Source organism: Stenotrophomonas sp. TWI700, assembly GCF_039673645.1.
Taxonomy (GTDB): Bacteria; Pseudomonadota; Gammaproteobacteria; order Xanthomonadales; family Xanthomonadaceae; genus Stenotrophomonas; species Stenotrophomonas maltophilia_AA.
Map to the genome: position 1 here is coordinate 1 of NZ_JBDJMB010000013.1, position 57671 is coordinate 57671.

Consider the following 57671-nt stretch of genomic DNA (forward strand, 5'->3'; position numbering starts at 1 on the left):
GTGGGGTCGCCCCTTCCGGCCCCCCCCCCAATTACATTTCTGGTGGTGTGTTGGTAGACAACCGTGGGCACCACACGGTCCCGGCCTGGCAATCCCGCCGCGCCTCCGACAGTGTGCTGGTGGGGGGAGGGAGAGCAGCCGGGCATGGCCCGGCTCTACTCGTTCCGATGGGTCGGCGAAGTGCTGCTGTTCGTGTTGAATCCTGACGACTGAGCGCCTGAGTGAAGGTTCGACTTCGCGATGAAGGTTGCGCTTCTTAAGGCGTCTCGATCGCGAGAGCCGGTATTCAGTGCGAAACGTCAGCCACGCAAAAAACCCGCTTTCACCAACCGCACTTCGCGATCTATCAATGCGGAGAGGCGCAACCCATTTCAGGACCGTAGTGCGCCATGGATGGCGCACTACGAGCCTACATGGGTGAGGGCGGATTGCTTGCGAGGCACTGCCTCGCATCCGTCCGAACGCACAGCCGCCAGCGGCTGGGCCGGGCCGCGGAGCGGGACTTGCGGCGGGCCCAGAAATGGGTTGCGCCTCTCCGCAAACGCACGGAAAGTGGAAACGCTGCTATTCGCGTTGTTCTGTAAGGCATCAGAGCTTCAAAGCTCCAAAGCTTCAAAGCTTTAAAGCGTCAAAGCGTCAAAGCGTCAGCGCTTAGGCAACCGGACAACCCGCGTCCCGCTGGCCCGGTCATGCCAGGTCAGGCGCTGTCGATCCACCAGCGCCCACCAGAACCCCAGGCCGGCCGCCAACACCGACAGCGAGCCCACCGCATACCGCAGCCACAACTGCCTGCGCGTCGGCACCGTGCCGTCCAGCGATACCACCTGCAACCGCCAAGGCCGCATCCCCAGCGTCTGCCCACCGCGACGCCAACTCATCGTCGCGTATAGTCCCGTCACGCCCCAGCAGCACGCCCACAGCGCCCACTGCCACGCACTGAACGGCGCGATGTTCTCGCGCTCCGCATGGCCGCTCAAGGTGTAGACCGCCACGAACAGCGCGCCCAACAGCATCCACAGCGCCAGCGCCGGGAAGACGTCGTACAGGAGCGACAGCAGGCGCCACAGCAGCAACGACGCAGGACGATCAGCGGCAGTGGACGACAGCGGGGCATCGGTCATGTCCCGGAGCATACCCGGCCCGCCGCCCACGTTCGATGGCCCCCGATCATTCGCCTCCGTATGCTGTCCGCATGTCCGATGCCACCACCCCCGCACTGCGCCGCCAGCTCGTGCAGCACCTGCCCGAGCTGCGCGACGACGACAACGTCCGCATCCAGCGCTTCCTCGACACCGCCTGGGCCGAACACGGCCTTGCGCGTGCCAGCCTGGACAGCTATCGGCGGGATCTCGAAGGCCTCGCGCGCTGGCGTGATGGCGCCGCAGGGGGGCTGGCCGGCCTCGATCGCGCCGGGCTGTTCGATTACCTCGCCTGGCGCTCCCGTCATGGCTGGTCGCCGCGCAGCAATGCCCGCCTGCTCTCCGCCCTGCGTGCGTTCTTCGCCGATGCCGTCCGCCGCGGCGAACGCAGCGACGACCCCAGCGCGCTGCTCGATCCGCCCAAGCTGCCCCGCCTGCTGCCCAAGGCGCTTGCCGAAAGCCAGATCGACGCGCTGTTGGCCAGCCCCGACATCGACACGCCGCTCGGCCTGCGCGACCGCGCCATGCTCGAGCTGATGTATGCCGCCGGCCTGCGCGTCAGTGAGCTGGTCAACCTGCCGGCCAATGCCGTCAACCTGCGCCAGGGCGTGCTGCGCGTCACCGGCAAGGGCAGCAAGGAACGCCTGGTCCCGCTCGGCGAAGAATCCCAGCACTGGCTCGAACGCTACCTGGCCGAATCGCGCCCCCGGCTCACCGGCAAACGCAACGTGCCCACCCCGCAGGACGGCGCCGTGCCGATGTTCCTGGAGCCCTCCCTGCATCCGGTCAGCCGCCAGCAGTTCTGGGGCCTGGTGAAGAAGTACGCGGTGCTGGCCGGGATCGACCCGGCCCGTATCAGCCCGCACGGCCTGCGCCATAGCTTCGCCACGCACCTGCTCAACCGGGGCGCCGATCTGCGTGCCCTGCAGATGCTGCTGGGCCACAGCTCCCTGTCCACCACGCAGATCTACACGCTGGTGGCGCGCGAGCACCTGCAGAAACTGCACGCCAGGCACCACCCGCGCGGCTGATACCGCGCCGGACAGGGGCACGCGCCGCCGTTCCACTGCGGTCCAGCTGCGGGGGCAGGCAGCTGTGCGAGAATCCAGTCTGACTCCTTACACCGGAATGCTCGATGCTCCGTGTTGCCATTGCGGCGCTCTTCGGCGCGCTCAGCCTGACTGCCTGCGCGCAGCAACCGTCCGCTCCGGCGGCCAAGACCACGTCCGCTGCTCCGGCCGCTGCCGGCGATGCCGACCAGCGCGTGCGCACCGCGCTCCAGCAGCTGGACCCGACCTTCAAGCCCGATTTCATCGGTGCGGCGCCGTTTGCCGGGTTCCGTGAAGTGCTGGTCGGCGGCCAGGTGCTGTACGTCTCCGATGACGGCCGCTACCTGATGCAGTCCCAGCCGTATGACATCCAGAACAAGGCGCCGGTCAGCAGCCAGGGCCTGCTCACCTACCGGCGCAAGCTGCTCGACGGCGTGCCCACCAACGAGCGCATCGTGTTCGCCGCGCCGAACGCCAAGTACACCGTCAGCGTCTTCACCGACATCGAGTGCGGGTACTGCCGCAAGCTGCACCAGGACATCGCCGAGCTCAACCGCAACGGCATCACCGTGGAATACCTGGCGTTCCCGCGCATGGGCCTGGGCAGCCAGGACTACACCGACATGATCTCGGTCTGGTGCGCGGCCGACCGCAAGCAGGCCCTGACCGCGGCCAAGACCGGCAAGGCCGTCACCCCGAAGAACTGCACCAACCCGGTGGCGATGCAGTACAAGCTCGGCCAGCAGATGGGCGTCAACGGTACCCCGGCGATCTTCGCCGCGGACGGCACCCAGCTCGGTGGCTACCTGCCGCCGGCCCAGCTCAAGGCGGCGCTGGAGCGCGTCTCGGCAGGCGGCAGCCGCTGAAAACAACACGCCCCGGCCAGGCCGGGGCGTGTTCTTCACTGAGCGGAGTGGTGTCCGCTCGATCTGCCGGGGCCGCGCCCTGCTCGATCAGTCGGGCGCCGTCCCGCGCTACGGTGTTACTTCAAGCCATCACTGATCGCCTTGGTCAGCGTGCCCTGCGCATCATCGCCGCTGAACTCCCAGAAGAACGCACCGCCCAGGCCCTGCGTTTTCACGTAGCCCATCTTCTCGCTGACCATGGCCGGCGTGTCCACGCTCCAGAAGGTGGTGCCGTTGGAGATCCACGTGGCCTTGGCGACGCTGTCGGTATAGACCGGCCAGTTGAGGGTCTTGAGCACCTTCCAGTCTTCGATGCCGGCCTCGTACGTGCCCGGTGCCGCGCCGCTGGCGCTCTTATAGAGCCCGTTGTTGCCGGCGGCCACACCGGTCCAGCCACGGCCGTAGTAGCCGATGCCCAGGTTCAACTTGCTGGCCGGCACCCCGCGGCTGAGGAAAGCCTCCATCGCATCATTGCTGTTGTAGAACTTCTGGTCGCCGGTGGAGGGATCGGCCGGTGAATCAAACAGGGCCGAGTGGTGATTGGTCTGCGGATCCCACGCGCCGTGGAAGTCGTAGGTCATCACGTTGATGAAATCCAGGTACGGGTGGTAGCTGGCCGGATCGGTCACGCGGATCTTGTCCACGCCTGCGCCCACGGCCACCGTCAGCAGCAGACCGGGCCGCACCGCATCAAGCTGGCGGCGGAACTCGGCCAGCAGCGCGGTGAAGTTGGCGTTGTCGGCCGGCGTGCCACAGCTGAGCCCGCAGGCCACCGGGTACTCCCAGTCGATGTCGATGCCATCGAATACCCCAAGCGCCGCGCCCGCGCCGCCCGCACCATCGGCGAGCGGCAGGTTGCCCTTGATGTAGGCATCGATGCACGAGGCCACGAATGCCTGCCGGTTGGCCGGCTGCGCCGCGCTGGAGAACCCGCGCGACCAGGTCCAGCCACCGAGCGAGATCAGCACCGTGATGTTCGGGTGCTTGGCCTTGAGCTGCTTGAGCTGGTTCCAGTTGCCGCGCAGCGGCTGGTCCCAGGTATCGCCGACGCCGCTCACGCTGGCCCCGGCGGCGAACGACTTGCCGTAGTCGGCATACGCATCGCCGCCCACGCCGGTGTTCGGATCGGAGGCCTGGGTCACGCCCACTTCGCAGCGGTTGTTGCGCACGTTGCCGAAGGCGTAGTTGATGTGGGTCAGTTTCGCCGCCGATCCACTGGTGTCGATGTTCTTCACCTGGTAGTTGCGGCCGTAGATGCCCCACTGGGTGAAGTAGCCGATCACCCGCTTGGTGCCGCCACCACCACCGCCGGCGGCCGTGGTCACGCTGATCGAACCGCTCTGCGCCGAGGCGTTGCCCGCGTTGTCGCGTGCCCGCACGGTGTAGGTATAGGCCGTGCTCGCGCTGAGTCCGCCATCGGTGTACTGGGTCGCGCCGGGCGAGCCGACCAGGCTGCCGTTGCGGTACACGTCGTAGCCGGCCACGCCGCTGCCGCCGCTGTTGTCGGTGGCCGCATTCCAGGCCAGGTTCACCGTCGTGGCGGTCTTCGCGGGCGAGGCCAGTCCGCCCGGGACGCTGGGTGGCGTGGTGTCGTTGCTGGCGGCGGTGACGGTCACGTTGACCGTGGCCGAGGACGTCACCGCGTTGTTGTTGTCGGTGGCCACCGCCTTGAAGGTGTGGCTGCCGGCCGAGGCATTGCTCCAGACCACGCTGTAGGGCGCACTGGTGTCGATGCCCAGCGAGGTGCCGCCGCGGAAGAACTCGACCTTGCTGATGCTGCCGTCGGCGTCGCTGGCATTGGCGCTGACCGTGATGCTGCTGCCGGCGCTGAAGCTGGCCCCGGCGGCCGGGGAGGTCAGCGCCACGCTCGGCGGCTGGTTGCTGCCGCTGCCATCGCAGGCGCCGAGGTTGGTGTAGTAGGGCGCGCCGGCCGGGTGATCCGGCGGGGCGTTCCAGATGTCCTGGTTGGCGCGGTACAGCACGCCCCCCTTCTGCAGGGTCTGGCCGGCCAGATAGATGGCCGCGCCGTTCCATTCGGGGGCCCCGGTACAGTTCGCCGCCTGGACCAGCGTGGGCGTGCAGACGGCCGCGGCCAAGGCCAGGGCCAGCAGCCAGCGGGGGCGGCGGAGGAGGGCGGCGGGGGAGGAAAACGATGTCACTGCACGGCGCGCAATCGGGTCTGGCATGGTCGGTCTCCGATCAGGTGGGCGCATGCCGCCGGGATGGCGGCATGCGTGCAGCAGTTCCGGACGCCGGTGAGAGAGGCCGGCAACGACATGGGGGACGGACGGCACCTGGCCGCAGGCCAGGTGGTGATAACGTTGTCATGTAATCCGGGTGCAATCCGTGAACCAGTGCATGGTTCTGGTGTGAACGAGCTTGGCCCCGGCCCTGGCCGGTCGATCCCCCGGGCCGGGCCGCGGCGGCCGACTTGGGTACAATAGTGGGCCCCGTTCCCAACCACGGTTCCCCGGACATGATGGTCCTCGAGGGCGCACCCGCCCTTTCGCCGTTCCGCCGCGAACGTCTTGAATCCCGCCTGCAGTCCCTGGCCGCCGATCTGCGCATCACCGGTGCCTGGCATGTCTACTTCATCCAGACCGAGGGCGATGCGGCCCCGGACCCGGCGATCCTGAGCCGGATCCTGGAGGCCCAGCCGGCGCTGGCCGAGCGTGAGGACGGGGCGGTGTCGCGCTTCGTGGTGCCGCGGTTGGGCACCCTGTCGCCCTGGTCGAGCAAGGCCACCGAGCTGGTCCGTGGCGCCGGGCAGCCGATCCGCCGGGTCGAACGTGGCCTGCGCATCGACCTGGCCGGCTGGCCGGCCGATGCGGCCGCGCAGGAAGCGGTGATCCGCGCGCTGCACGATCCGATGACCCAGTCCGTGCTGGCCGAGACCGCGCAGGCCCAGGCGCTGTTCAGCGCCCCGGCGCGCGGCGAGCTGGAGCGGATCGCACTGGATGACCTGGAAGCGGCCAACAGCCGCCTCGGCCTGGCCATGGCCCAGGACGAGATCGACTACCTGCGCCAGCGCTTCGGCGACCTGGGCCGCAAGCCGTCGGACGTGGAACTGATGATGTTCGCGCAGGCCAACTCCGAGCACTGCCGCCACAAGATCTTCAATGCCAGCTGGACCATCGACGGCGCCGACCAGTCGCACTCGCTGTTCCGGATGATCAAGAACACCCACCAGCAGACCCCGCAGCACACGTTGAGCGCCTACAGCGACAACGCCGCGGTGGTCGCCGGTTTCCCGGCCGCGCGCTATCGCCCGGACCCGGCCACTGGCCAGTACCGCAGCGAGGCCGTGGTGGATTCGGCGTTCTGCATCAAGGTGGAAACGCATAACCACCCGACTGCGATCGCCCCGTTCCCGGGCGCGGCCACCGGCGCGGGCGGTGAGATCCGCGATGAAGGCGCGACCGGCCGCGGCGGCAAGCCCAAGGCCGGCCTGACCGGGTTCTCGGTCTCGCACCTGCGCATCCCGACCCTGCCGCAGCCGTGGGAAGCGCCGCGCGCGCTCAACCCGCGCATGGCAGCGGCGCTGGACATCATGCTGGACGGCCCGCTCGGCGGCGCCGCCTTCAACAACGAGTTCGGCCGCCCGAACCTGCTCGGTTACTTCCGCAGCTTCGAGCTGGCCGAGGGCGAGGGCCTGACCCGCGCCTACGACAAGCCGATCATGCTGGCCGGTGGCCTGGGCGCGATCGACCAGAACCAGGTCGAGAAGCTCCGCCTGCAGCCCGGCGATGCGGTGATCGTGCTCGGCGGTCCGGCGATGCTGATCGGTCTCGGCGGCGGCGCCGCCAGCTCGGTGGCCTCCGGTGAAAGCGCCGAAGACCTCGATTTCGCCAGCGTGCAGCGCGACAACCCGGAAATGGAGCGTCGCTGCCAGGAAGTGATCGACCGCTGCGTCGCGCTCGGCCTGGACAACCCGATCCGCTGGTTCCATGACGTCGGCGCAGGTGGCCTGTCCAACGCGATTCCCGAGTTGCTGCACGACTCCGGCGTGGGTGGCGTGATCGATCTGGGCAAGGTGCCGGCCGATGACCCGTCGCTGTCGCCGATGCAGCTGTGGTGCAACGAATCGCAGGAACGTTACGTGCTCGGGGTGCCGCAGGCGCGCCTGGCCGAGTTCGCCGCGCTGTGCGCGCGCGAGCGGTGCCCGTTCGCCGCGGTCGGTGTCGCCACCGCTGAAGAGCGTCTGGTCGTGGCCTATGGCGCGACCGTGGGCAACACCCCGGCCGATGCCCCGATCGATCTGCCGATGGACGTGCTGTTCGGCAAGGCGCCGAAGATGCACCGCGACACCGTGCACCCGGCTGCACCGCGCTGGCCGGCGCTGAAGACCGCCGGGCTGGACCTGCACGAGGCTGGTCTGCGCGTGCTGGCGCATCCCTCGGTGGCCTCGAAGAACTTCCTGGTCACCATCGGTGACCGCAGCGTCGGTGGCCTGACCGCACGCGAACAGATGATCGGCCCGTGGCAGCTGCCGCTGGCCAACGTCGCCATCACCCTGGCTGGTTTCGATACCGTGGCCGGTGAAGCGATGGCGATCGGCGAGCGCACCCCGCTGGCCCTGCTGGATGCGGCCGCCTCGGCGCGCATGGCGGTCGGTGAAGCGATCACCAACCTGTGCGCGGCGCCTGTCGATGCGCTGGAAACGGTGAAGCTGTCGGCCAACTGGATGGCCGCGGCCGGTCACCACGGCGAAGACGCGCTGCTGTATGACGCGGTGCGTGCGGTCGGCATGGAACTGTGCCCGCAGCTGGACCTGAGCATTCCGGTCGGCAAGGACTCCCTGTCCATGCAGGCGCAGTGGCAGGCCGACGGCCAGGCGCACAAGTCGGTGTCGCCGGTGTCGCTGGTGATCTCCGCGTTCGCGCCGGTCGCCGATGCGACTGGCCAGCTGACCCCGCTGCTCGACCGCGATGCTGACAGCGAGCTGTGGCTGATCGGCCTGGGGGCTGGCAAACAGCGCCTGGGCGGCTCGATCCTGGCCCAGGTGCACGCCGACCACTCCGCGTTGCCGGCCTTCGCCGGTGCGGTGCCGGACCTGGACGATGCCAAGCGTCTGCGTGCCTTCTTCGAACTGATCCGCGACGCGCGCCAGGCCGGCCTGCTGCTGGCCTACCACGACCGCAGCGATGGCGGCGCGTTCGCCGCGCTGTGCGAGATGGCCTTCGTGTCGCGCCTCGGCCTGGACATCACCCTGGATGCCTGGGGTGATGATCCGTTCCGCAGCCTGTTCAATGAAGAGCTGGGCGCGGTGGTGCAGATCGCCAAGGAAGACCGCGCGGCGTTCGCCGATCTGGTCGAGCGTCATGCCCTGACCGAATGCGCGCAGCGCATCGCGCGCCCGACCACCGCCCCGGTGGTGCGCGTTTCGCTGCAGGGCGACAGCCTGGTCGAGTGGCGCTGGGAAGCGCTGTTCGATGCCTGGTGGTCGGTCACCCACGCCATGCAGAAGCTGCGCGACAACCCGGACAACGCCGACCAGGAGCGTGCGATCGCGCGCAACTTCAACGCGCCGGGCCTGAAGCCCAAGCTCAGCTTCGACATCAACGAAGACGTGGCGATGCCTTTCATCAACACCGGCGCGCGTCCGCGCGTGGCGGTGCTGCGCGAGCAGGGCGTCAATGGCCAGATCGAAATGGCGAACGTCTTCGAACGTGCCGGCTTCAGTTCGTTCGATGTGCACATGAGCGACCTGATCGAAGGCCGCGTCGCGCTGTCCGATTTCACCGGCCTGGTGGCCTGTGGCGGCTTCAGCTACGGCGATGTGCTCGGTGCCGGCCGCGGCTGGGCCACCTCGGTGCTGGAGCGCAGCGCGCTGCGCGATGCCTTCGCGGCGTTCTTCGCCCGCGAGGACAGCTTCGCCCTGGGCGTGTGCAACGGCTGCCAGATGATGAGCCAGCTCAAGGACATCATCCCCGGTGCCGAACACTGGCCCCAGTTCCACCGCAATCGCAGCGAGCAGTTCGAAGCACGCACCGCCTTGATCGAAGTGGTGGAGTCGCCGTCGATCCTGCTGCGCGGCATGGCCGGCTCGCGCCTGCCGGTCGTGGTAGCGCATGGCGAAGGCCAGGCCGTCTTCGCCAATGCGGTCGATCAGGCCGCGGCACGCGTGTCGCTGCGTTACATCGATGGCGATGGCAACGTGGCGAGCCAGTACCCGCTGAATCCGAACGGCTCGCCCGACGGCATCACCGGGCTGACCACCACCGATGGCCGCACCACGATCATGATGCCGCATCCGGAACGCACCCCGCGTGCGATCAACCTCAGCTGGCATCCGGACGATTGGAACGGCGATTCGCCGTGGCTGCGGATGTTCCGCAACGCAAGAGTATGGTGCGGCTGATACTGCGCACCGCATCGCATTCGATACGGTGAAAGTCGCGTGAAGAAACCGCCGGCATGTCCGGCGGTTTTCTTTTGCATGGCCGACAAACTGATCGACAGCAATGAGTTACATCGCGTTACAGCGTGAAAACGCGTTATGGCGATTGCTCACATACAGCTAACAAAATCACGCAATAACACGTCGTTTCTGTGACGCAATTCGCGGTCATATGAATTTCAATGTCAAAGTCTTGACGTTGTTCAAACTGTACGTTAACACTGCATGCTCATTTCGACAGCGTTCAGTTCCGCAGTAAGCGCATGGATGGCGTGCACGCTGTAGGTATCTGCCAGCCATTGCGCACAACGCAGTAAATCAAGCGAAAAAACGCCCCCAGGGGACGTTGGACCACGCGGTCCGGCGTTGGCGTCGCTTTGCCTAAAACCAGCCTAATCAGGAGCCGCATCGATGAATCGGATTTATCGCAAGGTCTGGAACAAAGCACTGGGGCAGATGGTCGTCGCCTCGGAATTGGCCAGCAGCCAGTCCTCGGGTGTCGTCATCGATCAGCGCCGAACCTCTGGCGGGCGCAACACCGCACTGCTCTCGGCCGCCATCGCGTTGACGCTTGGATGGGGCGCGGCAGGCGTTGTGCAAACGGCGCACGCGCAGTCGGTGGAGGTGGGGGGCAATGCGAATTGCCTGGTGCTCAACGGCGGCATCGTCGACAGCTGCGTGGTCGACGGCAACGCCACGGCATCGGGCACCAACGCAGTCGCCATCGGCAGCAACAGCACGGCCTCGGCGGCCAACAGCGTGGCGCTCGGCGCCGGCTCGAAGGCGAACCGGGCCAACACCGTGTCGGTGGGGGATGCCGGCAAGGAACGCCAGGTCACCAATGTCGCCGCCGGCACGGCCGCGACGGACGCGGTGAACAAGGCACAGCTGGACAAGGTGGCGGTCGCAGCCGAAGGCGCGACCCGCTATTTCAAGGCCGACGGTGACGGCAGCGCCGCCGATGCGGCGAAGATCGATGGCGAGGGTGCACTGGCCGCAGGTGCCAGCGCCAACGCCGATGGCGACGGCGCAACGGCGCTGGGTCGCAGCAGCCAGGCGGTCGGCAATGCCACCACGGCAGTGGGCAGCGAAGCGCTCGCGATTGGCCTCGGGGCGAGTTCCTTCGGTCAGGGCAGCATGGCCTTCGGCGACGCAAGCATCGCGCTGGGCCAGAGTGCGGCGGCCTTCGGTCTGGGCGATGTCGCGCTCGGTGCATCGGCCGTAGCGGCCAGTGAAAACGGTGCAGCCACTGCGATCGGCGGCCTGGCGGAAGCCAGCGCCGATGGCGCGACCGCGATCGGTGGGGGTGCCTTGGCCATCGGCCCGGGCAGCACCTCGCTCGGCCGCGGTGCAGCCAGTGCCGGTGAAGCCTCGGTCGCGGTCGGCGCGTTCAGCGTCGCGGTCGCGGATTTCAGCGCGACCCTCGGCGCGAACTCGGCTGCGGTGGCGGTGGGCAGCGTGGCGCTCGGCGCCGGTTCGTATGCCGATCGCATCGATACGGTATCGGTCGGCAATGCGGAAAACGGCCTGCGTCGCCAGATCACCAATCTTGCCGATGGCACCGAAGACAGCGATGCGGTGAACAAGGCGCAGCTGGATCAGGTCGGTGCGGTCGCAGTCAACACCGACAAGCGCTTCCAGGCCACCGGCAGCAGCGACAGCGATGCCGGTGCCCTCGCGGCAGGCGACAACGCGACCGCGATCGGTGAAGCGGCCAACGCGCTGGCCAACGGCGCCACCGCGCTCGGCAGCGGCGCTACGGTCACCGCGCAGAACGCGACGGCGGTCGGCTACAACGCCAGCGCTACGGGCCAGAACAGTGCGGCCTTCGGTACCAATGCGCAGGCCAATGGTCCGGGCAGTGTGGCAGTGGGCGGTGCAGCGGTGGATGCCGACGGCAACCCGCTGATCACCAACGGCGGCGTGCCCGTGGATACCGGTGCGACCAGCGCCGGCGTCGGCGGCACGGCCGTCGGTGCGAGCGCGGAAGCCTCGGGTTTCGCTGCATCGTCCTACGGCGTCGGCGCATACGCGGCCGGTGCGCAGGCCTCGGCGTTCGGTGCAGTGGCCAATGCCACCGGCGACTATTCCACCGCCGTCGGTACGCAGAGCGTGGCGACCGGCAACAGCAGCACCGCCATCGGCGGGCCGGCGGATCTGCTGCCGGGCCTGGGCTTCTTCGTGCAGACCCAGGCCAGTGGCGAAGCGGCCACCGCGGTGGGTGCGGGCGCGATTGCCAGTGGAGATTACGCGGTGGCCAACGGCACCCTGAGCGAAGCCTCGGGCACCGAAGCTACCGCCGTGGGCTACTTCGCCTACGCCCCGGGCGAGGGCGCCACGGCGCTCGGCGCGGAAACCTGGGCCAGCGGTGAACTGAGCACGGCGGTGGGCTTCTACAGCACTGCGCGCGGCGCGAACAGCGTCGCGCTGGGGGCCAACTCCACCGCCACCCGCGACAACACGGTCTCGGTCGGTGATGTCGGCAACGAGCGCCAGATCACCCACGTCGCCGCGGGCAGCGAAGCGACCGATGCGGTCAACAAGGCGCAGCTTGATGCAGTGGCCAGCTCGGCCTCGGCGACATCGACGCAGTTCAAGGCCAGCGGCGCTGCCAGTGGTGCGGTTGGTGCATTCGCCGATGGCGAGGATGCGCTGGCGGCCGGTGAAGCCAGCAACGCGCTGGGTGCCGGTGCCACTGCCGTGGGCGGCGGTGCGACCGCCGTCGGCGATGACACCGTCGCGCTGGGCCGCAACAGCAGCGCGACCGGCAACGGCAGCGTGGCCATTGGTGGCCTCGGCCAGGCGTATGACGAGTACAACCAGCCGCTGGTGGATGACCAGGGCAATGCGATCCTGATCGGTGCCACCGCGGCGCCGGACAGCGTCGCGGTCGGTGCCGGTGCACAGGCCACCGGCACCACCAGCAATGCATTCGGCAGCGGTGCACAGGCCACCGGCAGCAACAGCCTGGCCAGCGGCTACAAGGCGCGCGCCACCGGCGATTACAGCGTGGCGCAGGGCGACAACGCCTTCGCCAGCGGCGAAGAAGCCACCGCGACCGGCGCATATGCGTGGGCCACCGCGGATGGCGCCACCGCCTTCGGCTCCAGTGCGTGGGCGACCGAAGCCAACGCCACGGCGGTGGGTCAGTCGGCCTGGGCCAGCGGCACCGGCTCGACCTCGATCGGCTACAACAGCTGGGCGCGCGGCAGCAGTTCCACCGCGCTCGGCCGCGGTGCTTTCGGCTACGGCGACAACAGCGTGGCCGTCGGTTTCCAGGCATTGGGCAACAGCATCAACAGCATCGCCATCGGTACCAACGTGGTCGCCGGCGGCGAGAGTGCGATCGGCATCGGTGCCGGCAGCAGCGCGACGGCGTCCAATGCGGTCGCGCTCGGCGCGGGTGCGGTCGCCGACCGTGCCTATACTGTCTCGGTCGGCAACGATGACCGGCAGCGCCAGATCACCCAGGTGGCCGCCGGTACCGAGGGCAGCGATGCGGTCAATCTGGATCAGCTGACTGCGGCGACCGACCAGTTCCAGGCCAGTGGCGAGGGTGTTGCCGTCGCCGGTGGCCAGGAAAGCGTGGCCGCCGGTGCGAACGCGGCCACCGATGGCGATTACGCCACCGCAGTGGGTTCAAGCAGCTTCGCGGCAGGCACAGGCGCGTCGGCGTTGGGCAGTGGCGCCTTCGCCCTGGCCGACAACGCCAGTGCCGTCGGCTTCAATGCCGTCGCCAGCGGTGCCAATGCGATCGCGGTCGGCGCCAATGCGCAGTCCACCGCCGAATACGCGACGGCGACCGGTGCCGAAAGCCTGGCCTCCGGCGAGCAGAGCACCGCGACCGGTGCGGCCAGTGTCGCCTCCGGCGCCGGCAGCCTGGCCGGTGGCGCGCTGTCGGAGGCCGCCGGTGAAGAATCGGTGGCCCTGGGTTACTTCAGCAGTGCCAGCGGCGAGGGTGCGACCGCGGTCGGTGCGGAAAGCGTGGTCAGTGGGACGCTCTCGGCCGGTTACGGGTTCGCCTCCGAAGCGACCGCCAACTACACCACCGCGATCGGTGGCTACGCGGTGGCGTCGGCCTTCAACGCGACCGCACTGGGCAGTTTCGCGCAGGCGACCGGCTCCAACAGCGTGGCACTCGGTGGCGATGCCGAAGCCTCCGGTGCGTACAGCACCGCCACCGGCCAGGGCAGCCTGGCCAGCGGCATCAACAGCGTGGCCGTCGGTGGTGCGCTGTTCGGCCTGCTGCCCACCGAAGCCTCCGGCAACTACTCCACAGCCGTCGGCGGTGGTGCATGGTCGCCGGGCGTCAACAGCACCGCGCTCGGCAATGCGGCCACCTCGAGCGGGGCGAACAGCGTCGCCCTCGGCGCCGACTCGATTGCCGACCGCGATGACAGCGTCTCGGTCGGCAGTGCCGATGCGCAGCGGCAGATCACCAACGTCGCGGCGGGCACCGACGGCACCGATGCGGTCAACGTGAACCAGTTGAATGCAGTGGCCGATGCGGCCGCCTCCACCAGCAAGTACTTCCAGGCCAGTGGCAGCGCCGACAGCGATGCCGGTGCCTACGTGGAGGGTGACAACGCGCTGGCCGCCGGTGAGGCCTCCAACGCCATCGGCAACGGTGCCACCGCGCTGGGCAGCGGCAGCACCGTGATCGGCACCGAATCCACCGCGCTGGGCTTCAACGCCACGGTCACCGGGGACAACGCGGTGGCGATTGGCAGCAATGCGAGCAGCAGCGCCGCAGGCGCGGTGGCCCTCGGCGATCTGAGCGCGGCCTCCGGCGCGGCCAGCGTCGCCATCGGCGGCGGTTCGTTGTCGCAGGGCTTCGGCGCGGTGGCGATCGGGGCCGGCTCCGAGGCGGCGGGCCTTGCCGCCACCGCCGTCGGTTACGGCGCCTGGGCGCTGGGGCGTGAATCCACCGCGATCGGCAACTTCGCTACCGCGGACGGCTGGCAGGCCAGTGCGTTCGGCGCGAATGCCACCGCAGGCTTCTTCGGCACTGCACTGGGCAGCAATACGCAGGCGGCCGACGTGGCGACCGCGGTAGGCCAGGGCACGCGTGCGGATATCGCCGGTGCCGCCTTCGGCGTGCAGGCCAATGCAGGCCTATATGGCGTGGCGGTGGGCAACAACGCCGCCACCGGGGAAGACGGCGTGGCCGTCGGCTTCAACGCGCTGGCCGGTGCGGATGCGGGCAGTGTCACGCAGGGCATCCAGACCACCGCGATCGGCAGTGAAGCTTGGGCGACCGAAGACGGTGCCACCGTCGTCGGCTACAACAGCTACGCGCAGGCGGTGAATTCCACCGTGGTGGGCAGCAACACCTGGACCACCAAGGACGCCGACAACAGCGTCGCGCTCGGTGCCGGTTCGCTGGCTGATCGTGCCAACGCCGTCTCGGTGGGTGCCGCGCAGGCATGGACCGACGCGGCGGGCGTGGTGCATGAGGCCATTGATCGGCAGATCACCAATGTCGGTGCCGGTACGGAAGACACCGATGCGGTCAATGTCGCGCAGCTGAAGGAGGTGGCAGCAACGGCTGAAGCCACCAGCAAGTACTTCCAGGCCAGCGGCAGCGCTGACAGCGACGCCGGTGCGTACGTGGAAGGCGACAACGCGCTGGCCGCCGGTGAGGCGTCCAACGCCATCGGCAACGGCGCCAGCGCACTCGGCAGCGGGGCAACGGCCGTCGCCGACAACGCCACCGCGGTCGGCTTCAACGCCTTGGCAAGCGCCGAAGGCGCCGCGGCCCTGGGCAGTGACGCGCAGGCGACCGGCGAAGACAGTGTCGCGGTCGGCAACGGCGCCAGTGCCAGCGAGATCGGTGCCAGTGCCACGGGCGCCGGTGCGCAGGCGGGCGGTGCTTACGCCACGGCGACCGGCAGCCAGTCCACGGCGGCGGGCCAGCAGGCCACCGCCAACGGCTTCCGCGCGAATGCCTCCGAAGCCGGTGCATCGGCCTTCGGCAGCTACAGCGAAGCGACCGGGCAGCTCTCTTCCGCGCTGGGCTACGGGGCGGTTGCCTCCAACGCCTATGCCGTAGCGGTGGGTGCCGCCTCGACCGCCTCCGGCGCGGGTGCGGTGGCGGTGGGTGAATCGTCTGAAGCCACCGGCGATGAGAGCGTGGCGATCGGTGGCACGACCTTCTACGGTCTGCTGCCGTCGCGCGCCTCGGGCACCGGTGCGTCCGCGTTCGGTGCAGGTGCGTGGGCAACCGATGATTACGCTACCGCGATCGGCTGGAACGCGTGGGCCGATGCGGGCAATGCCACCGCACTGGGCGCCAGCGCCAGCGCGGAGGGCGTGAACAGCGTCGCGCTCGGCGCCGGTTCCACTGCGGATCGCGACAACTCGGTCTCGGTCGGTACGGCCACCGCGCAGCGGCAGATCACCAACGTCGCTGCCGGTACTGAAGGCACCGACGCGGTGAACGTCGACCAGCTCAATGCGGTCGCCGATGTGGCGGAAACCACCAGCCGGTACTTCCAGGCGTCGGGCAGCGGCAATGGCGATGACGTCGGCAGCTATGTCGACGGGGCGTATGCCACCGCGGCGGGCGAGGCGGCCAATGCGTTCGGCACCGGGGCCTCGGCGTATGGCAGCGGCGCCCTGGCCTCCGGGCGCAACGCCTCGGCGTCGGGCTTCAACGCCTCGGCCACGGCCGATTCGGCGACCGCCATCGGTGGTGCGCTGTATTACGAAGATGACAATGGCAACGTGCTGCTGGACAAGGCCACCAGTGCCAGCGCCGTCGGTGCCACCGCACTCGGTGCGGGGGCGCAGGCGGACGGCAGCTTCAGTACCGCCACCGGTGCCGGCGCCACGGCAACGGGGCTGCAGTCCTCGGCCTTCGGCTACAGCGCCGAAGCCGGCAGCGACTACAGCACTGCGGTCGGTACCTTCAGCGCCGCCAGCGGCGTGCGCACCACGGCGTTGGGCTACGGCGCCGAAGCCAGTGGTGATTACGCGTCGGCACTGGGCTGGGGCAGCACCGCCTCGGGCAGCTACGCCAATGCACTGGGCTACGCGTCGCAGGCCAGCGGCGACAACAGTGTCGCTGCCGGTTCCAACGCCTGGGCCACCGCGGCACGCACCACGGCGGTCGGGCAGCTGGCCTGGGCCACCTCCCAGGGCGCCACCGCGATCGGCCAGGACAGCTACGCGTACAGCGGCATCAATGCCACCGCGCTGGGCACCAGTTCGTCGGCCAGTGGCGCAGGCAGCGTCGCGCTGGGCGCCGGTGCCCGCACCAGCGAGGCCAACGTGGTCTCGGTCGGCGGCGGCAACGGCACCACCGGCCCGGCCACGCGCCGCATCACCAATGTCGGGGATGCGGTCAATGCCAGTGACGCGGTGACCAAGTCGCAGCTGGATACCGTGGCTGCGACCGCCGATGCGGTCGGCAAGCACTTCCAGGCCAGCGGCAGCGGCGTGGCCACGGCCAGCGGCAGTGATGCGCTTGCCGCCGGTTCCGGCGCGACCGCCAGCGCAACCCGCAGCAGTGCATTGGGTACCGCCGCCATCGCCTCGGCGACCGGTGCCACCGCAGTCGGCGCCGATGCCTCGGCACGCGGTGCCAACAGCACCGTGCTCGGCCGCCAGGCCTCGACCAACGCGACCAACGGTGTGGCGATCGGCAACGGCGCGTTCGCCAGCAACGGGGCCAACAGCATCGCGATCGGTTCGGCAGCGGGCGTCTCCGGTGCCAACGCCGTGGCGCTGGGGGCGGGGTCGCGCGCAATGGAGGCCAACGTGGTCTCGGTGGGTGGCGGCAACGGCACCGACGGCCCGGCCACGCGCCGCATCGTCAACGTCGGCGCCGGCCGCATCGCGGCAGGCAGTACCGATGCGGTGACCGGTGGCCAGCTCAACACCACCAACCAGCGTGTCGGTGCGGTGGAGACCCAGGTCGGTGATATCGACACCCGGATCGGCTCGGTCGAGAACGTCACCGCCAATGCGCTTACCTATGACGACAGCAGCCGCGACACACTGACCCTGTCGGGTCTGCAGGGCACCACGCTGGACAACGTCGGCAGCGGTTCGATCGCGTCCGGCAGCCGCCAGGCGATCAACGGCGGACAGTTGTTCCAGTCGCTGACCGATGTCGCCACCTTCCTCGGCGGCGGCGCCAGCGTGGGCATGCAGGGTGTGTTCGTCGCGCCGAACTATGTGATCCAGGGGGCGACGTACAGCAACGTGGGCGACGCACTGGGTGCGCTGGACCGCAAGGTCAGCGATCTGGACCAGCGCGTGGCCGGTGGCGGCAGTGGCGGTGCACGTGCACGCACCGCCGCAGTGGCCACCGCCAGCGTCGCACCGGAAGCCAGTGTCATGAGTGCTGCCAGCGAGGACGCGATTGCGACGGTACAGGGCGCGCCGACCGCGGCGAGCGTGGGCAGCAGTCAGCCGCTCAGCGCGCCAGCCGCCGCACCGGCCGCAGTCAATGCGGTGGTGATGGGAGACGGTGCCGTGGCCAGCGGGGCGTCGGCTACGGCGATCGGCCAGGGCGCGACCGCCTCGGCCGCCAACTCGGTGGCACTGGGGCAGGGCTCGGTCGCGGATCGTGCCGATACGGTCTCGGTCGGCAGCGTCGGCAACGAGCGTCAGGTCGCCAACGTCGCGGCCGGTACGCAGGCCACCGATGCGGTCAACAAGGGCCAGCTGGACGGTGGCATCGCGACCGCCAACAGCTACACCGACCAGCGCTTCACCTCGATGGCCGACAGCTTCGATATCTACAAAGGCGAGATCGACCAGCGCCTGCGTCACCAGGACCGTCGCATCGATCGCCAGGGTGCGATGAGCGCGGCCATGCTCAACATGGCCACCAGCGCCGCCGGCGTGCGCACCCAGAACCGCGTCGGTGTCGGCGTCGGTTTCCAGGGCGGCGAATCTGCGTTGTCGCTGGGCTACCAGCGCGCGCTCAGCGAGCGCGCCACGGTGACCCTGGGCGGTGCCTTCAGCAGTGATGACAGCTCGGTCGGCGTGGGTGCCGGCTTTGGCTGGTAAGCCGTTTCAACGCGGGGCCGTGCGCGGCCCCGCTGCAACGTAATGCAAGGCCTGAGGGGGCGGGTCACGGGAACCTTGGCCAGGGCCGGCCAGGGAGCTCGCATGGAGTGTTGGCCTGAACAGTCGTTTGATCCATGACCTTGAAGAGGACGTCAACGTGACCAGTAAGCAGAACCTTCGCATCAATGTGCTGGCAGCCGCCGTGCTGTCGTTGTCCGCAGGCGCCAGCGCCTATGCCGCGGGCCTGCCGGCCAAGGAGCCGGTGCGCCAGCCGGCGGCCGCCCAAGGCGCAGAGCGCATCATCGTCAAGTACCGCACGGGCACCGCGGCGGCCACGGATCGTTCGGCCAAGCTGACGGCCGTGCAGTCGGCGGTCGCCCGCGCCAGCGTCGGTGGTTCCGCCGCCGGGCGTGCCAGTGCGGTGAACCCGCAGATCGTGCGCAGACTCGGCGTCGGTGCCGATCTGATCCGCCTGCAGGGCCGTCTGAGCCCGGCCGAACTGCAGAAGGTGCTGGCCGAGATCAAGGCCGATCCCTCCGTGCAGTACGCCGAAGTGGACGTGAAGCTGCAGCGCACCGATGTGCGCCGACGTGATGCCACGCCGCAGCTGGTGCCGAACGATCCGTACTACGCGCAGTACCAGTGGCATCTCAACAGCGCCACCGGCGGCATCAACGCGCCGGCTGCGTGGGACGTCGCCCAGGGCGAGGGCGTGGTGGTGGCGGTGCTCGACACCGGCATCCTGCCGCAGCATCCGGATTTCTCCGGCAACCTGCTGGCGGGTTACGACTTCATCAGCGACGCGGAGACCTCCCGCCGCGCCACCGATGACCGCGTCCCGGGTGCGCTGGATTACGGCGACTGGGTCGAGAATGACAACGAGTGCTACGCCGGCTCGCTGGCCGAGGACAGCTCCTGGCACGGTACCCACGTGGCCGGCACGATCGCCGAGTCCACCAACAACGGCGTGGGCATGGCCGGTGTCGCGTACAAGGCGCGCGTGTTGCCGGTGCGCGTGCTCGGCAAGTGCGGCGGCTACCTGTCCGACATCGCCGACGCGATCACCTGGGCCTCCGGTGGCACCGTCGCCGGCGTGCCGGCCAATGCCAATCCGGCCGAGGTCATCAACATGAGCCTGGGTGGCGGCGGCGCGTGCGATGCGCTGTACCAGGATGCGATCAACGGTGCCGTCTCGCGGGGCACGACCGTGGTGGTCGCGGCCGGCAACTCGGCCTCCAACGCGGCCAACTTCCGTCCGGCCAGCTGCGCCAACGTGGTGGCGGTCGGTGCGGCCCGGATCACCGGTGGCATCGCCTACTACTCCAACTTCGGCACGGTGGTGGACCTGTCCGGCCCGGGCGGCGGCGGCAGCGTGGACGGCAATCCGGGCGGTTATGTGTGGCAGGCGGGCTATGACGGCGCGACCACGCCGACCTCCGGTGCCTACAGCTACATGGGCATGGCCGGCACCTCGATGGCGTCTCCGCACGTGGCGGCGGTAGCAGCCCTGGTGCAGGGCGCGGTCACCGCGGCCGGCAAGGACCCGCTCAGCCCGGCCGCGCTGGAAACGCTGCTCAAGCAGACCGCGCGCGCCTTCCCGGTGACCATCCCGACCGCCACGCCGATCGGCTCCGGCATCGTCGATGCCAAGGCCGCGCTCGACAAGGCGCTGGAAGAGGAGTGCACCGAGAACTGCGGCCCGGTCGCCACGCCGCTGACCAACAAGGTTGCCGTCGGTGGCCTGAGCGGCGCCGGTGGCAGCGAAGCGCTGTACAGCTTCGAGGCACAGGCCGGCAAGGTGCTGAGCCTGCTCACCTACGGTGGCAGTGGCAACGTGTCGGTGTACGTGAGCCAGGGCAAGGAGCCGACCGCCACCGCGTTCGACGCCAAGTCCACGCGCCCGGGCAACAGTGAAACGGTGCGCTTCACCGCGCCGGTGGCCGGCACGTACTACATCAAGGTGGTCGGCGAGTCCGCGTTCAGCGGCGTGAGCATTCTGGCCAACCAGTAATACCGCAGCACCCCGAACGGGAGTCCGTCATGTGACGGGCTCCCGTTTTTACATCTGGACGGTGTGCAATCCCGCGTAGGATCGCGGTGAACTGCTAAAGTCGCAGCGGTTGCCAGGAGAACATTCTTGAACGCGGTTGCCCAGGATTCCACTGCAGCATCCCCAGCCGAATCCCGCATTGTTGCGGTATTGCTGGAGAAAGGTCGGCTCAAGGACGGCGACCTGGCCCGTGCGCGCCCGCTCCACCGTGAATCCGGCGGCAGCCTGCTGGGCTTGCTGGTCCGGCTGGGGCTGGTCTCCGAGCGCGACCATGCACAGACCAGTGCCGAGGTGCTCGGCCTGCCCCTGCTCGATGCCAAGGCCGTGCCGGAATCGCCGCCCGAAGCCCTGCTCGATGGGCTGCCGCTGACGCTGCGGTTCCTCAAACAATTCCATGTCTGCCCGCTGGCGCTGCACGACGACGTGATCGATCTGTGGGTGTCCGACCCGCAGGACCCGTATGCGGCCGATGCGGTCCAGCTGGCGATCGGGCTGCCGGTGCGCCTGCACGTCGGCCTGCGCTCGGAGATCGATGACCTGATCGAGCGCTGGTTCGGCCAGGGCCGCAGTGCGATGGGCGCGATCATCGAGACTGCCGACGGGGAGGGCGCCGCGGTCGACGACATCGAACACCTGCGCGATCTGGCCTCCGAAGCGCCGGTCATCCGCCTGGTCAATCTCGTCATCCAGCGCGCGGTGGAACTGCGCGCCTCGGATATCCACATCGAGCCGTTCGAGAATCGCCTGAAAGTGCGTTACCGCGTGGACGGCGTGCTGATCGAAGGCGAAAGCCCGCCGGTCAACCTGACTGCCGCGGTGATCAGCCGCATCAAGATCATGGCGCGGCTGAACATCGCCGAGCGCCGCCTGCCGCAGGACGGCCGCATCATGCTGCGCGTGCAGGGCAAGGAGCTCGACCTGCGCGTGAGCAGCGTGCCGACCGCGCACGGCGAAAGCGTGGTGATGCGTCTGCTCGACCGCGATACGGTGGTGTTCGATTTCCATCGCCTGGGGTTCACCGACGCCTTCCTGCCGCAGTTCCGCAAGGTGCTCGAACAGCCGCACGGGATCCTGCTGGTCACCGGCCCGACCGGCTCGGGCAAGACCACCACGCTGTACACCGCGCTGAGCCAGCTCAATACCGCCGACGTCAAGATCATCACCGTCGAAGACCCGGTCGAGTACCAGATCGAAGGCATCAACCAGATCCAGGCCAAGCCGCAGATCGGGCTGGATTTCGCCAACGCGCTGCGCAGTATCGTGCGCCAGGATCCGGACATCATCATGATCGGCGAAATGCGCGATCTGGAAACCGCGCGCATCGCGATCCAGTCCGCGCTGACCGGCCATCTGGTGCTCTCCACGCTGCACACCAACAACGCGGCCGGTGGCATCACCCGCCTGCTCGACATGGGTGTGGAGGATTACCTGCTCACGTCCACCATCAACGGCATCCTGGCCCAGCGCCTGGTGCGCCGGCTGGAGCCGCAGCATGCGCAGCGCTATGCCGCCTCGCCGGAGGAGGTCGAGAAGTTCGGCCTGCGCCGGCTGCAGCCGGACGGCGAGATCTTCCTGTACCGCGCGCAGCCCTCGGCGATCGCGCCGACCGGTTATCTCGGCCGGACCACCATCGTCGAATTCCTGGTGATGAACGATGCGCTGCGCAGTGCGGTGATGCGTCGTGCCGGGATGGGCGAGATCGAGCAGATCGCCCGCGCCGCCGGCATGCGCACGATGTACGAAGATGGCCTGTCCAAGGCGCTGCAGGGCCACACCACGCTGGAAGAAGTGCTGCGCGTGACGGAGGAATCCTGATGCGCGTGCGCGACCGACAGCGGGAGCACGGCTGAGCATGGCCCAGTACCGCTACAAGGCGCTCAACGCCCATGGCGAACTGTTCGATGGCCAGATGGAGGCGGCCAGCGAAGCCGAGGTGGCCGCGCGCCTGCAGGACCAGGGCCACATGCCGATGGAAGCACGACTGGCCAGCGAGGGCGTGGCCGGTGCCTCATCCTGGGCGGCGCTGCTGCGCCGGAAGCCGTTCGACGGCGGCGGGCTGGTGCAGTTCACCCAGCAGCTGGCCACCCTGCTCGGTGCGGGGCAGCCGCTGGACCGCGCGCTGAGCATCCTGCTGGAGCTGCCCGAAGACGAGCGTACACGCCGGGTGGTCACCGACATCCGCGACATCGTGCGCGGCGGTGCGCCGCTGTCGACCGCGCTGGAACGCCAGCACGGGGTGTTCTCGCGGCTGTACATCAACATGGTGCGCGCCGGTGAAGCCGGGGGCAGCCTGCACGACACGCTGCAGCGGCTGTCGGATTACCTGGAGCGCAGTGCCGAGCTGAAAGGCCGCGTCATCAATGCGCTGATCTACCCGGCGATCCTGCTGGCGGTGGTCGGCGGCGCGCTGTTGTTCCTGCTCGGCTACGTGGTGCCGCAGTTCGCGCTGATGTACGAAAGCCTGGACGTCGCCCTGCCGTGGTTCACCCAGTGGGTCCTCACCGCCGGCCTGGTCGTGCGCGAAGGCTGGATCATCATGATCGTGGTGCCCGCGGTGATCGCGCTGGTGGTGGAGCGTCGCCTGCGGCAACCGGCCGCGCGCCTGGCCGTGGATGGCTGGCTGCTGCAGCGCAAGGGCATCGGCCCGCTGCTGGCCAAGCTGGAGACCGCCCGCCTGGCCCGCACCCTGGGCACGTTGCTGCGCAACGGCGTGCCGCTGCTGTCGGGCCTGGGGATCGCGCGCAACGTGCTGGGCAACCGCGCGCTGGCCGCCGATGTCGACACCGCCAGCGACGAGGTCAAGAACGGCAACGGCCTGTCGGCGTCGTTGTCGCGCGGCAAGCGTTTTCCGCGCCTGGCGCTGCAGATGATCCAGGTCGGCGAAGAATCCGGTGCGCTGGATACGATGCTGCTCAAGACCGCCGATACGTTCGAGCAGGAAAGCGCGCGTGCGATCGACCGTCTGCTGTCGGCACTGGTGCCGGTGATCACCCTCGTGCTTGCCTCGGTGGTCGGCCTGGTGATCGTGGCCGTGCTGGTACCGCTGTACGACCTGACCAATGCCATCGGCTGACCGGCCGCTGGAGAATACCCCCGTGATTCGATGCAAGGAGCCTGCCATATGCAACGTCGTCGCCTGACCCGCTTCACTTCCGCGCGCCACCAGTCCGGCATGAGCCTGCTGGAAATCATCATCGTGATCGTGCTGATCGGTGCGGTGCTGACCCTGGTCGGCAGCCGCGTGCTCGGCGGTGCCGATCGTGGTAAGGCCAACATCGCCAAAGCACAGGTGCAGACCATGGCCGGCAAGATCGACAACTACCAGCTGGACACCGGCAAGCTGCCGGCCAAGCTGGATGATCTGGTCACCCAGCCGGGCGGCAGCGCCGGCTGGCTCGGCCCGTATGCCAAGCCGGCCGACCTCAATGATCCGTGGGGTCATGCGCTGGAGTACCGCGTGCCGGGCGAGGGCCAGCCCTACGATCTGATCAGCCTGGGCAAGGACGGCAAGGTGGGCGGCAGCAGTTACGACGCGGACATCCGGTACGAGTAACCGGCCTTGGGAGCACCGTGGCCCGTGTCGAGCAGACCGCCGCATCGCGTGCCCACGGGCAGCCATGCACGCGGTCTGTCGCTGCTGGAGATGCTGCTGGTGGTCGCCCTGATCGCGATCATCGGCGTGGTCACCGCCACCGCGATGAACGGTGGCATCGAGGGCCTGCGCCTGCGCAATGCGGGCAAGGAGATCGCCACCCAGCTGCGCTACACACGCACCCAGGCGATCGCCACCGGGCAGACCCAGCGCTTCGTGATCGATCCGCGCGCGCGCAGCTGGCAGGCCGCGAACGGTCGCCATGGGCAGATTCCCGCCGCGCTGGACGTGCAGTTCCGCGGCGCGGGCCAGCTCAGCACCGCGCCGGGGCAGGGCAGCATCGCCTTCTTCGCCGACGGTGCCGCCAGTGGCGGTAGCATCGCGCTGAGCACGCGCGGTGCGGTATGGGACATCCAGGTGGGGTGGATCACCGGCGAAGTCCGTGCGGGCCCGCGTCGGGAGGGCCGATGAAGAAGCGTCAGCGCGGCTACTCGCTGCTCGAGGTGATCATCGCCTTCGCCCTGCTGGCGTTGGCGCTGACCCTGCTGCTGGGCAGCCTGTCCGGCGCGGCGCGCCAGGTCGGGCAGGCCGAGGTGCGCAGCCGCGCCACGTTGTACGCGCAGTCGTTGCTGGCCAGCACCGGCGTGGAGGCGCCGCTGCAGGAGGGCAGCACGCAGGGCGAGTGGGAGCAGGGCAAGTACCGTTGGCGGCTGCAGGTCGAGCCATATGCGGAGCCGCGCACGACCGCCGCGCCGGTGACGAGCGACGTCGGCGGCCCCACCCTGGCCCAGATCACCCTGCAGGTGCGCTGGGGCGAAGGCAACGGCGAGCAGCTGCAGTGGCGCAGCCTGCGCCTGCTGTCCCCGGTACCGGGCGCACCGCGATGACGCTGCGCGCGCGCCGTGCCCGCGGTTTCACCCTGATCGAAATCCTGCTGGCCACCGCGCTGCTGGTGGGCGGCCTGGCACTGGCCTTCGCCACCGTGCGCTCGGCGATGATGATCAGCCAGCGCGGCGAGCGCATGGCCGCGCAGAACGAGCGCATGCGCGCGGTCGAAGGCTTCCTGCGCCGCCGCCTGTCGACCGCGTTGGTGATCGCGACGTCGCCGCCGGATCCCACCCGCGACCCGGTGTATTTCCTCGGCGAGCCGCAGCGGATGTTGTTCGTCTCCGATCTGCCCGGGTATCTCGGGCGGGGCGGGCCGTATGCGCATGAACTGCAGGTCCGCCGCGCGGGTGGGCAGCAGCAGCTGGAGGTCGGGTTGACCCTGCTGCAGAATGGCGAAGCCATCGAAGAAGCTCCGCCGCGACCATTGGAGATGTTGGCTGATCAGCTGCGCGAGGTGCGCTTCCGCTATCGCGGCACGGAACCGCGCACCGGCCAGCTCACCGAGTGGCTGGACCGCTGGGAGGACACCCGGCGCCTGCCCTTGCTGGTCTCGATCGAGATCGTGCCGCTGCAGGGGCCGGCGTGGCCGCCGATGATCGCCGCCTTGCCGCCACCACGGACGGATCGCCCATGAGGCCGGCGCGCGGTGCGGCGCTGGTGCTGGTGCTGTGGTTGATCGCCCTGCTCACGGCGGTGATCGGCGCATTCGCGCTGAGCGCGCGCGTGGAGCACATGCAGCAGCGGGTGATCGGCGATGACGCCATCGGCCAGGAATATGCGCGTGCCGGGCTGGAATACGCCCTGCATCGCCTGCAGCCGCGCGCCAGCCAGCCGGCGTGGGTGGCCGATGGCCGCCGCTATCGGTGGACCTTCGATGCGCGCCGGATCGATCTGGCGATCCTCGATGAGAACGGCAAAGTGAACCTGAATCTGGCCGATGCCAGCCTCCTCACCGCCTTCCTGCGCGCGATGGGGGAAGCGCCGGACCGGGCGCAGCTGTTGGCCGGCGCCATCGTCGACTGGCGCGATGCCGACAGCCTCAAGCAGCCTGGCGGGGGCGCGGAGACGCCGGATTACGTCGCGGCCGGCCTGCCCTATGGCGCGCGCAATGCGCGCTTTGAGACCGTGGGGGAACTGCAGCGCGTGCTCGGCATGGATGCGGACCTGTATGCGCGGATCGAACCGATGCTGACCCTGTACAGCCGCCAGGCACGGCCGGACCCGCGGTTCGCGGCCGGCCCGGTGTTGACCGCGCTGGGGCTCGATGCAGAACGCCTGCTGGCCGAACGCGAGCGCGCCGCGGCCGCCGATGACGCCGGATTGCCGGTCGCACCGCTTGCAGGTGGCAGCGGCACCTATAGTATCGAGAGTCGCGCCACGGACGAACGCGGCCGGATATCGGTACTGCGCGCCGTGGTGAGGATGGGGTCGGCAGGCACGCCGGGAACGGCATACACAGTACTTCGCTGGGAACAGGGAATGGCAGCAAGATGACGGCATGGCGTGACAGTCTGGTGCGGGCCCGGGGGCGCGTGTCGCCTGGCGTGGGCAGCAGCCTGCGCTGGTGGCGGCAATCATTGCTGGCCTGGCTGCCGGTGCGCTGGCAATGGGCGATGGGCTGGTCGCGCTCGCGCCTGCTGCTGCAGCGCGACGGTGACGTCCTGCGCCTGCAGCGCCAGACCGGCGAACAGATCGAGGCGATCGCCGACCTGCCGTGGCCGGTCGCGCCCGGCGCGGTCGATGGCGTTCTGGATGCGCGCCTGCGCGGCCTGCCGCGGCACTGGCTGCTGCCCGCCGAGACGGTGCTGCGCCGCCCACTGCGCTTGCCGGCGGCGGCCGCCGAGCGGCTGCGCGACGTGGTCGGTTTCGAGATTGATCGGCAGACGCCATTCGATGCCAGCCAGGTCAGCTATGACGTACGCGAGCTGGGGGCGTTGCCGGATGGCCAGCTGCAGGTGGAGCTGGTGGTGATCCCGCGTCCGCAGCTGGAACAGTGGGCACAGCAGGCCGGGCCCTGGGCACAGGCGGTGGCCGGCGTGGATGCGGTCGACGCCGAGGGGCGTCCGCTGGACGTCAATCTGCTGCCGGTCGCGCAGCGGCAACCGTATCGGGACCCGATGGCGCGCTGGAACGCGATCCTGGCGATCAGCGCGATCGTACTGATCGCGCTGGCCGGTCATCAGCTGCTCGAGAATCGCCAGGCGGCGGCGGAAGCGCTGCGCGCGCAGGTCGATGACGCCGCACGCGATGCACGCCGGGTTGCCGCCGAGCGGCAGCAGGTGCAGAGCCTGGTTGAAGGCGCTGCGTTCCTGGAGGGCAAGCGCGCCGAACATGCCAGCACGGTGGAGATCTGGAATGAACTCACCCGCCTGCTGCCGGACGGCACCTATCTGGAAAAAATGTCGATCGAGGGCGCGACGCTGCAGCTGATCGGGCTCAGCCGCGAAGCCTCGCAGCTGGTGCCGCTGCTGCAGGATTCGCCGCTGTGGCGCAAGGTCAACCTGACCGGCGTGCTGCAGGCCGATGGCGCGACCAGCGGCCGCGACCGCTTCACGCTGACGGCCGAGCTGCAGCCGCTGCCCGGCGCCACGCCACCTGCGAAGGAGGTTGCCGATGGCAGCACAACCAACGCGCCGTGATCGCTGGTTGGCGCTGGGTCTGCTGCTGGCGGTGATCGCCGTGGCCTACCTGCTGCTGGTGCATCCGTGGTTGACCCGCCCGCTGCTGGCGATCAACGCCGATATCGCCGCCGTGCAGGAGCGCCAGCAGCGCGTGGACACGCAGTTGGCGCAGCGTGGCCAGATCGCCACCCAGCTGCGTGAGGTGCAGGCGACGCTCGAAGGTCGCCCCGGCTTCCTGCGCGAGGCCACCGCTGAATCCGCCGCGGCCGCGCTTTCCAGCCGGCTGCAGGATGCCGTGGCCTCGGCCAGCCCGGGCAACCGCAGCTGCACCATCAGCAACCGCACGCCGCTGCCGGATGCCAGCCGTGAGCCGGCGTTCCCGCGCGTGGCACTGCAGGTGCGCCTGCGCTGTGGCGTGCCGGAAATGGCCGCGGTGCTGCATACGCTGGAGACGGGCACGCCGCGCCTGTTCGTGGACAACCTCAATCTGCTCGCGCAGCGCTTCCAGCAATCCCCCAGCGAAACCGGCACCGGCCTGGATGTGTCGTTCGAACTGGTCGGGTATCTCCGCCCGGGCGCCGCGCTGGAGCCCGGTGCGGCACCACCACCGCCGCCATCGCCGTTGCCGGCCGGGCCGGCCGCAGACCCGGGCGCGGCACCGCCCGCCGATGCGGCGGAACCCCCGCCGGGTGATGCGGCCGACCCAGCGCCTGTACCGGCCGCTGCCGAGGAGGTCGAGCATGAAGCTTGAAGCAGCCGGCCTGCGCACCTGGTGGCTGGGTGGCATCGCGCTGTGGGCGCTGGCGATCTGGGGGGCGACGTTGTTCGGGCTGGGCAGCCGCATCGCCCCGGCCACCGAGGGCGATGCCGGGGCCGCGCCGTTGCCGCGACTCGCGCCCGCTGCGCCCGAGCGCATGGCCTCGGCCAGTACCTATGCACAGATCGGCGCGCGCCCCTTGTTCGCCGAAGACCGTCAGCCGCGCCCTTACCTGCTCGGTGGCACCGAGCAGGGCACGGCCAGCAGCGTATCGCTGACCGGCGTGCTGCTGACGCCCGGCTTCGGCATGGCGATCCTGACCACCGACCAGCGCCAGTCGCTGCGGTTGCGCTTGAACGGTGAGGCGGTCAACGGCTGGCAGCTGCTGGCGCTGGAACCGCGCCGCGCCACCGTCAGCGGCCCGGGCGGCACGCAGACGCTGGAGCTGCCGGTGTTCAACGGGCAGGGCGGTGAACCGCCGACCGTGCTGGGCGCCACGCCACTCACCTCGGTACCGCCGGCCGGCACCGGCGCGCGTCCGATCAACAGCGTGGCAGCACCGATGCCGCCACCGCCGGCGCCCGCGCCTGCGCCCCAGGCCGCCGCCGCACCCTTGAATGCAGCGCCCCCCGCGCAGAATCCGCAGGGGCCCAGCGAAGAGCAGATGAAGGCGATCCGCGAGCGCATCCAGGCGCGCCGCCAGCAACTGCAACAGCAACAGCAGCAGCAACAGCAGTCGCAGCAACCGCCCGCGGGCGGCTCCGGCCACAACCCTTAGAGTGACAGCATGACCCTGCGCCTTTTCCCCGTGTCTTTCCTCGTCGCCCTGTTGGTGGGCTGCACCACCGTGCCCGCGCCGGAGGTACGCCGCGATGCGGTGCTCGACAGTCACCAGGTGGTTGCCGGCGACGGCTCCCGTGCGGGCATCGAGGCCGAACCGCTGGGCAACCATGGCGCCCCGCAGGCGGTGATCCGCCGCGGCACCGGCACCATGATCAACCGCAGCGCCGCGGCCGCACCGCAACCCTCGCTGGGCAATGCCTCCACCGGCAACGCCACGTTCAACTTCGAAGGCGAATCGGTGCATGCGGTGGTCAAGGCGATCCTCGGCGACTTCCTCGGCCAGAACTACGTGATCGCGCCGGGCGTGCAGGGCACCGTGACCCTCGCCACGCCCAAGCCGGTGTCCTCCGCACAGGCGTTGAACCTGCTGGAAATGGTGCTGGGCTGGAACAACGCGCGCATGGTCTACAGCGCGGGCCGCTACAACATCGTGGCCGCCGACCAGGCGCTGGCCGGGACGGTCTCGCCGAGCACCGCCTCGCCGGCCAATGCGCGCGGCTTCGAAGTGCGCGTGGTGCCGCTGCAGTACATCTCCGCCACCGAGATGAAGAAAGTGCTGGAGCCGTACGCGCGCCCGAACGCGATCGTCAACGTCGACAACGGCCGCAACGTGATCACCCTGGGCGGCACCCGCAGCGAGCTGGAGAACTACCTGCGCACGGTGGAAATCTTCGACGTGGACTGGCTGTCGGGCATGTCCGTGGGCGTGTTCCCGATCCAGTCGGGGAAGGCCGAGCAGGTCGCCGCCGATCTGGAAAAAGTGTTCGGCGAAGAGAGCAAGACGCCCAGCGCCGGCATGTTCCGTTTCCTGCCGCTGGAGAACGCCAACGCCGTGCTGGTGATCACCCCGCAGGCGCGCTACCTCGACCAGATCCAGCAGTGGCTGGACCGCATCGATACCGCCGGCGGCAATGCGCGGCTGTTCTCCTACGAGCTGCGCTACGTCAAGGCCAAGGACCTGGCCGAGCGCCTGGCCGAGGCGTTCGCCAACGAGAACGGCCGCAGCGGTCGTGGCAGCAGTTCGCTGGCGCCGGGCGCGTCGCCGGTGGACATCGGCAGCCGCGACGGCAACAGCAACAGCAATTTTTCCAACACCGGCAGCAGCAATGGCAGCAGCCGCGGTGGGCTGGGCGAGGGCACGATGAGCCTGCCGCAGCGCCAGTCGGGCAATGCCAGCTTCAGCCTGGAAGTGCAGGGCGATACCGTCGGTGTGTCCGCGGTGGAGGAAACCAACACCTTGCTGGTGCGCTCCACCCCGCAGGCCTGGCGCTCGATCCGCGAGGTCATCGCAAAGCTCGACGTGATGCCGATGCAGGTCCACATCGAGGCGCAGGTGGCCGAAGTCGCGCTGACTGGCGACCTGAGCTACGGCGTGAACTGGTTCTTCGAGCAGGCCGTCGCCACCGGCAAGACCGAGAGCGGCATCGACCTGCCCAGCGCACTGGGGCGCTCGATCTGGGGCAGCATCTCCGGCACCGTCGGCAACGACGGCGTGGGCTGGACCTTCCTCGGCAAGAACGCCGCCGCCGTGGTCAGCGCACTGGACAAGGTCAGCAACCTGCGCCTGCTGCAGACCCCGTCGCTGTTCGTGCGCAACAACGCCGAAGCCACCCTCAACGTGGGCACGCAGATCCCGATCAACTCGGTGTCGGTCAATACCGGCGGAAACGGCGACAACACCTACAGCCAGGTCCAGTACCTCGATACCGGCGTGATCCTCAAGGTACGCCCGCGCATCACCCGCGATGGCGTGGTGTTCCTGGACATCGTGCAGGAGGTCAGTTCGGCCGGCGCGATCCCAAGCGGCTGCGACCCGAGCAAGACCACCTGCAACCCGCCGATCAATACCCGCAAGATCTCCACCGAAGCGGCGGTGCAGAGCGGCGACACCATCATGCTGGCCGGCCTGATCACCAACTCCGACGACGATGGCGCCAGCGGCGTCCCGGGCCTGAGCAGGATTCCGGTCATCGGTGCGCTGTTTGGCAGCAAGACGAAGAAGTCCGAGCGCTCCGAAGTGATCGTGCTGCTGACCCCAACCATCGTGCGCAATGCGCAGGAGTCGCGGAACCTGACCGATGAGTACAGCAGCCGGTTCCGCGCGATGGAGCCGTTCCCCGAGCCCAAGGGCAAGCGCTGAGCGATGCCCGGCCCCCGCTGTCACCGCGGGGGCCGATCTTGTTACGCTGGCCGCGCCCAAGGGAGGCTGCGATGACACAGCGACACGGCGAAGACGGCAGCACCCGGAGGTCCGCATGAGCACGGTCATCCTGCTGCCGATCGGGGTCGACGATGCCGCGCTGGACCGCTGCCTGGCCGCGCTCGATGCCGGCACCGCGCCCGCCACCGCGATCTGGCTGGCCGACGATGGCCAGGCTGGGCCACGCGCGCAGGCGGTGATCGAACACTGGCTCGCACAGACGCCGCTGCAGGCCGAGTACACCCGCCGCGCCCGCGCGATCGGTGAAGTGGCCCACCTGGATGAGATGCTGGCCGCGTGCACCGGCGCCGATGTCGTGGTGCTCGCCCCGGATGCGATTCCGGCACCGGGCTGGCTGCAGCAACTGGAGGCCTGCCTGGCCCGCGATCCCTCGATCGGCTCGGCCACGCCGTGGTGCAACGCCGGTGAGACGGCGGCCTGGCCGCGGCTGGGCGAGATCAACCCTCTTCCGGACGACCTGGATCTGGCCCCGCTGGCGCAGGCCTGTGCGGCGATGCCGCCGCTGCATCCCGAGCTGCCGTCTGCGGTGACTCACGCGGTGCTGTTGCGTGGCAATGCGCGGCGCAAGGCGGGCGGCCTGGACATGCACAGCTATGCCTCGTGGAATGCCGCCCTGATCGACCTCAGCCTGCGCATGGCCGGGCTCGGCTGGCGCAATGCACTGTGCGAGACCGCGTTCGTCGCCCGGGTCGCCGAAGGCGTGACCGGCGAGGGCGACATGGAGGCGCTGGCAACGCGCTGGCCGGCCTGGCCGCCGCGGCTGGCCGGCTTTCTGATGGCCGATCCACTGCAGCAGGCCCGCCACGACCTGCAGCAGCATCACCGGCAGGCGATAATGCCCAGGGCGCAGGGCGATCTGTTCGCGCCCCCCGTCATTGCTGCCCCGGAGTCGCCTGTTTGAGCCCTGCCATCGTCGCCATCATCGTCAGCTACCAGAGCGCCAGCACCTTGGACGCCTGCCTGCTGCGCCTGCGCGAGGCGCGCGACATCGCCGAGATCCGCGTGGTCGACAACGACTCCACCGACGGCACGCTGGAGATCGTGCAGCGGCATGCCAGCGCGGATGCGCGGGTGCGCTTCATCGCCAACCCGGACAACCCCGGCTTCGCCGCGGCCAACAATCAGGGCGTGGCCGACAGCCAGGCGCCGTGGCTGGCCTTCATCAACCCGGACCTGATGGTCGGTCCCGAGACCCTGGCCGTGCTGCGCGAACGCGCGCTGCCGCTGGGTGACTGCGTCCTCGGTGTCGAGCAGGTCGACGAAGACGGTCGCCCGGACGATGCGGTGCGCCGTCGCGACCCGGATTTCGCCGCGATGCTGCGCAACCCCGGGCAGGGCGGGAAACTCGCCATCCCTGTCGACCGCAGCCAGCCGCTGCAGATCGTGCCGGCCCTGTCCGGCGCATTGCTGCTGATGCCGCGCGCGCTGTTCGACCGGATCGGGGGATGGGATGCCGGCTATCGCCTGCACGCCGAGGACCTGGACCTGTGCCGTCGCGCGCGCGAAGCCGGCGCGGTGATCGCCATCGCCAACGACCTGCAGGTCACCCATGTGCGTGGTGTCTCCAGCCGCTCGCGGCCGTTCTTCGTGGAGTGGCACAAGCACCGCGGCCTGTGGCGTTACTTCCGCCGGTTCGAGGCGCCGCAGCGTCCCTGGCCGGTGCGCTGCGCGGTGTGGGGCGCGATCTGGGCGCATGCCCTGGTGCAGGTCCCGCGCCTGCTCCGCCGCCGGTAGATGTCCGTGCTCTTGCGCCGACACCCGGGCGAGACGTGCCGTGAACGCAGTCCGCGCTGAGGGCACCGGCCGTTGGTCGTACACAGTGGCAGGCGCATAATCGTCAGCATGATCATCCAGTCCCTGCTCGACACCGACCTGTACAAATTCACCATGATGCAGGCGGTGCTGCATCAGTACCCCGGCGCGCAGGTGCAGTACCGGTTCAAGTGCCGGACCCCGGGCATCGACCTGGCGCAGTTCATCGACCAGATCAACGCCGAGATCGACCACCTGTGCAGCCTGCGCTTCAGCGCCGAAGAGCTGGACTACGTGCGCGGCCTGCGCTTCGTCAAACCGGACTTCGCCGACTTCCTGGGTCTGTTCCACCTGGACCGCAAATACATCGCGCTGCGCCCGTCCGCCACCGTCCCCGGTGAGATCGAGCTGGACATCACCGGCCCGTGGCTGCACACCATCCTGTTCGAAGTCCCGCTGCTGGCGATCATCAACGAGGTCTGGTTCCGCAACACCACCGACGCCGATTTCAGTGAAGGCGAGCGCCGCCTGCAGGCCAAGACCGCGCTCCTGCGCGATACCCCTGGTTTCGAGCTGTGCCGGATCGCCGACTACGGCAGCCGCCGTCGTTACTCGCGCGAGTGGCACGGGCGCATGCTGCCGATGCTGCGCGACGCGCTCGGTGACCAGTTCGTGGGCACCAGCAACGTGCATTTCGCCCGGCTGTACGGCATGACACCGCATGGCACCATGGCGCACGAGTATCTTCAGGCCTTCCAGGCGCTGGGCCCGCGGCTGCGCGATTCGCAGGTCGCCGCGCTGGAATCGTGGGCGCGCGAGTACCGGGGCGACCTGGGCATCGCGCTGTCCGACGTGGTCGGACTGGAGGCCTTCCTGCGCGATTTCGACATGTATTTCTGCAAGCTGTTCGATGGTGTCCGCCACGACTCCGGCGACCCCTTCACCTGGGGCGACCGCATGCTGGCGCATTTCCACAGCCGCCGCGTGGATCCGCGCAGCAAGGTGCTGGTCTTCAGCGATGGCTTGAACATCGAAAAAGTGATGCAGCTGTTCGACTACTTCCGCGGGCGTTGCCAGGTGGCGTTCGGGGTGGGCACGCACCTGACCAACGACCTGGGGCCGACCCCGCTCAACATCGTGATCAAGATGGTCCGCTGCAACGGGCAGCCGGTCGCCAAACTGAGCGATTCGCCGGGCAAGAGCATGTGCGACGATCCGGGCTATCTGGCGTATCTGCGGCAGGTGTTCGAGCTGCCGGCCGAGGGATCTTGATCGGGTCTTGATCTCGATCCGGTCATCATTGACGCACGGCGGGCATTTACCTCATAAGTGTGACGCGCGTCGTGTAAAATGCGGCCAAGGGGCCTTCCTTTCTGGGGGGCGGGGCCAGCAATGGCGTCATCCGGCGCTGGCCGGCGGGGAAACAAGGAACCGATTTGCAGTCGATCTCGCTTGCGATCACGCAGTTGCAGCCTGAGTTCACCCGTCTTCGGCAGGGGGGTGTTTACTGGCTGGCATGCTCGGTACTGGAGCACGCAGACCTGGTGGGTGCCGGCATGCTGGGTGCTTCGGGAACAGTCGACCGAGCCGTGGTGGTTGGAATGGGGCGTTCGCCCCAGCCGATGCTCGATCGCCTTGAGGCCAGTGAGGGGCCGTCACGCATCCAGCTTTACCAGGTGCCGCAGACCCATCTTCAATCGGCGTTCGCGAACCTGCAGACAGAGTTGTCGCGGGCGGCGGGCCGATACCCGAGCCTGTGCCTGGTCCAGTTGCCAGCGGTCCTGCTGGATGCACTGAGCGATCCGCAACTGGCGCTGTGGTGTCAGCGGCTCAAGCAATGGGCACTGACCCGCGGTAGCACGGTAGTGCTGCTTGGTCATGGCGATGCGGCGACCTTGGCGCCTCGGCTGGTGCCATTGAATCGCTACTGCGCGGGTGTGGCCCAGTTGCATCCGCATCGTGGTGCGCTGCAATACCTGGTGCATTATTGGGCGAATGCGCTCGGTGTCGTCGCCCAACGCGAGTTCCGCGTGGAAATCGTCAATCAGCAATTGCACTGCGTTGCCGCCGAAGAGTCCCCCCTGCAGCCTGTGCAAGAGGCAAGTGACCGCTTCCTGTACCTGGCCCACACCGCAGTTCTGGAAGGGGCGCCGCCACTGTCGCCGGCGTGGCGGTTGTACGACAGTTGGTCGACCCTTGTCGTTCCTGCGCTGCAGGCGCAGTCGGCCAGCGTGCTGTTTGGCATCTCGGAAAACGGTCAGGTCGACGATCTTGCGCGCAGCCTGTATCGGTTGCGCCGTGAGCGCGGCAATGCGTTGAAGCTGGTGGTGCGCGAAATGGCCCCGTGTCTGCGCTATGCCGATGAACGCCTGCTGCTCGAGTGCGGGGCCAATCTGGTCGTACCGCCGAGCACCCGTCTGCCCCGTTTCCTGTCCTTGCTGGATACGCTGCAGGGGCACCGCTGGCAAGGGGCGTTGCCGGACGATCATGCACGCCTCATCCGCGCGCACCGTCCGCCCGACGTTGGCGGGATCGTCCCGGCGATGCAGTTCCGGCAGATTGTTGGTGCACTCGTGGCGGCTGAGGATCAGCGTGTCGAAAGCGCCCTGCTGGTCTTGCAGCCCGTCGCCGGGCTGCGCCCGGAGCAGGCGTTGCGGCAGTGTACGATCCGTCGCCGTGGCGACCTGGCCTGCGTGTACCGCGGGCAGATACGTCTGTTCCTGTTTGCGTGCCGCAGCGATGGTATCGAACGCGCTCTGGGCAATCTTTTCCGCCTGCCGTGGCAGGAAATGTTCGATGGGTATCAACGCCTTGCCGAGTACGACGTCGCCGCAATGAATGCCACCGAGCTGGAGCCGGATACCGTTCTGGACACACACATGGACGATGCGTTGGAGGCGACTGAAGCCGAGCCGGCGGCGGACGTTTCCGGGCCACTTCGCCCACGCGCGACCCGCCTGGGGGATCCCACATGAACTACCAACAGGTGTTCGGTCTGATCATGGTGTGCGCGCTGGTGATGATTCCGTTGGGCGCTCTGCTGGGCACTCTGTACCGCTGGGTCAGTGCCCGCATTCGTGATGCTCTGCCGCCTCGATACCTCAAAGCAGTGGGCGTACGCAGACGTACGGCCACGCGTGATGTGGGAGGTGCACGTTGACCCGCGTGGTGCCGGCAGCACCGTATGCCTGGGCGGACCTGCGCGGTTGGAACCTGTATTTCCTGTCCAAGGTCGTCCTGGCCTGGATGGGGGCGCTGAATCTCAAGGTGCTGCCCAATCTGCTGTTCCTGGTCGCGCTGCTGGTGCCTCTGCGGTGGCGCTGGGCGCGGATCGCGCGCAGCGTTCTGGCCTTGCCGATCGGCGTCGCGCTCTACTATCAAGACACGTGGTGGCCGCCGTTCCAGCGCCTGTTGGCGCAGCCGGGCGTGTTGGATTTCTCGGCCTCGTATTGGCTTGAGTTGATGTCCCGTTTCGTCAACTGGCCCATGGTAGGGGCGTTGACGCTGCTGGTCGTTGCTTACCTGCTGCTCAAGCCCTGGCTGCGGATGACCACCCTGAGTGTGATCGGCATGCTGGGTCTGGCACTCATCGCATTGCCGCTGCCGGCAGGGCTGCAATGGGGAGAGCGAACTGACGTGGCCTCCGCCGACCCGACGCCTGGCCGTTCCACGGCTCCGCGCGGCCCGGCCAATACCGATAGCCTCAATGCCTACCTGGCCAATTTCTACCAGCAGCAGGACACACTCAAAACCAGCTTCCCGGGCCCCTCGGCGGGTGCCCCCTTCGATGTGATCATCCTCAACGTGTGCTCTCTGGCCTGGAGCGACCTGGACGAGGTCGGGATGCGCCAGAACGACCTGTTGGACCACATGGATGTTGTGTTCGATTCGTTCAATTCTGCAACGGCCTATAGCGGTCCCGCGGCGATCCGTCTGCTGCGCGCGAGCTGCGGGCAGACCTCGCACACGCGTCTGTTTGATCCCGTGCCGGCTGAGTGCCAGTTGTTCTCCAATCTGCAGCGGCTGGGCTTCCAGAACGAGCTGGCCATGAACCACGACGGCCATTTCGATGATTTCATCGGTGAGCTGTCCAGCTACGGCGGACTACAGGCCAAGCCGATGGATACCAGTGCATTGCCGCGGGCCCTGGTCGCGTTCGACAACACGCCTCTGCACCGGGATGGTGACGTCCTGATGAGCTGGTTGAAGCGCCGGCAGGCCGAACCTGCCGCGCAGGTCGCCCTGTTCTACAACACCATCTCCCTGCATGACGGCAATCGCATCGTGGGTGCTGATGGACGTGCAGCCGCGGCCGACTACAAGGCCCGCGCGAACATGGTGCTCGGTGACATGGCGAGCTTTGTCGATGCTGTGGAAAAGAGCGGGCGCCGCGCAATGATCGTGGTGGTTCCGGAGCATGGCGCTGCATTGCACGGAGATCGCATGCAGATCCCCGGGATGCGTGAGATTCCCAGTCCCTCCATCACCCATGTGCCTGTCGGGGTCAAGCTGGTGGGGATGGGTGCGCCAGCGGGGGGCGGTCCCCGTCATGTCACCGAGCCCAGCAGCTATCTCGCGCTGTCGGAGCTGGTTTCGAGGGTGTACGCGCTCAATGCACAGGTGCCCGCCCAGGATCGCGATTGGAGCGCACTGCTGCAACGCCTGCCGGTGACGCCCATGGTGTCGGAGAACGAGGGTGCCAAGGTGCTCGACTACGACGGCAAACCTTACCTGCAGCTGCAGGGCAACCAAAGCTGGATGCCGTATCCGGAGGACGCACGCTGATGCCCAGCCATCCCCAGCCTGTACTGACACCGCGTTCGGTGCAGGACGACGATATCGCCTACCTGCGGCGCAGTCTGCAGATGCCAGAGCTGCCGTACGTGGATTTTTCCGCGCAGCGGGAGCGTATGCAGGCGCTATCCCGCTGGCCGCTGCTGCGTGAGCTGGCCGACATGCCGACCATCGACCTCGATCCGGTGCGCGGGTGAGTACCGTCCTGGCCATGTATGGGCTGCGCGGTGGTAGCGGCGTCAGCACACTGTTGGCCGGCCTGGGCGACGCGCTGCACGCGCTGCAGCAGCGCGTACTGCTGGTCGACATGAGTCCGGACAATCTGCTTGGCCTGCATTTCAACCTGCCGTTCATCGAGCCGACCGGCTGGGCACGTGCTCAGATGGAGGGCAGCGATTGGCGCGATGCCGCGTTCGCCGTGGAAGATGGCTTGACAGTGGTGCCCTATGGACGCCTGGACCTGGGCGGCATCTCGGCGGTCGAACAACAGCTGGCTGCACGTCCCGAGCTGTGGAGCCAACGCATTGAGGCATTGTCCGCCGACGTGGATTGGGTGCTGTTCGACCTGCCTTCACATCTGCCCGCCCACGCGGCCTCGATCCTCCGCCACGCGCGCTGCGATATGGGACTGCAGGTGGTCAACGTAGACAGTGGAAGCCATGCGCTGCTGCAGCGTCCCGAGCTGCGCGATCGTGCGCAGGACTGGCTGCTGGTCAATCGCTACGATCCTGGCAGGCAGCTGCAGCGTGACCTGATGCAGCTGTGGCTGCACGATTTCGACGCGCGCTTGGTGCCGCAGCCTGTGCATGAGGACGGGAGTGCGCCGGAGGCATTGGCCAGCAAGCTGCCGATCCGTCGGCATGCACCGGCCTCGCTTGCCGCTGCGGACCTGGACAGCCTGGCGGTCTGGTGCCTGACCCGTGCCAACCTGGACCCGGATGAGGCACGCGGATGAATCTGCATTACCTGCCCTACGCGCACCTGCGCCGCAACGTCAGCGCCAGTCGTCCGACATTGTGGTGGCTGTGGTTGCTGCAGCAGGTGAGCTGGCTGTTCCTGCGCCTTGAGGGCCCTGCCTGGCAACAGCAGGCGGCGCTGGTCAAACGTGGCTTTCCGCAGCTGCGTGAGAAGCGCTACTGGCGTGTCGGCGATCCATTGCGTCTGCTTATCCAGGCCGCTTGGATCGCGCTGGTTCGTATCACGCCAAAGATGTCACCGCGGCGGACACGATTGCGCCTGGCACAGCGGAAGCGTCTTGCCCGCCTGCGTGGTGTCGCCGGGCGTGGCCGCCTGCGTTACCTGCGGACCATGCAGGACGCGCCCCCCAGTCTGTGGAACAGTGCTCCCTGGCAATGGCTCTGGGCGCGGCTCAACCGCCTTTCGCCGCGTGCACGCCGGATCATCACGCTGTTGATCGGCGGCCTTGCCGCCGTCCTCGCCGTGGTGTGCATCACCCAACCGTTCAATTACATGGCGCAGTTCGTTTTCGTGCTGCTGCTGTGGGCTATCGCACTGCTGGTGCGGCGCATGCCGGGGCGGTATGCCACCCTGATTCTGGTCGTGCTGTCGATCACCGTGTCGTGTCGTTACCTGTGGTGGCGCTACACAGCGACGCTGAACTGGAACAGCACCTTCGATCTCATCTGCGGCGTCATCCTTCTGGCTGCTGAAACCTATTCCTGGCTGGTGCTGATGCTGGGCTACGTGCAGGTGGCCTGGCCGTTGAACCGCAAGCCGGCGCCCCTGCCGGCCGATACGTCGCAATGGCCGACGGTAGATGTGCTGATCCCGACCTACAACGAAGATCTCGCCCTGGTACGACATACCGTTTACGCCGCCATGGGCCTTGACTGGCCCGCAGACAAGCTGCGCATCCATGTGTTGGACGACGGCAGGCGCGCCGAATTCCGCGCCTTCGCCGAGCGCGTCGGCGTCAATTACATTGCCCGCAGCACCAACGAGCATGCCAAGGCCGGCAACCTCAATCATGCCCTGACCCAGATAGATGGCGAGCTGGTAGCCATTTTCGACAGCGACCACCTGCCAGTGCGTTCGTTCCTGCAGATCACCACCGGCTGGTTCCGCCGCGACCCGCGCTTGGCGCTGGTGCAGACGCCGCACCACTTCTTCTCGCCGGATCCCTTCGAGCGCAACCTGCGGGTATTCCGTCGCGATCCAAACGAAGGCGAGCTTTTCTACGGCCTGGTCCAGGATGGCAATGATCTGTGGAATGCCGCGTTCTTCTGCGGCTCATGCGCGGTTCTGCGTCGAGAGGCGATCGATGCCATCGGTGGTTTTGCCACAGAAACCGTCACCGAGGACGCACATACCGCATTGCGTCTTCACCGCAATGGGTGGAATTCGGCCTATCTGCGCATCCCACAGGCGGCCGGGCTGGCGACCGACAGCCTGGGTGCGCACGTCAACCAGCGCATCCGCTGGGCCCGCGGCATGGTGCAGATCTTCCGCATTGACAATCCCCTGCTCGGCAAAGGTCTGTCACTGTTCCAGCGCTTCTGCTACGCCAATGCGATGCTGCATTTCATGGCCGGCATCCCACGCCTGGTGTTCCTGACCGCCCCGCTGGCGTTCCTGCTGATGCATGTCTACATCATCTATGCGCCCGCGTTGGCGATCATGCTGTTTGTGTTGCCACACATGGCGCATGCCAGCCTTACCAACTCGCGTATTCAAGGCAAGTACCGTCGGCCGTTCTGGGGCGAGGTGTATGAAACGGTCCTGGCGTGGTACATCGCACGGCCCACCACGGTTGCGCTGTTCAATCCCCGCCGTGGCAAGTTCAACGTCACTGACAAGGGCGGCATGCAGGCCCAGGACACCTTCGATTGGCGCGTCGCGCGTCCCTATCTGGTGCTGGCTCTGCTGAATGTGGCCGGCCTTTGCTTCGCGGTGTGGCGATTCCTGGATGGGCCGGTGGATGAGCGCGGTACGGTGGTGGTCAGCTCACTCTGGGTGCTCTACAACCTCCTGATCATCGGCGGCGCGCTCGCAGTGGCGGCCGAGGTGCAGCAGGTACGCAAGACGCATCGGGTCACCACCGATCTGCCCGCGGCGTTGCAGCTCCCAGGTGGCCGCCGTTGCACGGGCGTGCTGCGCGACTATTCCAACGACGGTGTTGGTATCGAGCTTTCCGAGCCGGTGGGCCTCGCCGATGGAAGTGAAGTCACCCTGTTGCTGGGTCGTGGCAGACGGGAGTTCGCGTTCCCGGGCATCGTCCAGCGCAACGTCGGTCAGCGCTTGGGCATCCTGTTGCGCTTCGATACCGAGCAGCAGCGGGTGCAGTTCGCCCAATGCACCTTCGCCCGTGCCGATGCCTGGCTGGACTGGCACGCCGGCTATGAAGCGATGAGCCTGCCGCGCAGCTTGTGGAGCGTTCTCTCGCTCGGCTGGCGAGGCTATCGCCGTATGGGTGAATTCGCGCCCTTTGATGCTCAGCGCCCCGTGCACTGGACACGTAACGCTCTCCAGTGGCTGGCCAGCTTCGCACCGCAACGACCACTTCCTTCTCCATCGGCTGACCCAGCCGTCCACACAGGGCCCCGTCCATGAGCTTGCCTACCTCCCTGCGCTGGCTGCTGCTGCCATTGCTGGCATTGCCGATTGCCAACGGCAGCAGCGCACCGGTTGCCCCGGCATCCGCGCGCCCCGCCCCTACGGCTGATCAGTCCACCTCCGCCCCGGCCGCAGTTTCAACGCCGGTCGCTGTTGCGTCGGTCCCTGCGTCCCCAACGTCAACGGTGGCGGCGCAGGCGCAGAGCTGGCGAGGTCAGGCGTGGCCGTGGCAGCGTGCGAGCAGTTTCGCTGACCTCGGCCGACGACAGGATGTCATGCTGTCCGGCGTCCGTAATGCGGCGACGTACGAGTTCCAGGTCCGTCGGGATCGGTTGGCCCGTGATGCGGAACTGGATCTGAGTTTCACTCCCTCGCCCGCGCTGTTGCCGACCCTGTCGCATCTGCGCGTATTCCTCAACGATGCATTGATGGATGTTGTACCGATCAGCGACAGCCAACTGGGCAAGCCAGTCCAGGCAAAAGTGGCACTGGACGCTCGGTTGATCGGCGATTTCAATCAACTGCGCCTGGAGTTTGTCGGTCATTACACCGACATCTGCGAAGAGCCGACCCACAGCTCACTCTGGGTGAACGTGGCCAGCAGCAGCGTGGTGCGCCTGGGCGGCCAGCCGCTGGCAATGCAGGATGACCTGGCCAACTTCCCGCTGCCGTTCTTCGACCCGCGCGACAGCGCGCGGCTGGAGCTGCCCGTGCTGTTTGCCGGTGCGCCGTCGCTGCAGCAGCAACGCGCCGCAGCCGTGATGGCGTCCTACTTCGGCAGCATGGCAGGGTGGTGGCGACAGGCGCGATTCCCCGTGTCGTTCGACCAACTGCCAGAGAAAGGCCACGCCGTGGTGTTTGCGGTCAACGGCAAGTTCCCCTCCGTCATCGCCGGGCATGCACCGGTGCAGGGACCGGTGATCGAGCTGGTCTCGCTTCCTTCGGATCCGGAGCGCAAGCTGTTGCTGGTGCTGGGTCGCAATGATGCGGACCTGCAGACGGCGGTGGCGGCAATGGCCGCAGGCAATGCACTGTTCCGTGGCAACGTGGTCAAGGTCGACGAGGTCAAGGCGCTGGCGCCGCGCAAACCGTACGATGCGCCCAACTGGATGCGCACGGACCGCGCCGTACGCTTCGCCGACCTGCTCGACTACCCGCAGCAGCTGCGGGTGCAAGGGGTCTCCCCACAGCCGATCACGCTCAACCTCAACCTGCCGCCGGATCTGTTCATCTGGCGCAACCAGGGCATTCCGCTGAACCTGCGGTATCGCTATACCCCGCCTTTCAATAGTGACGAGTCGCGGCTCGGGGTCAGCATCAACGACCAGTTCATCTCCAGTTTTCCGTTGATCAAGCGCACCGGGAAACAGGGGCTGGAAGAGATCCGTCTGCCTGTCATGGGCAGCGATGCGGGTAGCGGCGACGGCAGTCTGTTGATTCCGGCGCTGAAGATCGGCAACCGCAACCAACTGCGCTTCGATTTCAATTTTGCCAGTGTCATGGGCAGTGCGCAGCGCGATCATTGCCAGACCACGTTGCCCCCCAACCTGCAGGCGGCGATCGAAGAAGATTCGACCATCGATTTCTCCGGCTTCCACCACTACATCGGGCTTCCGGACCTGTCGGCATTTGCGCTGAGCGGCTTTCCTTTCACGCGCATGGCCGATCTCTCCGAGACCGTGGTGCTGGTGCCGCCGCAGGCCAACGCCGCTCAGGTCGGGATGTTGCTCAATGCGGTCGGCGGCCTTGGCGTGCAAAGCGGATATCCGGCTTACGCGCTGCGTGTGAGCGATGACTGGAAGCAGGCTGTGACGCTGGATGCGGACCTGCTGGTGCTGGGGACGTTGCCTGAGAACCTGCGTGGCAGCGACCAGCTGTCGCTGTTGATCGATAATCAGCGCAGTACGCTGCTCAACGGCCGCGTACCGTCGCCGCAGACTGCCGTGGCCGAGGCGCGCCAGGGCAGCCGCGGTGCGGACGCGCCCATCAATCGGGTCGCGGTCACTGCCGATGCTCCTTTCGCGGCGATCATCGGCATGCAGTCACCGAACCATCCACAGCGCAGTATCGTGTCGCTGGCGGCCAACCAGTCGGCCGACTACGCGCTGCTGGATGACGCATTGACCGACATCGGCAAGCGTGCGGCCATCGCCGGCTCCGTGGCGATCCTTCGCAGTTCCGGCATCCACAGTCAGTTCGTCGGCGAGCACTATTACGTGGGCTCGCTACCGTGGTGGCTGCTGCTTTGGTATCACCTGGCCGACCATCCTGCCCTGCTCGCCGTACTCGCCACGGTGGTGGTGCTGCTGGCTGCGTTCCTGCTGTGGCGTCTGCTGCGTTGGGTGTCGTTGCGCCGGTTGAATCCGGAGCCATGAGATGAAGCCAGCCGCACGACCGCTCGCCGTTGCCGGTAGCCTGGTCTTCCTGGGGTTGGCCGGTGCTGGCATGGCGTGGGCGCAGGATGCTCCGCTACCCGTCAATGGCACCCTCGCCGAACAACGCCAGTGGCTCTTGCAGCAGGTGCGGGTGGGCGAGGCGACCGGCCGCCAGGCGCTGATCGAAGATGCGCTGGCTCGTCTGCGGATGCTTGCCCCGGATGATCGCGACACACTGCTCGCGATCGTGGAAGTCCAGTTGTCGCAACAGAAAGTCGATGATGCCACCGCAACCCTGCAGCGACTGCGCCAGATCGGTGCCGGCACTGCGGAATTGGCCTCTGCCGAACGCCTGTGGCGTGCCTATCGCGGCGACCTGCAACAGGAACTGCAGCAAGCGCGCCTGCTCGCCACCGGCGGGCGGACGGACGAGGCCATGGTGATTTACCGACGCCTGTTCGACGACAACCCGCCCGGCTTGCAGCTGGGCATCGAGTACTGGCGCTTGCGCGGCGCCCAGCCCACGGGACGAAGCCTGGCGATCACCCGGTTGTCTGCACTCGATGCGCGCTACCCGGGCAACACGAACGTGCTGCAGATCCTGTCGCAGCTGTTGTTCAACGCCGGTCGCGATGATGAAGCCCTGGCCGTGCTGCAACGCATTTCACGAAATCCTGAGACCCGCACCCTGGCTGCCCAGAGCGAGTGGTCGTACTTGTCTTCGCAGCCGGCGACCGAGCGAAGTGTGCGGCTGCTGCGTGCCTTCATTACCCGGTATCCGGCCTGGGCGCAGCTGGACGACGCGCGAAAGCGTTACGCCGAGCAGAACAAACTGGTCAGCGACCCGGCCTGGCGGGCCGGCCTTCGAGCCCAGCAGCAGCTGGAACGCGGGAACAACGCTGCCGCAGAGACAGGCTTTCGCGATGCATTGAAGCGCTATCCGCGGGAAGCCGATTTTCTGGGGGGCTTGGGCCTTGCGTTGATGCGCCAAGGAGATCGAAGCCAGGCTCTGGACTACTTCCAGCAGGCGCAGCGCGCGGTCACCGATGGCGCCAGCGGAAAATGGCAGGACCTCATCGCGAGCACGCGCTACTGGCTGCTGCTGGAGCGGGCGGATGCCGCGATGGGCGCCGGCGATACGGCGAGCGCGCGCAGCCTCTATACCCAGGCGCACCGCCAGCAGCCACGCGAGGTCAACGCGATGCTGGGTCTGGCCGACGTTGCGGTGGCAGAGCAGGACGATGCTGGGGCCGAGCGTCAGCTGCTGGCTGCTCAGCGCACCGCGCCGCGAGATGCCAATGTGATCCGCAAGCTGGTGCAGCTGTATGGGCGCACCGATCCGGACCGGCTGGAGACGTACATCGCCCAGTTGCCTGCATCGCAGCGCACGCTGTACACCGCTGATCTGCTGCAGTTGCGCCTGCAGCGACTACAGCAGCGACTGGACCTCGCGCACGCACAGGGCGAGGTGAGGGAGGCGATCGTTCTGGGGCGTGAGATGCGCCTGCAGCGGCCCGCAGATCCGTGGCTGGCCTATCGGCTGGCCAACGATCTGCGCGCCGTCGGTGAAGATGCCGACGCCGACGCGGTGATCACCGACATGCTGTCACACGCGGCCGGCGATCCGGTCGCGCGCTATGCGCAGGCGTTGTACTTGTCGTCCATCGGCCACCTCGATGCCGCCTTGGCGGCTCTGGCCCAGGTCCCCGCCACGGCGTGGGATGAGGACATTCGAGCGCTGGATTCACGGCTGCGCCGCCAACAGCTCATCGACACCGTATGGACACTGCATGGCAGCGGCCGTGAGGCGGAGGCGATTGCCCTGTTGGAAGCGCAGCCGCCGAGCGCGGATAACCTGCTGATCCTGGCCGACTGGGCGCGCGAACGCGATGACTTCGAGGCCGCGTTGGCGCGTTACGCGCGGGTGCTCGAGGCTGAGCCGGAAAACGTCGATGCGCAGTTGGGCCGCATCCAGGCCTGGATAGGGATCGGCGACCTGCCGAGGGCGCGGCAGGCGATGGCCAGCACACCACCAGCCGTGGCCGACGATGCGGTTGGACAGCAGCGCCAACTTGCCGGCATCTGGACCGACCTGCATGAGAATGCGAAGGCCTTGGCGATTCTGCGCCAGCTGATCCAGCGCAAGACCGGACCGGACGCGCAGACATACCGTGATACTGCACGCTTGGTACGCCGCGACGCGCCCAGCGAATCGCTGGATCTGTATGCCTTGTCCATGCAGGACAACGGAGTGCTTGCCCCGGCCCAGGCACTTCCTCGTGATGACCGCGCGCTGACGTTGGCATCCCGCGAGAACGCACAGGACGACTGGCTGCGACGCAGCATCCGCAGCGATGTGGAAACCTTGTACCAGCAGCAGAATCCTACCTTGACCGTGATGCAGGATTCCGGACGCCGCAGCGATGGCACGCCCGGCATCTCGCGACTGGCCCGTGATACCCGCATCGTGCATCTGGACGCGCCTGTCGCACAGGGCCTGGGCTTCGCACGGATCGAACAGGTGTCGCTGAACGCCCGCAGCTTCCAGACAGACGCCGACGGTAGCTACGACGAAGATTACGGGACCTGCCAACTTGATCTGATACAGGCGGACGGTAGCCGCGTGCGGGCTCCGGGATGCAATCGCAACGTCCGCCAGCGCATGAACTCCGGTGCGGGACTCGCGGTGGGGTGGCGCACGCTGGACGATACCTTCAGCGTTGACGTCGGGCACACCGCATCCGGTTATCCGGTCGGCAATTGGCTCGGGGGGGTGACGGTAGGGGGGGATCTCGGCGTGCTGGGCTGGTCTGCCACGGCATCCCGGCGACCGATGACCAACTCCCTGCTGTCGCAGGCCGGGGCGGTGGACCCGCGTAGCGGCATCCGCTGGGGCGGCGTCACAGCCAACGGCGCGACCTTCAGCCTCGGCTACGACCGTGGCGGGCGCAACGGCGTGTGGTCGAACTGGAGCTGGCATCGCCTGCTGGGAGAGAACGTTGCCGACAATGACCGTGCGCGCGCCATGGCGGGGTGGTACCACAAGCTGATCGTGCGCACCGACATGCGCTTGGACGCTGGAGTGACCGCGATGTACTGGCGCTATCGGCACGATCTGGGCGGCTACTCGCTGGGGCAGGGCGGCTACTACAGCCCGCAGCAGTACACCTCTCTCAGCCTGCCGGTCAGTTTCGCCTGGCGCAATGATGATTGGTCGGTGCGCCTGGATGGCTCGGTGAGCTGGTCACGCTCGCGAACCGACAGCTACAGTCGCTATCCAGAGGTGGGACTGATGGACGCGATCCTGGCCGGACTGGCCGACACTTATGGTCCGGTAACCCTGGATCCCTCCGGGCTGTATACCGGCGACAGCCGCAGCCGTGGAACCGGCTACCGGTTCTATGCGGCGGTCGAACGCCGGCTCGGCGACCATCTGGTACTGGGCGCGGCCGGCACCCTCCAGCGCAGCGAAGACTTCGCGCCGAACACGTTCCAGCTCTACCTGCGGTATACCTTCAATCCTTGGCAGGGAAATCTGCCGCTTCCGGTTGCGCCACTGGTGCCCTATGGCGAATTCCGCTGAGTTTCCGAGTCTGCGCCGCCGTCGTCTCATGCAGGCGATCGCTGCGGTGGGCGTTGCTGTCAGCCTCCCGGACCTGCGCGCAGCAACGGGGTCGGCGCGTGGGAAGGCTGCCTGGCTGGAATGGGGGATCCTGGCCGATTCCAGTCTGAGCAGCGACGGACGCATGATCGACCGTAGTGCATCGGACCTGCGGACAACTTCAGAGGGGCAGTCCTATGCGCTGTTCTTCGCACTGGTCAGCAACGATCAGGCGCAATTCGACCGCATTCTTGGCTGGACGGTGGATAACCTTGCCGGGGGCGACATGTCCAAGCGCTTGCCGGCCTGGCTGTGGGGACGCGACGAGGCAGGGCGCTGGAGGGTGTTGGACGACAACCCTGCCTCCGATTCTGACCTGTGGCTGGCCTACACGTTGATTGAAGCGGCCCGGCTGTGGCGCCGACCGGCGTTGCTGGAGGTGGCCAAGGGCATGCTGGCCCAGGTGTGCGAGCGCGAGATCGTCGACCTGCCCGGACTGGGACCGATGCTCCTCCCGGGGGCGCAGGGGTTTGTCGAAGAGGATTACTGGCGTCTCAACCCCAGCTATCTGCCGATGCCGCTCCTGCGCCGTTTCGCGGGGGTCGACACCCGTGGTCCGTGGCCGACAATCGCACGAAATACGCTGCGCATGCTGCAGGACACAGCCCCGAAAGGGTTCGCCCCGGATTGGACCGCATGGCGCTCCAGCGGCTTCTTCGCCGATCCCGTAAAAGGTGCAATGGGCAGCTACGATGCGATCCGCGTGTACCTGTGGGCAGGCATGACCGATCCGCGCGATCCGGCGTTCAAACCAGCGCTGGCCGCGTTGCATGGCCCCTTGGCCCGGCTGCGTGAGCAGGCGACGATGGTTGAGCGCGTGGATACACGCGCGGGTACCCAGACCGGCACCGGGCCTTACGGATTCACCGCGGCGGTCCTGCCCTACCTGCAGGCGCAGGGGGAAAGCGCACTGGCGACGCGACTCCGCGCGACGCTGCCGGAGGTGGCCCGACTCCGCGCCGATCCGCCGGCGTACTACTCACACAATCTGCTCTTGTTCGGAAGTGGCTGGTTTGACCGCCGCTACCGTTTCCGCGCCGACGGCCAATTGCGGCCGTCCTGGGCCTGATCCGCCCCATACCGATCGTGGGTCGTCATTCCAGCCCGTAGCGCAGCACGACCAACCCGGCCACCAGCCACACGGCCGGATGCACTTCGCGCCAGCGCCCGGTGCCGGCCTTCAGCACCGCATACGCGATGAAGCCGAACGCCAGGCCATTGGCGATCGAGTAGGTGAACGGCATCGCCAACGCGCACAGCGCGGCAGGCACGGACTCGGTCAGGTCGCCCCATTCCACGTCCACCAGTTCGCGCAGCATCAGCCCGGCCACGAACAGCAGGGCGGGCGCGGTGGCATAACCGGGCACCATCTTGGCCAGCGGCGAGAACAGCAGCGCCGCCAGGAACAGCGCGGCCACCACCAGTGCGGTCAGGCCGGTGCGGCCACCGGCCTGCACGCCCGAGGCGCTTTCGGCGAACGCGGTGGTGCTGCTGGTCCCGAGCAGCGAGCCGGCCACGATCGCGGTGCTGTCGGCCAACAGGGCCCGTCCGAAGCGTTTCTGTGCGCCCGGCAGCTTGAGCAGGCCGGCACGACCGACCACGCCGTACAGCGTGCCGGTGGCATCGAACACTTCCACCAGCACGAACACCAGCACCACCTGCAGCAGCACCGCCATCGGCGCGCCGCCGTCGTGGTGCAGCAGGCCGGGCAGATCGAGCTGAAGGAAGGTCGGGGCCAGGCTCGGCGGCAGCGAGGTCAGCTCGGTGTACTTCACCTCGCCCAAGGCCCATGCGGCGCCCGTTACCGCCAGGATGCCGATCAGGATCGCGCCGCGCACCTTGCGCGCCTCCAGGATGGCGATCAGCAGGAAGCCGGCCAGCGCCAGCAGTGGCGGCGCGGTATTGAGCGGACCCAGTGCGACCAGGGTGTCGGTGTTGGCAATGATCACGCCGGACTTCTGCAGCGCGATGATCGCCAGGAACAGGCCGATGCCGGCCACGATCGCCGCCCGCAGCGAGGGCGGGATGCCCGCCACCAGCCAGGCGCGCACGCCGGTCAGCGACAGCACCAGGAACACCAGCCCGGAAATGAAGACAGCGGCCAGTGCCTGCTGCCAGGGCAGGCCGGCCGCGCCGACCACGGTGAACGCGAAGAACGCATTCAAGCCCATGCCGGGGGCCATGCCGACCGGGAAGTTGGCCGCGAACGCCATCACCAGCGAACCCAGCGCGGCGGCCAGGCAGGTGGCGACGAACACGGCATCCGGGTCCATGCCTGTGGTGGCCAGGATGTCCGGGTTGACGAAGACGATGTAGGACATCGTCAGGAAGGTAGTCAGGCCGGCCAGCAACTCGGTGCGCACGGTGGTGCCGTGCTGCTGCAGCTGGAACAGGCGTTCGGGGAGGGACATGGTGGAATCTCGTGGCGATAAGGCGTCACGACCCACGGTCGTGACCTACCGGAATGCAAACGGCCGCGCAGTGCGCGGCCGTTCTTCATTCCTTATTTCAGCGCCTTGAAGCGCAGCCGCTTCGGCGCGGCGTCGTCGCCCATGCGGCGGCGCTTGTCTTCTTCGTACTCGCGGTAGTTGCCCTGGAAGAACTCCACGTGCGAGTTGCCTTCGAAGGCCAGGATGTGGGTCGCGATGCGATCCAGGAACCAGCGGTCATGCGAAATGACGAAGGTGTTGCCCGGGAACTCCAGCAGCGCATCTTCCAGCGCACGCAGGGTTTCGATGTCCAGATCGTTGGACGGTTCATCGAGCAGCAGCACGTTGCCACCCTGCAGCAGGGTCTTGGCCATGTGCAGGCGTCCACGCTCACCACCGGACAGCGAACCGACCAGCTTCTGCTGGTCCTGGCCCTTGAAGTTGAAGCGGCCGATGTAGGCGCGCGACTGGATCTCCACGCCATTGATGTTGAGGATGTCCAGGCCGCCGGCGATTTCCTGGAAGACGTTGTGGTTGCCTTCCAGCGCGTCGCGGCTCTGGTCCACGTAGGACAGCTTGACGGTCGGGCCGACCACGATCTCGCCGGTATCCGGCTTTTCCTGGCCGGTGATCATCTTGAACAGGGTCGACTTGCCGGCGCCGTTGGGACCGATGATGCCGACGATCGCGCCACCGGGCACCAGGAAGTTCAGGTCGTCGAACAGCAGGCGATCACCGAACTTCTTGGAGACATTCTTGAACTCCATCACCGCATTGCCCAGGCGTTCGCCCGGCGGGATGAAGATCTCGTTGGTCTCGTTGCGCTTCTGGTAATCCACCGACTGCAGCTCTTCCAGGCGGGCCAGACGCGCCTTGCCCTTGGTACGGCCGCCCTTGGCGTTCTGGCGCGACCATTCCAGTTCCTTCTGGATCGCCTTCTGGCGGGACTTTTCCTGGTTGTCTTCCTGGCGCAGGCGGTCGTCCTTCTGGGTCAGCCAGTCGGTGTAGTTGCCCTTCCACGGAATGCCGCGGCCGCGGTCCAGTTCCAGGATCCACTCGGCGGCGTTGTCCAGGAAGTAGCGATCATGGGTGACCGCCACGACGGTGCCGGTGTAGCGCGCCAGGAACTGCTCCAGCCATTCCACGGACTCGGCGTCCAGGTGGTTGGTCGGTTCATCGAGCAGCAGCATGTCCGGCTTCTGCAGCAGCAGGCGGCACAGCGCCACGCGGCGCTTTTCACCACCGGACAGGGTGCCGACCACGGCTTCCCACGGCGGCAGGCGCAGTGCATCGGCGGCCACGTCCAGCTGGTTTTCCAGGGTGTGCGCGTCACCGGCGGCCAGGATCGCCTCCAGGCGCTCCTGTTCCTTGGCCAGCTTGTCGAAGTCGGCGCCTTCCTCGGCATAGGCCAGGTACACCGCGTCCAGCGCGGCCTGGGCCTGCAGCACCTCGCCCACGCCTTCCTCGACCGACTCGCGCACGGTCTTGGTCGGGTCCAGCTCCGGTTCCTGGGCCAGGTAGCCGACCTTGATGCCGGCCTGGGGACGGGCTTCGCCCTCGAAGTCGGTATCCACGCCGGCCATGATCTTGAGCACCGTCGACTTGCCCGAGCCGTTCAGGCCCAGCAGGCCGATCTTGGCACCCGGGAAGAACGACAGCGAGATGTCCTTGATGATCTGCCGCTTGGGCGGGACCACCTTGCTGACGCGGTTCATGGTGTAGATGTATTGCGAGGACATGAGGTCTCCGAAGGCGCAACCCTGCGCCCGTTCCATACGGAACAGGAACAGATGGAAGAAAAGGATGGCCCGATTATAGCCGGAAGCGATCAGGACCGCCGGGAGCCACCGGCCCTGGGGCTTGCCGCCGCCTGAATGCGGGGTCAAAGCCCTTGAATTGGAAACCGTTTCCAGCCGGAGACCGTTCAGACGCCGTCCGCATGATGGAGCCATCAACCCACCAAGCGAGGCCAGTCATGCGCATGAATCGATTTGTAGTAGGGGCGGTTGCCTCGCTGCTGGCCTTGGGCACCGTGGCCCCGGCCTTTGCCGATGACCACCGTGGCCGCGGTCACGACCGCCGGGAGTGGCGTGATGACCGCCGCGACAACCGCCACGATCGCCATGACCGGCACGATCGTCATGACCGTCGCGAGGTCCGCCATGACCGCCGTTACGACCATCGCTACGACAATCGTGGTTACTACCGTCCGGGCCCGCCGCCGCCGCGTGTGGTCTATCGCCCGGCGCCGGGCTATGGCTCCTACGGCTGGGCGCGCGGCCACCGTTACCGTGAGTACTACGGCGGCCCGGTCTACGTGGTCAACGATTACAGCCGCTATTCGGTGCGCCGCCCGCCGCGCGACCACCACTGGATCCGCGACGACCGCGGCAACCTGCTGCTGGTCGCCATCGCCACCGGGATCATTGCGGACTATGTGATCAACCGGTGAGCGGATGCTTCATCCGGTGACCTGGTGGTTGAACCGTAAATGACAAGAAGGCGCATCCGGTGGATGCGCCTTCCTGCTATCCCACGCCGGCGATCATTCCGGCGGCTGGCGCAGGCAACTCCCGGCAAGGGAGGTGCAGCGATCCTCGACGGGACGGATGGCCGCTTCGCTCATGCGGTACAACGGCGTGGTGGACGCCTCTGCCAACGGGATCATCGTGGGCGTAGGCAGATTGGCCGCGACCTCGCGTGCCACCTGCCGTGCCTGCTCTGGCCACACTCCGACGATGTCCAGCGTGCCAGGGCGGTAGCGGATCTCGTAGTTGCCCAGGCGGGCGCCCTGCGCATCGCTGGCGAGGATCGCATAGCGGCCGGGGCGGGCACCGGTACGACGTCCCTCGCTGCTGAGAGCGACGCTGTCGATGGCATCGCCGTTGACCAGCCCTTCGGCGGTATGGCCATTCAGTGCAGCGATCTGGCCGATGTTGCTGCGTGCATCGTTGGCGGTGATGGTCAGCCCGGCCTTGCCGATGCTCAGGACGCCGTCGACATAGGTGATGTTGTAGTTCGACAGCCCCGTGCCATCCGCGTTGCTGGCGGTGATCACGTAGCCGCCGACGTTGGCTGTCGCCGATGCGCCATTGCTGTCCAGTGCGACTGAAGAAACGGCATCGCTATTGAGCAGGCCATCTACGCTGTAGCCGGCCAGGCCGCCGCTCTGGCCATAGGTCTTGCTGCCACTATTTGCGGTGATGGTCAGCCCGGCCTTGCCGATGTCCGCAGTCAATCCGGCGGGCGCCGTGAGGCTGTAGTTGCTGGCGAGGCCGCCATGGCTGCCATCGTCCAGGGCGGCACTGACCGTGATGGCCCTGTCGGTGCCGGTATCGGCGCTGTCGAAGGTGCCGGCCAGGCCGCTCAGGCCAATGGTTTCGCTCCCTACCAAGCCGTTGAGGCTGCCACCAGAGAGGGTTGCCGTCCTAGTCCCGTCATAGACTTTGTTGGACGCGCTCAGGCCGGTGATGGTCAAGACCTTCGGCGTAATGTCGCCCGTCACACCGGTCGGGTTGCTGACCGTGTAGTTGCTGGCCAGGCCGGTGCCGTCGGCAACGCCGATACCTGTGACCGTCACCGCCTTTCCGGTGCCGGCGTTCTTGTCGGCGAAGGTGCCGGTGCCGCCTGACACCACCAGCGTTTCACCGCTGACCAGGCCCCACAAGCTGCCACCCGACAGCGTGGCTGCCCGGGTGCCGTCGTAAGCGCGCGTGGTGGCCGTCACGCCCGTCACCGTCAAGGTTCTGGGGAGGATGCTGGCGGCCGGTCGGATTGCTGATGGTGTAGTTGGCCGCCAGGCCGCCATTGCCGCCGTTGACCAGGGTTGAGCCGGTCGCCGTCACCGTCTTGCTGGTGCCGGCGTCCTTGGTATCGAAGTTGGCTGCCACGCCTGTCACGCCCAGCGTTTCCGGACCGACCAGGCCGCTGATCGAGCCGCCCGACAAGGTCGCCCTGGTGGTGCCGTCATAGATTTTGTTGACGGCCGACATGCCGGTAATCGTCAGCGCTTTCGGCGTGATGGTGCCGGTACCGGTCGCCGTGGTGTCTGCCAGTACATAGTTGCCCGCATCGGCACCGCCCAGTGTCAGCGAGGAAACGTTCACCGCCTTGCCGGTGCCGGCGTTCTTGTCGCTGAAGGTGGCCGTGGTGGCTCCGATCGCGAGGTTGTCGCCGCTGAGCATGCCGTTGAAGGTGGCCGTGGCCGAGTTGAAGGTGGCGCTCAGGCCGCCATCGTAGACCTTGCTGTCGGCCACCAGGTTGGTGACCGAACTGATGGTGGCCGGGGTGATGTTGGCTGCTGCGGCGGCCGGGGTGTTGCCGAGCGTGTAGTTGCGGGCCAGGCCGGTGCCATCAGTCAACGTTCCCCCGCTGATGGTGACCACCTTGTTGGTGCCGGCGTTCTTGTCGGCAAACGTACCCCTCAGCCCGGACAGGCTCAGGGTTTCCCCGACAACCAGACCGTTCAATAGACCGCCCATTACGGTGGCGTTGGTGGTGGCGTCATACACCTTGTTGAAAGCCGTCACGCCGGTAATCATCAGCGCTTTCGGGGTGATGTTGGCCGTGGCTGTTGCGGAGTCATTGACCAACGCATAGTTGCCCAGGTCACTGCCGCCCAGCGTAATGTTCGAGATATTCACGGTCTTGTTGGTGCCCACGTTTCTATCCGTGAACGCGCCTCTGGCACTGGATAGCTGCACATCATCGCCAGCAATCCTGCCGTTGATCACGGCATTGAAGAGGCTGAGGCTGACGTTGAAATTGCCGTCATATATCTTGTCCAAGGCACTCAAGCCGGTGATGCCGCTGATCGTGGCCCTGGTGATGTCCGCCGTCAGCCCGGTTGGGTCGCTGACCGTGTAGTTGCTCGCCAGACCGGTGTCATCGGACAGGGTGGTGCCGCTGACCGTCACGGTCTTGCCTTGACCCGCATTCTTGTCGGCAACCGCACCGCGCATACCGGACAAGCCCAGGGTTTCGTCGCCGACAAGGCCGTCCAAGGTGCCGCCCGTTACGTTGATGTTGGTGGTTCCGTCATAGACCCTGTTGCGGGCCGTCATGCCGGTAATCGTCAAGGTCTTGCGCGTGATGTTGCCCGTCACGTGGGTCGGGTTGCTGACCGTGTAATTGCTGGCCAGGCCAGTGCCGTCGGTCAACGTTGCACCGCTGACCGTCACTGCCTTGCCGGTCCCGGCATTCTTGTTGTCAAACGCACCCCTCATGCCGGACAGGCTCAGGGTTTCCCCGATGACCAGGCCGTTCAAGGTGCCGCCCGTCACGGTGGCGCTGGTGGTGCCGTCATACGCCTTGCCCGCGACCGTCACGCCGGTGACCGTCAAGGCCTTGGGCGTGATCGTCAACGAACCCGAGCCATAACTGATGTCATAGCCCTGTTGGCCGGAGTACAGCCCGCTGAGCATGAGCGTGCCATCGGCAGCGAGGTAAGTGCCCGCATTCTTGCTGCTGGTGGCGTAGCTCAGGATGCCGTTCAGGACGACAGCCATGTCGGTGGTGTAGCCGCCGGGGTTGCCAAGCGCAAGGCTGCCGTCATAGATCTTGCCGTTGATGGCACCGGCATTCACGATCACGGGCTTGAGGAAGCTGCGCAGCAGGGGCGTTGTCGATCCTTCATAGATTCGCCATATGGAGCCGGTGCCACCCTTGTCGTCAATACCCCAGCCGGCAAACGTCGACTGCTGTTTGAGCTCCGCCAGCGTTTTGCCTTGACCCAAGGGAGTGTAGATGCCGCCGCTGTTGATGGCGTTACCGTCGGTATCGGTGGTCGCGTAAAAGCTGTTTGTGACGTTGCCGCCCGCACTCCCGCTGACCAGGCCGCCGACGGCGCCGGAGCCGGAGACAGCCCCGGTGGCATAGGCATTGGTGATGCTGGCCCCGCCGTTGCCAGCATAGGTGTAGCCGACCAGCCCGCCGACGTACCCGTTGCCTCCCACCGGTCCGGTGGCGTAGGCATGGGTGATGCTGGCCGTGCCGCTGCTTGCATGGTTGTAGCCGACCAACCCGCCGACGTAGTCCCCACCTCGTACCTGTCCGGCGGCATAGGCATGGGTGATGCTGGCCGTGCCGCTGCTTGCATGGTTGTAGCCGACCAGTCCGCCGACGTAGTCGCTGCCTCGCACCTGTCCGGTGGCATAGGCGTTGGCGATGCTGGCCGTACCGTTGTTGGCGATGTTATGGCCGACGAGTCCGCCGACCCCATCTGCGCCGGTAATACTGCCGTCCAACACGCCTATATTGCGCAGTGTGGCGTTCTCGGCATGACCAAAAAGGCCTATGGAGCTTTGGCTCGGGCGGTTGATGGTCAGGTTGCTGATGGTATGGCCCAGGCCGTCAAAGCTCCCGGTAAAGGCATTGGCGATATTGCCCAGCGGATTGAAGCCCTCGCCGCCGTTCCAACCGACGGTGGCGCTGGCGTCGATATTGGCGCCCAGGGCATACCGCCCCGCAAGCTTGTCAGGTGTGCCGATGTCCTGCAGCGCGGCCAGGCTGTTGATGACGGTATAGCCATGGCCGTTGACTGCCAGCAGCCCAGCCCCCGTCTGCGCGAAATTCACCTGCCCGCTGACATTCAACGTGCTTCCGGCCACTGGTACGGCGGCGCTGTTGCCAACGGTGCCACCGTAGTTCAGGTCCAGCGTACCGCTGCCGTTGACCGAGACGGTTGCATTGATGTTGATGTTGCCATGTGCATTGAGTGTCAGCTTGTTCTGGCCGTACCTGACATCGGCGTTGACGTGGATATCGCCATTTTCAGTACCTGCTGCAACGGTTTGCAGGGTGACGCTGGTATTGGCCAGATTGTTGGTCAGGGTGTCTGCGCCGATGCCGCTGTCGGTTCGGGCGGCGCTGCCGGCGCGGATGGTGAAGTCGGTGGGGTCGATCAACCATGTGCCGGTTTTGCCGTTCTGTGCGGCAGTGGTGACCTTGGCGGTGTCGGCCACCTGCACGTGGGCACCGCTGGTGTCGATGAAGCCGCCATCACCGCCATGCGGCGCGCTGGCATCCAGGGTGCCGTCCACCTGCACGGTGCCGCCGTCGAAGCTGCCCAGCAGGACGATCTTGCCGTCCTTCTCGCCCAGCGTGCGGGCCTGGATGACCCCGGTGTTGTTGATCACCGTCCTGAGCAGGGCATCGCCGGCATGGGCGGTGAGCAGCACCTGACCGCCGTCGGCCTTGATCAGCTGGTGGTTTTCCACCAAGGCATCGACCATGGCCTCATCGACCTGGACGTTGAGCAGGCCGTTCCCGGCAAAGTCCAAGGTCATGGCATTGCCGGCGGCCAGCGTCACGCTGCCTTGGTTGGCGACGATCACGCCCTGGTTGCTGACACTGCCGCCGAGCAGCGCAATGGCGCCGCCGGCGGTTGCGGTGAGCGCGCCGTGGTTGATCACCGCAGCGTTGCTGCCATCGCCCTTGAAACGGTAGTTGCCGGCGGCGAAGTCGGCGTCGCTGATACCCAGGGAGGAAGCGACCAGGCCGCCGACGTTCACCTGGGCGCTGGCACCGAACAGCACGCCGTTGGGGTTGACCAGGAAGACCCGGCCATTGGCGTCCAATTGGCCCATGATGGTGGAGCCGTC

Annotated in this window: 35 protein-coding genes (1 of these 35 running past the window's edge); 29 read left to right on the top strand and 6 right to left on the bottom strand. The window is 67.4% G+C overall.

Annotated elements, in window-relative coordinates; all coding sequences use genetic code 11:
* Window positions 1-644: 644 nt before the first annotated feature.
* A complete protein-coding gene (locus ABE473_RS11145) occupies window positions 645-1133 on the bottom strand; it encodes an RDD family protein (protein ID WP_346489510.1) in 489 nt (162 codons plus the stop codon).
* Window positions 1134-1192: 59 nt separating this feature from the next.
* Between ABE473_RS11145 and xerD the strand changes: the two genes are divergently transcribed.
* Complete coding sequence (gene xerD, locus ABE473_RS11150; RefSeq protein WP_346489511.1) at window positions 1193-2170, top strand: site-specific tyrosine recombinase XerD; 978 nt, start codon at window positions 1193-1195, stop codon at window positions 2168-2170.
* 104 nt (window positions 2171-2274) lie between these two features.
* Window positions 2275-3054 carry a thioredoxin fold domain-containing protein gene (locus ABE473_RS11155; protein ID WP_346489512.1) on the top strand — a complete coding sequence of 260 codons (780 nt, stop codon included), beginning with the start codon at window positions 2275-2277 and terminating at the stop codon, window positions 3052-3054.
* 116 nt (window positions 3055-3170) lie between these two features.
* Here the strand turns inward: ABE473_RS11155 and ABE473_RS11160 are convergent, their stop codons facing one another.
* Complete coding sequence (locus tag ABE473_RS11160; protein WP_346489513.1) at window positions 3171-5279, bottom strand: glycosyl hydrolase family 18 protein; 2109 nt, start codon at window positions 5277-5279, stop codon at window positions 3171-3173.
* 290 nt (window positions 5280-5569) lie between these two features.
* On the opposite strand from ABE473_RS11160, the gene purL reads away from it, so the two are divergent.
* The 26 genes from purL to bcsZ all read left to right on the top strand — a co-directional run bounded on the left by purL (window position 5570) and on the right by bcsZ (window position 48710).
* Complete coding sequence (gene purL / locus ABE473_RS11165; RefSeq protein WP_346489514.1) at window positions 5570-9454, top strand: phosphoribosylformylglycinamidine synthase; 3885 nt, start codon at window positions 5570-5572, stop codon at window positions 9452-9454.
* A gap of 450 nt (window positions 9455-9904) precedes the next feature.
* Complete coding sequence (locus tag ABE473_RS11170) at window positions 9905-18514, top strand: ESPR-type extended signal peptide-containing protein (RefSeq protein WP_346489515.1); 8610 nt, start codon at window positions 9905-9907, stop codon at window positions 18512-18514.
* Between the two features lie 157 nt (window positions 18515-18671).
* Window positions 18672-20525, top strand: coding sequence for a S8 family peptidase (locus tag ABE473_RS11175; RefSeq protein WP_346489516.1), 1854 nt, complete (start codon window positions 18672-18674; stop codon window positions 20523-20525).
* Between the two features lie 126 nt (window positions 20526-20651).
* On the top strand, window positions 20652-22379 hold the full coding sequence (gene gspE / locus ABE473_RS11180; RefSeq protein WP_346489517.1) for a type II secretion system ATPase GspE: 1728 nt from the start codon (window positions 20652-20654) through the stop codon (window positions 22377-22379).
* A 37-nt stretch (window positions 22380-22416) separates the two neighbouring features.
* A complete protein-coding gene (locus ABE473_RS11185) occupies window positions 22417-23637 on the top strand; it encodes a type II secretion system F family protein (RefSeq protein ID WP_179460725.1) in 1221 nt (406 codons plus the stop codon).
* 48 nt (window positions 23638-23685) lie between these two features.
* Entirely contained in the window at window positions 23686-24117 is a 432-nt protein-coding gene (gene gspG, locus ABE473_RS11190) for a type II secretion system major pseudopilin GspG (RefSeq protein WP_176990440.1), read from the top strand.
* Window positions 24118-24207: 90 nt separating this feature from the next.
* Entirely contained in the window at window positions 24208-24627 is a 420-nt protein-coding gene (locus ABE473_RS11195) for a GspH/FimT family pseudopilin (RefSeq protein ID WP_319206877.1), read from the top strand.
* Window positions 24624-25043, top strand: coding sequence for a prepilin-type N-terminal cleavage/methylation domain-containing protein (locus ABE473_RS11200; protein WP_346489518.1), 420 nt, complete (start codon window positions 24624-24626; stop codon window positions 25041-25043). Before ABE473_RS11195 ends, ABE473_RS11200 begins: the two co-directional genes overlap by 4 nt.
* Window positions 25040-25678, top strand: coding sequence for a type II secretion system protein J (locus ABE473_RS11205; protein WP_346489519.1), 639 nt, complete (start codon window positions 25040-25042; stop codon window positions 25676-25678). The genes ABE473_RS11200 and ABE473_RS11205 overlap by 4 nt, the downstream gene beginning before the upstream one ends.
* Window positions 25675-26538: a type II secretion system minor pseudopilin GspK gene (locus ABE473_RS11210; protein ID WP_346489520.1), complete on the top strand. Its 864-nt coding sequence runs from the start codon at window positions 25675-25677 to the stop codon at window positions 26536-26538. The genes ABE473_RS11205 and ABE473_RS11210 overlap by 4 nt, the downstream gene beginning before the upstream one ends.
* On the top strand, window positions 26535-27683 hold the full coding sequence (locus ABE473_RS11215; RefSeq protein WP_346489521.1) for a PilN domain-containing protein: 1149 nt from the start codon (window positions 26535-26537) through the stop codon (window positions 27681-27683). The genes ABE473_RS11210 and ABE473_RS11215 overlap by 4 nt, the downstream gene beginning before the upstream one ends.
* Window positions 27658-28416 (top strand): type II secretion system protein GspM, encoded by a 759-nt coding sequence (gene gspM / locus ABE473_RS11220; RefSeq protein WP_346489522.1) that lies wholly within the window; start codon window positions 27658-27660, stop codon window positions 28414-28416. Before ABE473_RS11215 ends, gspM begins: the two co-directional genes overlap by 26 nt.
* Complete coding sequence (locus ABE473_RS11225) at window positions 28406-29200, top strand: hypothetical protein (protein WP_346489523.1); 795 nt, start codon at window positions 28406-28408, stop codon at window positions 29198-29200. Before gspM ends, ABE473_RS11225 begins: the two co-directional genes overlap by 11 nt.
* A gap of 9 nt (window positions 29201-29209) precedes the next feature.
* On the top strand, window positions 29210-31405 hold the full coding sequence (gene gspD / locus ABE473_RS11230) for a type II secretion system secretin GspD (protein ID WP_346489524.1): 2196 nt from the start codon (window positions 29210-29212) through the stop codon (window positions 31403-31405).
* 115 nt (window positions 31406-31520) lie between these two features.
* Window positions 31521-32387, top strand: a complete 867-nt coding sequence (locus tag ABE473_RS11235; protein WP_346489525.1) for a glycosyltransferase — start codon at window positions 31521-31523, stop codon at window positions 32385-32387.
* A complete protein-coding gene (locus tag ABE473_RS11240; RefSeq protein WP_346489526.1) occupies window positions 32384-33220 on the top strand; it encodes a glycosyltransferase family 2 protein in 837 nt (278 codons plus the stop codon). The genes ABE473_RS11235 and ABE473_RS11240 overlap by 4 nt, the downstream gene beginning before the upstream one ends.
* A gap of 108 nt (window positions 33221-33328) precedes the next feature.
* A complete protein-coding gene (gene pncB / locus ABE473_RS11245) occupies window positions 33329-34510 on the top strand; it encodes a nicotinate phosphoribosyltransferase (protein ID WP_346489527.1) in 1182 nt (393 codons plus the stop codon).
* A gap of 164 nt (window positions 34511-34674) precedes the next feature.
* Window positions 34675-36213, top strand: coding sequence for a cellulose biosynthesis protein BcsE (gene bcsE / locus ABE473_RS11250; protein WP_346489528.1), 1539 nt, complete (start codon window positions 34675-34677; stop codon window positions 36211-36213).
* The gene (gene bcsF, locus ABE473_RS11255) at window positions 36210-36398 is read left to right on the top strand and encodes a cellulose biosynthesis protein BcsF (protein ID WP_179460738.1); all 189 of its coding nucleotides are present in this window, start codon (window positions 36210-36212) and stop codon (window positions 36396-36398) included. The genes bcsE and bcsF overlap by 4 nt, the downstream gene beginning before the upstream one ends.
* A 5-nt stretch (window positions 36399-36403) precedes the next feature.
* Entirely contained in the window at window positions 36404-38023 is a 1620-nt protein-coding gene (gene bcsG / locus ABE473_RS11260; RefSeq protein WP_346489559.1) for a cellulose biosynthesis protein BcsG, read from the top strand.
* Complete coding sequence (gene bcsR / locus ABE473_RS11265; protein ID WP_346489529.1) at window positions 38023-38229, top strand: cellulose biosynthesis protein BcsR; 207 nt, start codon at window positions 38023-38025, stop codon at window positions 38227-38229. The genes bcsG and bcsR overlap by 1 nt, the downstream gene beginning before the upstream one ends.
* Complete coding sequence (gene bcsQ, locus ABE473_RS11270; protein ID WP_346489530.1) at window positions 38226-38987, top strand: cellulose biosynthesis protein BcsQ; 762 nt, start codon at window positions 38226-38228, stop codon at window positions 38985-38987. Before bcsR ends, bcsQ begins: the two co-directional genes overlap by 4 nt.
* Window positions 38984-41602: a UDP-forming cellulose synthase catalytic subunit gene (gene bcsA / locus ABE473_RS11275; protein ID WP_346489531.1), complete on the top strand. Its 2619-nt coding sequence runs from the start codon at window positions 38984-38986 to the stop codon at window positions 41600-41602. Before bcsQ ends, bcsA begins: the two co-directional genes overlap by 4 nt.
* Complete coding sequence (bcsB, locus tag ABE473_RS11280) at window positions 41599-43980, top strand: cellulose biosynthesis cyclic di-GMP-binding regulatory protein BcsB (RefSeq protein WP_346489532.1); 2382 nt, start codon at window positions 41599-41601, stop codon at window positions 43978-43980. The genes bcsA and bcsB overlap by 4 nt, the downstream gene beginning before the upstream one ends.
* Window position 43981: 1 nt before the next feature.
* The gene (bcsC, locus tag ABE473_RS11285; protein ID WP_346489533.1) at window positions 43982-47563 is read left to right on the top strand and encodes a cellulose synthase complex outer membrane protein BcsC; all 3582 of its coding nucleotides are present in this window, start codon (window positions 43982-43984) and stop codon (window positions 47561-47563) included.
* Window positions 47547-48710, top strand: a complete 1164-nt coding sequence (gene bcsZ / locus ABE473_RS11290; protein WP_346489534.1) for a cellulose synthase complex periplasmic endoglucanase BcsZ — start codon at window positions 47547-47549, stop codon at window positions 48708-48710. Before bcsC ends, bcsZ begins: the two co-directional genes overlap by 17 nt.
* Window positions 48711-48735: 25 nt before the next feature.
* Here bcsZ and ABE473_RS11295 read toward each other — a convergent pair whose 3' ends face one another.
* Both ABE473_RS11295 and ettA read right to left on the bottom strand, forming a co-directional pair.
* Window positions 48736-50052 carry an NCS2 family permease gene (locus tag ABE473_RS11295; protein ID WP_346489535.1) on the bottom strand — a complete coding sequence of 439 codons (1317 nt, stop codon included), beginning with the start codon at window positions 50050-50052 and terminating at the stop codon, window positions 48736-48738.
* A 92-nt stretch (window positions 50053-50144) separates the two neighbouring features.
* Window positions 50145-51809, bottom strand: coding sequence for an energy-dependent translational throttle protein EttA (ettA, locus tag ABE473_RS11300; RefSeq protein ID WP_176990420.1), 1665 nt, complete (start codon window positions 51807-51809; stop codon window positions 50145-50147).
* A gap of 236 nt (window positions 51810-52045) precedes the next feature.
* Between ettA and ABE473_RS11305 the strand changes: the two genes are divergently transcribed.
* Window positions 52046-52522 carry an RcnB family protein gene (locus tag ABE473_RS11305; RefSeq protein ID WP_152152402.1) on the top strand — a complete coding sequence of 159 codons (477 nt, stop codon included), beginning with the start codon at window positions 52046-52048 and terminating at the stop codon, window positions 52520-52522.
* A gap of 93 nt (window positions 52523-52615) precedes the next feature.
* On the opposite strand, the gene ABE473_RS11310 is transcribed toward ABE473_RS11305, so the two are convergent.
* Window positions 52616-53797: a YDG domain-containing protein gene (locus ABE473_RS11310; protein ID WP_346489536.1), complete on the bottom strand. Its 1182-nt coding sequence runs from the start codon at window positions 53795-53797 to the stop codon at window positions 52616-52618.
* Window positions 53715-57671, bottom strand: the 3' portion of a protein-coding gene (locus ABE473_RS11315) for a YDG domain-containing protein (RefSeq protein ID WP_346489537.1). 378 nt of this gene lie beyond the right edge of the window; 3957 of the gene's 4335 nt are visible here — the last part of the coding sequence; the start codon falls outside the window, past its right edge; the stop codon is at window positions 53715-53717. The genes ABE473_RS11310 and ABE473_RS11315 overlap by 83 nt, the downstream gene beginning before the upstream one ends.

Excerpts from the sequence above, each read along its gene's own strand:
- ABE473_RS11145 (WP_346489510.1), bottom strand. The coding sequence starts at position 1,133 with ATGCTCCGGGACATGACCGATGCCCCGCTGTCGTCCACTGCCGCTGAT.
- xerD (WP_346489511.1), top strand. The coding sequence starts at position 1,193 with ATGTCCGATGCCACCACCCCCGCACTGCGCCGCCAGCTCGTGCAGCAC.
- ABE473_RS11155 (WP_346489512.1), top strand. The coding sequence starts at position 2,275 with ATGCTCCGTGTTGCCATTGCGGCGCTCTTCGGCGCGCTCAGCCTGACT.
- ABE473_RS11160 (WP_346489513.1), bottom strand. The coding sequence starts at position 5,279 with ATGCCAGACCCGATTGCGCGCCGTGCAGTGACATCGTTTTCCTCCCCC.
- purL (WP_346489514.1), top strand. The coding sequence starts at position 5,570 with ATGATGGTCCTCGAGGGCGCACCCGCCCTTTCGCCGTTCCGCCGCGAA.
- ABE473_RS11170 (WP_346489515.1), top strand. The coding sequence starts at position 9,905 with ATGAATCGGATTTATCGCAAGGTCTGGAACAAAGCACTGGGGCAGATG.
- ABE473_RS11185 (WP_179460725.1), top strand. The coding sequence starts at position 22,417 with ATGGCCCAGTACCGCTACAAGGCGCTCAACGCCCATGGCGAACTGTTC.
- gspG (WP_176990440.1), top strand. The coding sequence starts at position 23,686 with ATGCAACGTCGTCGCCTGACCCGCTTCACTTCCGCGCGCCACCAGTCC.
- ABE473_RS11195 (WP_319206877.1), top strand. The coding sequence starts at position 24,208 with ATGCTGCTGGTGGTCGCCCTGATCGCGATCATCGGCGTGGTCACCGCC.
- ABE473_RS11200 (WP_346489518.1), top strand. The coding sequence starts at position 24,624 with ATGAAGAAGCGTCAGCGCGGCTACTCGCTGCTCGAGGTGATCATCGCC.
- ABE473_RS11205 (WP_346489519.1), top strand. The coding sequence starts at position 25,040 with ATGACGCTGCGCGCGCGCCGTGCCCGCGGTTTCACCCTGATCGAAATC.
- ABE473_RS11210 (WP_346489520.1), top strand. The coding sequence starts at position 25,675 with ATGAGGCCGGCGCGCGGTGCGGCGCTGGTGCTGGTGCTGTGGTTGATC.
- ABE473_RS11215 (WP_346489521.1), top strand. The coding sequence starts at position 26,535 with ATGACGGCATGGCGTGACAGTCTGGTGCGGGCCCGGGGGCGCGTGTCG.
- gspM (WP_346489522.1), top strand. The coding sequence starts at position 27,658 with ATGGCAGCACAACCAACGCGCCGTGATCGCTGGTTGGCGCTGGGTCTG.
- ABE473_RS11225 (WP_346489523.1), top strand. The coding sequence starts at position 28,406 with ATGAAGCTTGAAGCAGCCGGCCTGCGCACCTGGTGGCTGGGTGGCATC.
- gspD (WP_346489524.1), top strand. The coding sequence starts at position 29,210 with ATGACCCTGCGCCTTTTCCCCGTGTCTTTCCTCGTCGCCCTGTTGGTG.
- ABE473_RS11235 (WP_346489525.1), top strand. The coding sequence starts at position 31,521 with ATGAGCACGGTCATCCTGCTGCCGATCGGGGTCGACGATGCCGCGCTG.
- pncB (WP_346489527.1), top strand. The coding sequence starts at position 33,329 with ATGATCATCCAGTCCCTGCTCGACACCGACCTGTACAAATTCACCATG.
- bcsF (WP_179460738.1), top strand. The coding sequence starts at position 36,210 with ATGAACTACCAACAGGTGTTCGGTCTGATCATGGTGTGCGCGCTGGTG.
- bcsR (WP_346489529.1), top strand. The coding sequence starts at position 38,023 with ATGCCCAGCCATCCCCAGCCTGTACTGACACCGCGTTCGGTGCAGGAC.
- bcsA (WP_346489531.1), top strand. The coding sequence starts at position 38,984 with ATGAATCTGCATTACCTGCCCTACGCGCACCTGCGCCGCAACGTCAGC.
- bcsB (WP_346489532.1), top strand. The coding sequence starts at position 41,599 with ATGAGCTTGCCTACCTCCCTGCGCTGGCTGCTGCTGCCATTGCTGGCA.
- bcsC (WP_346489533.1), top strand. The coding sequence starts at position 43,982 with ATGAAGCCAGCCGCACGACCGCTCGCCGTTGCCGGTAGCCTGGTCTTC.
- bcsZ (WP_346489534.1), top strand. The coding sequence starts at position 47,547 with ATGGCGAATTCCGCTGAGTTTCCGAGTCTGCGCCGCCGTCGTCTCATG.
- ABE473_RS11295 (WP_346489535.1), bottom strand. The coding sequence starts at position 50,052 with ATGTCCCTCCCCGAACGCCTGTTCCAGCTGCAGCAGCACGGCACCACC.
- ettA (WP_176990420.1), bottom strand. The coding sequence starts at position 51,809 with ATGTCCTCGCAATACATCTACACCATGAACCGCGTCAGCAAGGTGGTC.
- ABE473_RS11305 (WP_152152402.1), top strand. The coding sequence starts at position 52,046 with ATGCGCATGAATCGATTTGTAGTAGGGGCGGTTGCCTCGCTGCTGGCC.